Source organism: Vreelandella sp. 2A-K22, assembly GCF_054065485.1.
Genome location: NZ_JBSUGC010000013.1, coordinates 1 through 56,000 on the forward strand (window position 1 = coordinate 1; position 56,000 = coordinate 56,000).

At 56.7% G+C, this 56,000-nt stretch carries 55 protein-coding genes, 1 tRNA gene and 1 rRNA gene (1 of these 57 running past the window's edge); 33 read left to right on the forward strand and 24 right to left on the reverse strand.

Annotated elements, in window-relative coordinates:
- From rrf to ACW17M_RS17100, 3 genes are all read left to right on the forward strand, one after another.
- Positions 1–108, forward strand: a 5S ribosomal RNA gene (gene rrf / locus ACW17M_RS17090); the annotation flags it as partial.
- Positions 109–343: 235 nt separating this feature from the next.
- Positions 344–532 carry a hypothetical protein gene (locus ACW17M_RS17095; protein WP_022520373.1) on the forward strand — a complete coding sequence of 63 codons (189 nt, stop codon included), beginning with the start codon at positions 344–346 and terminating at the stop codon, positions 530–532.
- Between the two features lie 114 nt (positions 533–646).
- Positions 647–1,222, forward strand: coding sequence for an isochorismatase family protein (locus ACW17M_RS17100; RefSeq protein ID WP_022520372.1), 576 nt, complete (start codon positions 647–649; stop codon positions 1,220–1,222).
- A 10-nt stretch (positions 1,223–1,232) separates the two neighbouring features.
- Here ACW17M_RS17100 and yaaA read toward each other — a convergent pair whose 3' ends face one another.
- Together yaaA and ACW17M_RS17110 are read right to left on the reverse strand one after the other, a co-directional pair.
- Positions 1,233–2,012, reverse strand: a complete 780-nt coding sequence (yaaA, locus tag ACW17M_RS17105) for a peroxide stress protein YaaA (protein ID WP_022520371.1) — start codon at positions 2,010–2,012, stop codon at positions 1,233–1,235.
- A 133-nt stretch (positions 2,013–2,145) separates the two neighbouring features.
- On the reverse strand, positions 2,146–3,177 hold the full coding sequence (locus ACW17M_RS17110; RefSeq protein WP_022520370.1) for an NADP(H)-dependent aldo-keto reductase: 1,032 nt from the start codon (positions 3,175–3,177) through the stop codon (positions 2,146–2,148).
- A gap of 249 nt (positions 3,178–3,426) precedes the next feature.
- Here ACW17M_RS17110 and ACW17M_RS17115 point away from each other — a divergent pair, with 249 nt between their 5' ends.
- Positions 3,427–3,921 (forward strand): tetratricopeptide repeat protein, encoded by a 495-nt coding sequence (locus ACW17M_RS17115; RefSeq protein WP_009288545.1) that lies wholly within the window; start codon positions 3,427–3,429, stop codon positions 3,919–3,921.
- Between the two features lie 34 nt (positions 3,922–3,955).
- A complete protein-coding gene (locus ACW17M_RS17120) occupies positions 3,956–4,468 on the forward strand; it encodes a hypothetical protein (protein ID WP_027957659.1) in 513 nt (170 codons plus the stop codon).
- Between the two features lie 20 nt (positions 4,469–4,488).
- Here the strand turns inward: ACW17M_RS17120 and ACW17M_RS17125 are convergent, their stop codons facing one another.
- The 6 genes from ACW17M_RS17125 to ACW17M_RS17150 form a co-directional block, all read right to left on the reverse strand.
- A complete protein-coding gene (locus tag ACW17M_RS17125) occupies positions 4,489–5,031 on the reverse strand; it encodes an LOG family protein (protein WP_009288546.1) in 543 nt (180 codons plus the stop codon).
- A 91-nt stretch (positions 5,032–5,122) separates the two neighbouring features.
- A complete protein-coding gene (locus ACW17M_RS17130; RefSeq protein WP_009288547.1) occupies positions 5,123–5,644 on the reverse strand; it encodes a DUF501 domain-containing protein in 522 nt (173 codons plus the stop codon).
- A 12-nt stretch (positions 5,645–5,656) separates the two neighbouring features.
- Entirely contained in the window at positions 5,657–5,959 is a 303-nt protein-coding gene (locus ACW17M_RS17135) for a hypothetical protein (RefSeq protein WP_007111787.1), read from the reverse strand.
- A 41-nt stretch (positions 5,960–6,000) separates the two neighbouring features.
- Entirely contained in the window at positions 6,001–6,408 is a 408-nt protein-coding gene (locus ACW17M_RS17140; RefSeq protein ID WP_022520368.1) for an acyl-CoA thioesterase, read from the reverse strand.
- Between the two features lie 85 nt (positions 6,409–6,493).
- The gene (locus ACW17M_RS17145; RefSeq protein WP_009288548.1) at positions 6,494–7,300 is read right to left on the reverse strand and encodes a hypothetical protein; all 807 of its coding nucleotides are present in this window, start codon (positions 7,298–7,300) and stop codon (positions 6,494–6,496) included.
- A 52-nt stretch (positions 7,301–7,352) separates the two neighbouring features.
- Positions 7,353–7,784: a hypothetical protein gene (locus tag ACW17M_RS17150; protein WP_457547843.1), complete on the reverse strand. Its 432-nt coding sequence runs from the start codon at positions 7,782–7,784 to the stop codon at positions 7,353–7,355.
- 37 nt (positions 7,785–7,821) lie between these two features.
- Here ACW17M_RS17150 and ACW17M_RS17155 point away from each other — a divergent pair, with 37 nt between their 5' ends.
- Positions 7,822–8,988 (forward strand): MalY/PatB family protein, encoded by a 1,167-nt coding sequence (locus ACW17M_RS17155; protein WP_457547844.1) that lies wholly within the window; start codon positions 7,822–7,824, stop codon positions 8,986–8,988.
- Positions 8,989–9,004: 16 nt separating this feature from the next.
- Here the strand turns inward: ACW17M_RS17155 and ACW17M_RS17160 are convergent, their stop codons facing one another.
- Complete coding sequence (locus tag ACW17M_RS17160; protein ID WP_027957665.1) at positions 9,005–9,949, reverse strand: co-chaperone YbbN; 945 nt, start codon at positions 9,947–9,949, stop codon at positions 9,005–9,007.
- Between the two features lie 207 nt (positions 9,950–10,156).
- Positions 10,157–11,215, reverse strand: coding sequence for an SDR family oxidoreductase (locus ACW17M_RS17165; protein WP_457547845.1), 1,059 nt, complete (start codon positions 11,213–11,215; stop codon positions 10,157–10,159).
- 140 nt (positions 11,216–11,355) lie between these two features.
- Here ACW17M_RS17165 and ACW17M_RS17170 point away from each other — a divergent pair, with 140 nt between their 5' ends.
- Positions 11,356–12,294: a LysR family transcriptional regulator gene (locus ACW17M_RS17170; protein WP_141440076.1), complete on the forward strand. Its 939-nt coding sequence runs from the start codon at positions 11,356–11,358 to the stop codon at positions 12,292–12,294.
- 217 nt (positions 12,295–12,511) lie between these two features.
- Here the strand turns inward: ACW17M_RS17170 and ACW17M_RS17175 are convergent.
- Positions 12,512–12,588 (reverse strand) — tRNA-Met (locus tag ACW17M_RS17175).
- 271 nt (positions 12,589–12,859) lie between these two features.
- Here ACW17M_RS17175 and phbB point away from each other — a divergent pair.
- Entirely contained in the window at positions 12,860–13,606 is a 747-nt protein-coding gene (gene phbB, locus ACW17M_RS17180; protein WP_009288260.1) for an acetoacetyl-CoA reductase, read from the forward strand.
- 62 nt (positions 13,607–13,668) lie between these two features.
- Here phbB and ACW17M_RS17185 read toward each other — a convergent pair whose 3' ends face one another.
- Positions 13,669–16,485 (reverse strand): DUF349 domain-containing protein, encoded by a 2,817-nt coding sequence (locus ACW17M_RS17185; protein WP_457547846.1) that lies wholly within the window; start codon positions 16,483–16,485, stop codon positions 13,669–13,671.
- Between the two features lie 226 nt (positions 16,486–16,711).
- Between ACW17M_RS17185 and minC the strand changes: the two genes are divergently transcribed.
- The 4 genes from minC (at position 16,712) to sbcB (ending at position 20,257) form a co-directional block, all read left to right on the forward strand.
- Positions 16,712–17,458 carry a septum site-determining protein MinC gene (minC, locus tag ACW17M_RS17190; RefSeq protein ID WP_027957729.1) on the forward strand — a complete coding sequence of 249 codons (747 nt, stop codon included), beginning with the start codon at positions 16,712–16,714 and terminating at the stop codon, positions 17,456–17,458.
- A gap of 157 nt (positions 17,459–17,615) precedes the next feature.
- The gene (minD, locus tag ACW17M_RS17195; RefSeq protein ID WP_027957730.1) at positions 17,616–18,434 is read left to right on the forward strand and encodes a septum site-determining protein MinD; all 819 of its coding nucleotides are present in this window, start codon (positions 17,616–17,618) and stop codon (positions 18,432–18,434) included.
- Entirely contained in the window at positions 18,431–18,682 is a 252-nt protein-coding gene (gene minE / locus ACW17M_RS17200) for a cell division topological specificity factor MinE (protein ID WP_007111776.1), read from the forward strand. The genes minD and minE overlap by 4 nt, the downstream gene beginning before the upstream one ends.
- 81 nt (positions 18,683–18,763) lie before the next feature.
- On the forward strand, positions 18,764–20,257 hold the full coding sequence (gene sbcB / locus ACW17M_RS17205; RefSeq protein ID WP_141440075.1) for an exodeoxyribonuclease I: 1,494 nt from the start codon (positions 18,764–18,766) through the stop codon (positions 20,255–20,257).
- 39 nt (positions 20,258–20,296) lie between these two features.
- Here the strand turns inward: sbcB and ACW17M_RS17210 are convergent, their stop codons facing one another.
- Positions 20,297–23,164, reverse strand: coding sequence for an insulinase family protein (locus tag ACW17M_RS17210; protein ID WP_457547847.1), 2,868 nt, complete (start codon positions 23,162–23,164; stop codon positions 20,297–20,299).
- The gene (locus ACW17M_RS17215; protein WP_141440073.1) at positions 23,164–23,850 is read right to left on the reverse strand and encodes an SOS response-associated peptidase; all 687 of its coding nucleotides are present in this window, start codon (positions 23,848–23,850) and stop codon (positions 23,164–23,166) included. Before ACW17M_RS17215 ends, ACW17M_RS17210 begins: the two co-directional genes overlap by 1 nt.
- A 191-nt stretch (positions 23,851–24,041) precedes the next feature.
- Here ACW17M_RS17215 and ACW17M_RS17220 point away from each other — a divergent pair, with 191 nt between their 5' ends.
- Positions 24,042–24,656 (forward strand): TetR/AcrR family transcriptional regulator, encoded by a 615-nt coding sequence (locus ACW17M_RS17220; protein ID WP_027957733.1) that lies wholly within the window; start codon positions 24,042–24,044, stop codon positions 24,654–24,656.
- Positions 24,657–24,709: 53 nt separating this feature from the next.
- Positions 24,710–25,318 carry a 1-acyl-sn-glycerol-3-phosphate acyltransferase gene (locus ACW17M_RS17225; protein WP_202606382.1) on the forward strand — a complete coding sequence of 203 codons (609 nt, stop codon included), beginning with the start codon at positions 24,710–24,712 and terminating at the stop codon, positions 25,316–25,318.
- A 15-nt stretch (positions 25,319–25,333) separates the two neighbouring features.
- Here ACW17M_RS17225 and ACW17M_RS17230 read toward each other — a convergent pair whose 3' ends face one another.
- The gene (locus ACW17M_RS17230) at positions 25,334–26,608 is read right to left on the reverse strand and encodes an HlyC/CorC family transporter (RefSeq protein WP_009288263.1); all 1,275 of its coding nucleotides are present in this window, start codon (positions 26,606–26,608) and stop codon (positions 25,334–25,336) included.
- A 105-nt stretch (positions 26,609–26,713) separates the two neighbouring features.
- Positions 26,714–27,511, reverse strand: a complete 798-nt coding sequence (locus ACW17M_RS17235; RefSeq protein ID WP_009288264.1) for a cytochrome C assembly family protein — start codon at positions 27,509–27,511, stop codon at positions 26,714–26,716.
- 247 nt (positions 27,512–27,758) lie between these two features.
- Between ACW17M_RS17235 and ffh the strand changes: the two genes are divergently transcribed.
- The 11 genes from ffh (at position 27,759) to ACW17M_RS17290 (ending at position 38,808) form a co-directional block, all read left to right on the forward strand.
- On the forward strand, positions 27,759–29,159 hold the full coding sequence (gene ffh, locus ACW17M_RS17240) for a signal recognition particle protein (RefSeq protein WP_027957735.1): 1,401 nt from the start codon (positions 27,759–27,761) through the stop codon (positions 29,157–29,159).
- A gap of 311 nt (positions 29,160–29,470) precedes the next feature.
- A complete protein-coding gene (gene rpsP / locus ACW17M_RS17245) occupies positions 29,471–29,719 on the forward strand; it encodes a 30S ribosomal protein S16 (RefSeq protein WP_007111767.1) in 249 nt (82 codons plus the stop codon).
- Between the two features lie 71 nt (positions 29,720–29,790).
- Positions 29,791–30,336: a ribosome maturation factor RimM gene (gene rimM / locus ACW17M_RS17250; RefSeq protein ID WP_027957736.1), complete on the forward strand. Its 546-nt coding sequence runs from the start codon at positions 29,791–29,793 to the stop codon at positions 30,334–30,336.
- Between the two features lie 101 nt (positions 30,337–30,437).
- Positions 30,438–31,205 carry a tRNA (guanosine(37)-N1)-methyltransferase TrmD gene (gene trmD / locus ACW17M_RS17255; protein ID WP_027957737.1) on the forward strand — a complete coding sequence of 256 codons (768 nt, stop codon included), beginning with the start codon at positions 30,438–30,440 and terminating at the stop codon, positions 31,203–31,205.
- A gap of 140 nt (positions 31,206–31,345) precedes the next feature.
- Complete coding sequence (gene rplS / locus ACW17M_RS17260) at positions 31,346–31,702, forward strand: 50S ribosomal protein L19 (protein WP_027957738.1); 357 nt, start codon at positions 31,346–31,348, stop codon at positions 31,700–31,702.
- Between the two features lie 130 nt (positions 31,703–31,832).
- Positions 31,833–32,714 (forward strand): site-specific tyrosine recombinase XerD, encoded by an 882-nt coding sequence (xerD, locus tag ACW17M_RS17265; RefSeq protein WP_009288267.1) that lies wholly within the window; start codon positions 31,833–31,835, stop codon positions 32,712–32,714.
- The gene (locus ACW17M_RS17270; protein ID WP_039860374.1) at positions 32,689–33,492 is read left to right on the forward strand and encodes a DsbC family protein; all 804 of its coding nucleotides are present in this window, start codon (positions 32,689–32,691) and stop codon (positions 33,490–33,492) included. Before xerD ends, ACW17M_RS17270 begins: the two co-directional genes overlap by 26 nt.
- A gap of 110 nt (positions 33,493–33,602) precedes the next feature.
- Positions 33,603–34,919 (forward strand): homoserine dehydrogenase, encoded by a 1,317-nt coding sequence (locus ACW17M_RS17275; protein WP_009288268.1) that lies wholly within the window; start codon positions 33,603–33,605, stop codon positions 34,917–34,919.
- Positions 34,920–34,925: 6 nt separating this feature from the next.
- Positions 34,926–36,314, forward strand: a complete 1,389-nt coding sequence (gene thrC / locus ACW17M_RS17280; protein WP_039860377.1) for a threonine synthase — start codon at positions 34,926–34,928, stop codon at positions 36,312–36,314.
- 7 nt (positions 36,315–36,321) lie between these two features.
- Positions 36,322–38,133 (forward strand): single-stranded-DNA-specific exonuclease RecJ, encoded by a 1,812-nt coding sequence (locus ACW17M_RS17285; protein WP_457547848.1) that lies wholly within the window; start codon positions 36,322–36,324, stop codon positions 38,131–38,133.
- A gap of 45 nt (positions 38,134–38,178) precedes the next feature.
- Positions 38,179–38,808, forward strand: coding sequence for a YitT family protein (locus ACW17M_RS17290; protein ID WP_027957742.1), 630 nt, complete (start codon positions 38,179–38,181; stop codon positions 38,806–38,808).
- Positions 38,809–38,882: 74 nt separating this feature from the next.
- Here ACW17M_RS17290 and ACW17M_RS17295 read toward each other — a convergent pair whose 3' ends face one another.
- Positions 38,883–41,468, reverse strand: a complete 2,586-nt coding sequence (locus ACW17M_RS17295; protein WP_457547849.1) for a heavy metal translocating P-type ATPase — start codon at positions 41,466–41,468, stop codon at positions 38,883–38,885.
- Complete coding sequence (locus ACW17M_RS17300) at positions 41,465–41,893, reverse strand: MerR family transcriptional regulator (RefSeq protein WP_233975292.1); 429 nt, start codon at positions 41,891–41,893, stop codon at positions 41,465–41,467. The genes ACW17M_RS17295 and ACW17M_RS17300 overlap by 4 nt, the downstream gene beginning before the upstream one ends.
- A 265-nt stretch (positions 41,894–42,158) precedes the next feature.
- Between ACW17M_RS17300 and ACW17M_RS17305 the strand changes: the two genes are divergently transcribed.
- Positions 42,159–43,508, forward strand: a complete 1,350-nt coding sequence (locus tag ACW17M_RS17305; protein ID WP_022520223.1) for an OmpP1/FadL family transporter — start codon at positions 42,159–42,161, stop codon at positions 43,506–43,508.
- 95 nt (positions 43,509–43,603) lie between these two features.
- Here ACW17M_RS17305 and ACW17M_RS17310 read toward each other — a convergent pair whose 3' ends face one another.
- The 4 genes from ACW17M_RS17310 to ACW17M_RS17325 form a co-directional block, all read right to left on the reverse strand.
- Positions 43,604–45,217 carry an ABC transporter ATP-binding protein gene (locus ACW17M_RS17310; protein WP_027957744.1) on the reverse strand — a complete coding sequence of 538 codons (1,614 nt, stop codon included), beginning with the start codon at positions 45,215–45,217 and terminating at the stop codon, positions 43,604–43,606.
- Between the two features lie 33 nt (positions 45,218–45,250).
- Positions 45,251–46,150 carry an ABC transporter permease gene (locus tag ACW17M_RS17315; RefSeq protein ID WP_197029709.1) on the reverse strand — a complete coding sequence of 300 codons (900 nt, stop codon included), beginning with the start codon at positions 46,148–46,150 and terminating at the stop codon, positions 45,251–45,253.
- The gene (gene oppB, locus ACW17M_RS17320) at positions 46,137–47,066 is read right to left on the reverse strand and encodes an oligopeptide ABC transporter permease OppB (RefSeq protein ID WP_457547850.1); all 930 of its coding nucleotides are present in this window, start codon (positions 47,064–47,066) and stop codon (positions 46,137–46,139) included. The genes ACW17M_RS17315 and oppB overlap by 14 nt, the downstream gene beginning before the upstream one ends.
- A gap of 83 nt (positions 47,067–47,149) precedes the next feature.
- Positions 47,150–48,724 (reverse strand): peptide ABC transporter substrate-binding protein, encoded by a 1,575-nt coding sequence (locus tag ACW17M_RS17325; RefSeq protein WP_027957747.1) that lies wholly within the window; start codon positions 48,722–48,724, stop codon positions 47,150–47,152.
- A gap of 266 nt (positions 48,725–48,990) precedes the next feature.
- Here ACW17M_RS17325 and prfB point away from each other — a divergent pair.
- The 7 genes from prfB (at position 48,991) to rimI (ending at position 55,484) form a co-directional block, all read left to right on the forward strand.
- A protein-coding gene (gene prfB / locus ACW17M_RS17330) for a peptide chain release factor 2 (protein WP_101148342.1) occupies positions 48,991–50,089 on the forward strand; the annotation gives its coding sequence in 2 pieces (ribosomal slippage) (positions 48,991–49,065 and positions 49,067–50,089; 1,098 coding nt in all).
- Between the two features lie 34 nt (positions 50,090–50,123).
- The gene (gene lysS, locus ACW17M_RS17335; protein ID WP_039860384.1) at positions 50,124–51,635 is read left to right on the forward strand and encodes a lysine--tRNA ligase; all 1,512 of its coding nucleotides are present in this window, start codon (positions 50,124–50,126) and stop codon (positions 51,633–51,635) included.
- Between the two features lie 84 nt (positions 51,636–51,719).
- Positions 51,720–52,106 (forward strand): hypothetical protein, encoded by a 387-nt coding sequence (locus ACW17M_RS17340; RefSeq protein ID WP_022520220.1) that lies wholly within the window; start codon positions 51,720–51,722, stop codon positions 52,104–52,106.
- A gap of 254 nt (positions 52,107–52,360) precedes the next feature.
- Entirely contained in the window at positions 52,361–53,764 is a 1,404-nt protein-coding gene (locus tag ACW17M_RS17345) for an MFS transporter (RefSeq protein ID WP_022520219.1), read from the forward strand.
- A gap of 43 nt (positions 53,765–53,807) precedes the next feature.
- Positions 53,808–54,116, forward strand: a complete 309-nt coding sequence (locus ACW17M_RS17350; RefSeq protein ID WP_022520218.1) for a BolA family protein — start codon at positions 53,808–53,810, stop codon at positions 54,114–54,116.
- Positions 54,113–55,045 (forward strand): hypothetical protein, encoded by a 933-nt coding sequence (locus tag ACW17M_RS17355; RefSeq protein ID WP_027957751.1) that lies wholly within the window; start codon positions 54,113–54,115, stop codon positions 55,043–55,045. Before ACW17M_RS17350 ends, ACW17M_RS17355 begins: the two co-directional genes overlap by 4 nt.
- On the forward strand, positions 55,035–55,484 hold the full coding sequence (gene rimI, locus ACW17M_RS17360) for a ribosomal protein S18-alanine N-acetyltransferase (protein WP_457547851.1): 450 nt from the start codon (positions 55,035–55,037) through the stop codon (positions 55,482–55,484). Before ACW17M_RS17355 ends, rimI begins: the two co-directional genes overlap by 11 nt.
- A 24-nt stretch (positions 55,485–55,508) precedes the next feature.
- On the opposite strand, the gene zapB is transcribed toward rimI, so the two are convergent.
- Both zapB and rsmD read right to left on the reverse strand, forming a co-directional pair.
- Positions 55,509–55,703 (reverse strand): cell division protein ZapB, encoded by a 195-nt coding sequence (zapB, locus tag ACW17M_RS17365; RefSeq protein WP_022520215.1) that lies wholly within the window; start codon positions 55,701–55,703, stop codon positions 55,509–55,511.
- A gap of 134 nt (positions 55,704–55,837) precedes the next feature.
- Positions 55,838–56,000 carry the 3' end of a 16S rRNA (guanine(966)-N(2))-methyltransferase RsmD gene (gene rsmD, locus ACW17M_RS17370; RefSeq protein WP_457547852.1) on the reverse strand. It continues 458 nt past the right edge of the window, so only the last 163 of its 621 coding nucleotides appear in the window; its start codon lies beyond the right edge, outside the window; the stop codon is at positions 55,838–55,840.

Below are 56,000 nucleotides of genomic sequence, written 5' to 3' on the forward strand. Positions count from 1 at the left end.
CCATAGCACGCGTGAACCACCTGATCCCTTGCCGAACTCAGAAGTGAAACCGCTTAGCGCCGATGGTAGTGTGGGGTCTCCCCATGCGAGAGTAGGTCATCGTCAGGCACTTATTATGAAAAATCCCCCAGGGCTGATGCCTTGGGGGATTTTTTTTTTGCGTGGCAGGGTGAAGGGTAAGTTGTGAATAGTGAATAGAAACCACTCACCATAACGTGCGGTTTTCCGGCGTTTTATATCATATATAACAATGGCTTGTGCATTTAACATGGTATTGTTGCCACGCAGCATCTAGTATTATGTTGCACGTACCCAGAAGTAAAATCTCAGGAGGAGAAACGGTATGACGACGCAAGTAGCCAAGAAGTTAGCAATCGCTCTATTTATGGCTTTGATGGCAGGCGGACTGATCGCTTGTGATGATCAAGGGCCTGCTGAAGAAGCGGGTGAAAGCATTGATGACGCCGCAGAAGATGCCGGGGAGAGCATGGAAGAGCTCGGCGAAGATATGGAAGAAGCGGCCGAGAACTAGGCCGAGCATTTGTTTGATGAGTTAACCGAAGCAGTCGCTGAAAAGCGGCTGCTTTATTGTTTGTATCGCGTCTATTATGGTTAGCCTGAATAACGATAAAAATGAGGTGGCAACGTGCTACTACAACGCGATAAAAGCCTGTTGTTAATGGTCGATTTCCAGGCGGGTCTGCTGCCTGTAATCGATGGTGGTCAAGAAGCCATGAATGAAGCGGCTTGGCTAGGCGAAATGGCGTGCTTGCTTGAGGTGCCTGTATGGTTAACCGAGCAGTCTCCAGAAAAACTGGGAGGATCCTCGGCATCACTGCTCGCCTGCCTGAATGACTATCGGCTCTGGCAGAAACAGCATTTTGGGGCCATGGCGGAAACTGAATTTCGTGAAGCGCTAAACGCAACGGGTAAAACACAGATTGTACTGTGTGGAACAGAAGCGCACATCTGCGTGCTGCAAACGGGTTTAGGGCTATTAGAGGCAGGCTACGAGTTGTACTGGCTGAGCGACGCCTCTGCCAGTCGACGCCCGCAAGAGGCTGCGTTTGCCCGTGAGCGCGCCTGCGCGAGCGGTGCTGTGGCGGTGACGGCAGATATGGTGGCTTATGAGTGGCTTCACCGCTGCGATACAGCGCTGTTCAAAGAGGCGCACCAGCGCTTTTTAAAGCCGCGCGCGTCACGCCCCGTACGTTTCTATTAGGCCATTCGCTTTAGCGATCGGCTTCTTTACGAGTGAAAACGAAGGTATCCCCCTGGGATGCCGATGCATCGAAACGATAACCTGCCACATCGAACGCCTTGAGTTCATCTGGATCGTTGACCTGTTCCTGGATAAGCCAAGCGCTCATCAGTCCACGCGCTTTTTTGGCGTAGAAGCTGATGATTTTAAAGGTGCCGTTTTTCTCATCTTTAAACACCGGCGTAATGATCCGGGCATTAAGCTGCTTGGTATCTACCGCTTTGAAGTACTCATTCGAGGCGAGATTAACCAGCACGTTGGAGCCGCTTTCTGCAATGGCTTCATTAAGTGCAGGTGCCAGGATGGGCTTCCAATAGGCATACAGATCCTTACCGGCACTGTTAGGCAGCTTGGTGCCCATTTCCAGGCGGTAGGCCTGAATCAAATCCAGCGGCCGCAGCAGGCCATATAGGCCAGAAAGTATGCGCAGATGCGACTGTGCGTAACGGTTCTCCGCTTCGCTGAAGTTTTCTGCTTGCAGGCCGGTATAAACGTCGCCCTGAAAAGCCTGTGCAGCAGGTTTGGCATTGCTCAGAGTGAAAGGAGGGTGCCACTCCTCAAAACGCGCCGCATTCAGGCCCGCCAATTTATCGCTGATACCCATGAGTTCGCTGATTTGCTGCGGCGAGTAATCACGCAAAATAGTGATAAGCGCTTGGCTGTGTTTCAGAAAGTCGGGTTGTGACACTTGCTCTGTGGTCGGTGGGGTTTCAAAGTCCAGCGTTTTGGCGGGAGAGATAACGCTCAGCATCGCATGCTCCTGGTCGTGCCCTGATAAATAAAAGCCTGATATAAGTGGGCTCAGTATACCAAGCCTCGGCAAAGGCCGAGGCTATAGCGGTGATAGCCTTATGAGAGTCGGCTGTTTTTAAGGGCTGTTTGTTTTAAGGACAGGGATTGGGCATACGGCGGTGAATATCTTCGATTGCCTCTAGCACTTCGTTGTCCAGCTTGAGGCTCTCGCTGGCAAGATTGCTTTCCAACTGCTCCATGGTGGTCGCACCAATGATATTGCTGGTCAAGAAGCTGCGAGAGTTAACAAACGCCAGCGCCATTTGCGCAGGGTCTAGCTCGTGCTTTTCAGCAAGCGCAACGTAAGCCTGGGTGGCCGCCTCGGCTTCGGGCGAGGTGTAACGCTTGAAGCGCTCATACAGCGTCAAACGACCTTTGGGTGGTTGCGCGCCATTCAGGTATTTACCTGAGAGTACCCCAAACCCTAGCGGTGAATAAGCAAGTAGACCGACATCTTCACGGTGGGCAATTTCAGCCAAACCAACTTCAAAAGAGCGATTTAGAAGGTTATAGGGGTTTTGAATAGACGCCACGCGCGGTAAATCCAGCTTATCGGCAAGCTGCAGTGAGCGCATCACGCCCCAGGGCGTGTCATTAGAGAGCCCAATAGCCCGTACTTTGCCTGCATCAACCAGCTCTTTCAGCGCATCAAGCGTCTCTTCTAGCGGCGTCGCATCTTCGTCTTCGCTATGAACGTAGCCTAGCTTGCCAAAGAAATTGGTTTGACGGTCGGGCCAGTGCAGTTGGTAAAGGTCAACGTAATCGGTGTTCAAGCGCTCCAGGCTTGTATCGATGGCCTGATGAATATGCTCACGGGTTAAACGCGGGCCACCCCGTATATGGTCAAGCCCTGGGCCTGCGGCCTTGGTGGCTATGATCAGATCGTCCCTGGCGCCACGCTGCTTAAGCCAACTGCCAATATAGCGCTCAGTTAAGCCCTGGGTCTGGGCCATGGGCGGAACGGGGTACATTTCTGCGGTATCAATAAAATTGATGCCAAACGCCACGGCTCTATCAAGCTGTTCGTGGGCTTCAGCTTCGCTGTTTTGCTCGCCAAACGTCATCGTGCCTAAACAGAGTCGACTTACCTCCATGCCGGTTCTGCCAAGTGGGCGCGTTTGCATTTTTATCTCCTTACTAAGGCGGAATTGCCACAAGATAAGCCGCCATTACCAGGCTGGTAAACGGCGTATGAATGGCATGTTAGCGAGGCTCATTGCAAGCAGCAAATTAATGGGGTTGAGTCGTCGCAAAGGCAGGCGTATGCTTGCCAGCCCATCGACCGGCTAAAGGCCGGTTTCTCGTGTGGTTGGCAGCTATTTTTGTGACTGCTAGCCCAAGGTTCCAACAGACGACAGGCAGGGTGGTTTGCCATGCTGCAGGCATCAACGTTGTTTACTCGGCTAGAATTTCGCCTAGCTGAACGGCTGTTTCATAATCACTGGCTGTTGCCGCGTTCACCGCGCACCCAGCGTTTAACGATGCGCTTGTTTAAGCGCTGTGCGGAAGCGGGTCACCCAGACGCGCTCTCCGTATACGGCCATATGCTGTTTCATCGCAGTCAGACGCCCCAGGACAAAGCGCGCGGAGCGCGGTACGTTCTGGAAGCTGCGCATGCCGGGGATGTAAAGTCACAGTACCAGGTGGCACAAATCCACGAACATGGCTGTGCCCAGTACCCGCGCCGTGAAGATTACGCGGTGACCTGGTACGCACGCGCCGCCCAGTCTGGGCACTATCTCGCCGCAGAGCGGCTTGCTCGCGCTTATCGCCTGGGTGAATTAGGCTTGGCGGTAGATGGTGAGCGTGCGGCTTACTGGCAGCGACAGGCGGATCAGCTGGCACTAAATAGCGTGGCCGCCGCATGAAGCGTTACCGCGTTTTGATTGAGTGAGGAAGGTTGTGTCCGAGACGCTACCCACAGTGCTAGATATTGAAGCGTCCGGATTTGGGCGCGGCAGCTACCCCATTGAAGTAGGCATCGCCCGTGCCGATGGAAGCTGCTGTGCTTTTCTCATTCAACCGCTGGAAGAGTGGACGCACTGGGATCCCAAGGCTGAACTGCTGCATGGCATCTCCCGTGATCGCCTTATTCAGGAGGGCTACCCGGTACGCCAGGTCGCCCACTGGCTGAACGATGAACTACGCGAGCTGGGTAAGGCGTACAGCGATAGTTGGGGGTACGACAATACCTGGCTGTCGCTGCTCTTCCATCATGCGGGTATGCTGCCGCGTTTTCGCCTTGAGGCGCTAAGAATTCTGCTTAGCGAAGAGCAGCAGGCAGTGTGGAGCGACACCAAAGAAGCGCTGATCGCCGAACAGGGTATTCACCGCCACCGGGCAGGTGAAGATGCCCGTTTACTGCAGCTTACCTATCAGCATACCCGCAAGCTCACCGAGCACCCGGGACGTTAGTAACTCTTCCCTCACCAGTTTTATAGCTGGGCCTCCAGCGCCTCGAGCAACTCATTGGGGGACGGTGCATCGAGCAGCATCTCGCGGGTGGGAGACGCCAAAAAGCCATGACTAACCGTGCTGTCTAAAAAGGTCAGTAGCGGCGAATAGAACTCGTCGATGTTCAGCAACCCCATCGGTTTTTCATGCAGGCCTAGATAGCCCCACGTCCATATTTCAAACAGCTCTTCCAAGGTGCCAATCCCGCCGGGTAAGGCAATAAAAGCATCGGCGTTGGCCGCCATGGTGGCTTTGCGTTCGTGCATGTTGCGCACCCGAATCAGCTCGCTCAAGCCAAAGTGGGCCTGTTCGCGCTCCACCAGGTGGTCGGGCATCACACCAATGACTTCACCACCGGCCTCAAGTGCTGCGTTAGCCAGCTCGCCCATCAGGCCAACGCGTGCCCCACCATAAACCAACGTGTGGCCGCGTTCAGCGAGGGTGCGCCCCAGTTGATTGGTGGCCTGGCGGAAGGCAGGGCTGTTACCTTCACGGGAGCCAAGATAAACGCAAATTCGAGCCATTCGTCTATTTCCTGTCGTTAAAAAATGAACGTGACTAAAACCGTAGCCAAAAAGAAAACGAGATTACTACGAGGCTTAGGTTAAAAGGGGCTTAGGGTAAACAGCGGTCTACCTGATGATGCTCATCCATCCACTGCCCAATCACATTATCACCGCACAGGTGGTGGGCGTACTGGGTGTGCAGGCAGCGTATCTGATGCCAGTTGCTAATGCCGCCAATGCCGCGTTCGGTCATCACGTTGGTGTAACCCAGCTTAGCGACTTCTTCACGCTGAGCATTACTCATATAGTCCCAGCGAGCGGTCACATAGTCGCGATGGCTCTGTTGGTAAGCCTCAAGAAATTCAGGCTCTTCCTGTAGGCGTTGTTCGAGCGCTTTGATAACCCCAACGGCTTCGATGCGGGAAATCTCAACTTTCAGAACATCGGAACAGAGCCAATACAGGGTGGGGAAGGGTTTGCCATCGACAATAGGCGCCATACGCAGTACTAGCGGTGTACCTTCACCGTCGGTGGCGGCTACCGCTTCGATACCACGCGGTGCGCGGCCAAGCTGCTGGGCAATAATGGCGAGCTGACGTTCGTCAGGCGCTTGGTTGGTGCGTATCACCATTGGGTTGGTCTCTCACGAACGGTCGTCTTGAACAAATTTAGTCGAGCGGCCAACGGCACGGAAAAAGCAGCGATTGAGCTGTTCAGGCGACGCGACATAGCACCACGTCCGCTCACAGTATTCAGCGGCTCGTGCCATTAGCACGTCATAAAGGCGATTGAAGGGGGCATCATAATCGTAGGGATCGGCACCAAACAAGCGGATATGCGGATAGTCGGCAAAGCGCTCAATAAAATAGCGCTCAAGGTCTGCCTCCACGGCGCGATGCTGGGCGACGTTGTCAGGGTCTATCCAGAGGTTGTAGCGGATTGCCATTATAAGGCTCCTGTTGCCCCGGTAGTGCAGGGCAGCGTCGATCAGGCGGGCTCAGGCGCGTCTTGAAGGTGCGACATTAGCGCCTCGCGCAGGTCACCCTCAATAGGCATGGCGCACTTGGCCTGGTGGTCATACTGCACCATAACCGCATGGCCCAGGTTAGTGAGCTTGCCGTGCTGCCGCGCCTCTTGGGTGACTGTAAACGAGCTATTGCCTAATCGCGTTAAGTAAGTACGTATTTCGATATCGTGACCGTAAAACAGTTCAGCCCGGTAGTCGACTTCCATGCGCGCCATAATCAAGCGCCACTGCTTGGGGTTTAAATCAGGGGTAAAGAGTTTGAACAAGTCATTTCGGGCAAGCTCAAACCACGCTGGCAGGCGGGTGTTGTTAATGTGCCCTAAGGCGTCAGTATCGTAAAAGGCGGGCTCAATGGTTCGGGTAAACATGGCTTGTCCTTGTTATTAAAAAAAAGGTTATTAGTAGGGGTAATCGCAACGGCAACGTTTAGGATTAGCCCAAGCAAGCGCTTGGTCAAGCGGTGCGGCGTTGATACCACGCAATGAGTTGCATCCACCCCAACAGCCATAGCGTGGCAGCAGCGAAGCCGACCAATGTGCCCCATAGCAACCCTAGTGTGCTGTAAGTATAGGAAACACATAGCGTGTAACTCAGTAGCGAGCCAAGTCCCATCGGGTAGTGCTTGATCACCGTCGCCACCGGCGCTGCCCCATGGTTCAGGTGTAGGATCAGCAAAAAAGGCAGCATCGTGACGGGAAAGGCGGCCAACGTTCCCGCCCAGGCGGGCGGCAGCCAGTGGGCCAGGCTGGTAATGGTAAATATGATCACCGTGGCAAGTGCCGCCCGCGCGGCAAGCGCCGGTAACGAAAACGTTCTGCTGGCGGGTATCCTGACATCAGTAATGCTGCGAAATAAGCCGCTGAACAGAGCAATGGCGCATAGCGTCACCAGCGTGCCGCTCAAACGCGTGAAGTTAAACTGAGCGAGCAGCGTGCTAACGGCGAGCCAGGCAACCAAGCCGCCCGCCACGCCGCCAATGACACCTTTAACGCCCGGCTGTCGTCCTGCCATCCAATAACCGGCCCCTAGCGCCATTGTGGCCGTAAAGCCCGCCAGGGTATGCACCGCACTTTGGGTCGCAAACTGAGGGGAAATTTCCAAGCCGATAAAAAATAGCGCCAAGGCCGTGCCTAACGGATAGCCCGCCAGCAGGCCCGCCATGCGCGGGCTAGCACGCACAGCAATCGCGCCTAGCCCCAGCACCATGCTGATCGAGAGCCCTAATTTCGCTAGCTGCCAAGTGAGAGGGACTTCAATCATGCGGCGTCATCCTTGCTGTTTTTGTTTGGGTGCTGTCAGCGCGCGCTTTTAATTAAACCAAGCGCAGGCCTTGCTGGTCGCGCCATGCGGCCTCAAGGGCATCTTTTAGGGGCGCTTTCAAGTGCGCGGGGAGCGCCTTCTGCGCCGCTTGGAGTGAATCAAACGAACGGTTGCGCAGCCAGCAGTAAGCCCAGGCGCAGGCTTCGGCGTCGCTATCGGGGGTCGGGCGAGCGGGCATTTGATTGAGCAGAAAGACCGCAGTGCGCGGCGCCCATAGCGGCATTTCACCTAGCTCATCCTGGCTCCACTGCTCCAGGGTGGCGCCGCTGGGCGTGGCGTCGGGTGTACCTAATTTAGCTACCCGTGCTGTTTCAGCCAAAATGAGCGCTAGCTGATCCGTATTCGCTTGCCCAAGCGAGCGCCATTGCCGCAACAGCGCCGATAGCCCCGCCCGCATCTTGGTATAAAAGTCATCTTGCGGCATGCTTGGCACAACCCCTATTGAATGAGTGAGATTTTTCATGGCCTACGATTTTGCCACGCCTGTGGAGCGACGCCACCCTGAAGGTGGCTGGGCATCGCAAAAATGGCACCGCTACGGCGACGACGTACTGCCCCTTTGGGTCGCCGATATGGATTTTCGCTCCCCGCCTGAGGTGATTGATGCACTGCAGGCGCGCGTGGCCCACGGTGTATATGGCTATGGCGAAGTGCCTGCTACGTTAACAGAAACCCTGTGCCAGTGGAGCGCCCACCACTACGACTGGCCCATTCAGCCGGAGTGGCAGCAGTGGCTGCCGGGCGTCGTGCCAGCTTTGCACCTGGCCGCGTTAACGCTGACCGAGCTAGGCGACGGTGTATTGACGGTAGCGCCGATCTACCCGCCATTTTTAGAGGTTGCAAAGCGCACCGGGCGACTACCCCAGCAGGCGATGCTGGCAGCGCCTTCAGCACCCAATGAGCCTTGGCAGCTCGATATTGATGCCTTGGAGGCCGCTATTACGCCACGTACGCGCTTGCTGCTGTGGTGCCAGCCCCACAACCCTACGGGGCGAGTGTGGCGCCATGAGGAGCTTGCAGCGCTGGCTGAGCTAGTGGAGCGCCACGACCTTTGGGTGGTCTCCGATGAGCTGCACTGCGACCTGTTATTGGACGAAGGCGCCCAGCACCGCCCGTTAGCCGCGGCATTTCCTGAATTAGCGAAGCGCACCATTACGCTATGGGCACCGTCGAAAACCTTTAACCTAGCGGGCTTAACCAGCGCCTGCGCGGTGATTCCCGACCCCGCACTGCGTGAGCGCTTTGCGGCGGCTACCAAGGGGTTACTTCCCGATGGCAACGTGCTCGGCTTGGTCGCGGCGGAAGCAGCGTATCGACATGGCGAGCCGTGGCGCCAGGAGCTGTTAAGCGTGTTACGTGAGCATCGTGGGACGCTGCAGGCACGCGTAGCGGCTTGGCCGGGCGTGCGCTGGAGTGCGCCGGAGTCGACCTATCTGGCTTGGCTGGATATGCGCGAGGCAGGGTTAGGTGAGGCGCCCTACAAGACGTTGCTGAAAGAGGCGGGAGTAGCGCTTTCGGACGGGGCGGCCTTTGGCTGCCCCGGCTTTGTGCGGCTTAACTTTGGTACCACCGCTTCCCAGCTGGAAGCGGCGCTGTCTCGTATGGATTCCCTGCTGAAGCAGGATTGAGAGCCTTCAGAAGACCTTAGTACAGCATCGCAAAGAGCTTACGGCGGTAAGCAACGGTCAGCGGGTGGTCGGCGCCCAGGGCGTCGAATACCTGCAGCAGCGTTTTACGCGCGGCGTCATCATTATAGGCGCGATCCTGCTTCATCAGTGCCAGCAGCGCCTCCAGCCCTTCATCATAATGACCGTCGGCCACTTGGCGCAGGGCGCGCTGGTACTGCGCTTCGCTATCGGTACGATCGCCCAGGGCCGCAATCTCTTCGGCTGAGAGTGCCTGCTCGCTAAACTCGATGCTGGCGCGTACGCCACGCGCAGGTGCCGCGTCGCGCTCTTCCGGGGGCAGGTTATCGAGTACTTCACGGGCCTCACTGCCGCGCCCTTCGGCCACCAATACCCGTGCGAAGGCTACCTGGTAGGCATAGTGCTCTGGGTACTGGCCCATTAGGGTTTGATAAATCTCGCGGGCAGCGGCGGTGTCACCGGCTTTAAGCGCTTCTTCCGCCTGCTCTTCAGGGGTAGGCGGCGCTTCGCCGGGGGCTGGGAAGTAGCGATTGAGCCACTCGCGCACTTCTTTCTCCGGCAGAGCGCCCTGGAAACCATCCACCAAGCCGCCCTGGCTAATCAGCTTCACATCGGGCACAGAACGCACGCCCAGTTGGCCGCCGATTTCGGGGTTTGCTTCAATATCGAGCTTGCCGAGCAGGAAAGCGCCCGCGTACTCAACCACCAGCTTCTCCAGCACCGCGAGCAGGGTGCTGCTGCTTGCGTTGGACGGCGAGTAGCAGCCCATTAGCACCGGCACCTGCATGGACGCTTCAAGCACCTGCTGAATATTGCCAGCATTGAGCTCGATAATGACATCTTCAGGGCGCACCGCCGCTTGTTCAGCGTTAGGCGCGGTAGCGTCAGCACTTCCGGTATCCGCCGTAAGCGGCTTACCTGAGCGGGGATCGATAATTTGCATGGGTAGACTCGGCATCAAAAAATGAACAATAGTTCCCCATGATATGCAGGCATTTGCCGGTGGATTCAAGGAAGAGGAGGGAAATAAAACTCACTGCTAGTGGGTATCAAGCTACGTGAACCTGATAAAGCAGAAACAGGGCGCGGTTAGGCGCCCTGGATGAGCTACTATTTTTGGCATTGTTTCTGAAATTGCTTCTGAAATTACTTAAGGAATGATGCGCTCCGCGCGTAGGCGAGCGAACAGATCGAAAAACGCCGCGCGTGTTTCACGGAAGTGATCAAAGCCGAAATCTCGCGACTTGGTGACATCGTTGACGCACTCAAGCTCGCGCCCCAGGTCGGCATCGGTGTGCCACCAGGAGGCTAACTTGCTGACATCGGCTTCGACTAGCTCGTTCTTTTCGACAATCTCGGCCCAGGTAGGCGCAATGTCGGCCATCTGGGGTTCGAGCGGTTGTAGCGTTTCCGGGCAGTCGGCTACTTCAAGCTCGAAGAATTCGCCAATTTCATGCCACAGTCGACGCCAGCGGAACACATCGCCATTGACCGTATTAAAGGCCTCATTGTGGGCACCGGGCGTGGTCGCCGCCCACTCCATCTGCCGCGCCAACACCAGCGAATCGGTTAGATCGGTCAAGGCGTTCCACTGCACCTGCGAGCCAGGGAATGTGAACGGCTTGCCCGTTGCTTTGCAGATAGAGGCGTAAACCGCCAGCGTCACGCCCATGTTCATGGCGTTACCGCGGGCATAGCCGATGACCGTGTGCGGACGGTGCACGTTCCAGCTAAAGCCGTCCCGATCCGCCTTCGCGAACATGATGTCTTCGAGGGTGTAGTAAAAGTTCTCGCCAGGTACGCGGGGCGCTGATTCACGAAACGGCGTCTCGGTTTTACCGCTACCGTAGTTCTCGAAGGCACCCAGGTACTGCTTGGTGCCGGTCACCAGCGAGACATGCGCTAAGCTTGCGCCCTGCAGAGCGTCGAGCAAGTTGTGCATCATTGCGCCGTTGGCCTCGACGTTAGCCTTTTCATTTTCGCGCCGCACCCAAGTGCAATAAAACACGTGGGTGATGGGTAGCCCCGCCAGTGCTTCCGCCGTAGCCTCGCGATCTAACAGATCGGCAGCGACGGGAATTACCCCTGCTTGATCAGAGGGGCGACGAGATAATCCATAGACACTCCACCCGCTAGCGGTGAGGTAGCTGGCTAAGTTGCCACCAGTGATGCCGGTCGCGCCGACGACTAATGCGGTGCCTTTGCGCATCGTTAACTCCTTTTGTAGACAAAATTTTCGGAACGGGCAGTGGAAATGTGCTTTGTGTCCGATGAAAAGCAGTCTGGTCGCCAAGGATCATTGCTACAATTGGAAAAATCGCAAATCTTTATTGCGCTAGGAGCAACTCGATGGATCTCAATGCGCTACGCATCTTTGAGCGCGTCGCCGCGACAGGAAGTTTTACCGCCACCGCACGCCACTTTCATCGCGCCGTGTCGTCGGTTTCGCGTCAGATTGCCTCTTTAGAGGAGGCGCTTGGTCAGCAACTGTTCTATCGCCACACCCGTGCCGTGACGCTGACCGAGGCAGGTTTGCGCTACTATCAGGAAGTTCGCGAGATACTTGAACGACTCGACCTGGCGACGGAAGCGCTAACGGCCCCCAATACAGCGCCTAGCGGCGTGCTGCGCCTCAATGCTCCCGTGGCTTTCGGCCAGCGCCAAATCGTGCCGATTCTGCATCACTTTCAACGCCGCTACCCGGCGATCAAATCCGAACTGATGTTAACCGATCAACTGACCGACCCGGTGCGCGAGGGCATCGATATTACCTTTCGTGTCGGCGAATTGGCCGATTCAACGCTGGTGGCACGCCGCCTAGCGTCAATGAACTACGTTGTGGTTGCTGCCCCCACCTATATACAGCGCTGCGGTAGGCCCAATACCCCAGATGACCTTGAACACCACGACTGCCTGCTCTACCAAGGTGAAATGGGTCGTCAGCGCTGGTACTTCCATCATGCCGAGCAGCCGCAAGCCTTTGCTTACAAAGTCGACGGCAGCCTGTATAGCAACGATGCCGAGAGCCTGGTGCGTGCCGCGCTAATGGGGCAGGGACTGGTGATGTTTCCCACCTGGCTGATCGCTGATGAGCTGGCCTCGGGCAAACTGCTGCCTCTGCTCGAAGCGTGGCGATGTGAAGTCGTGCCAGGCAGGCGCGATATCCACGTGCTCTACGCCCAGCGTCGGCTGCACACCCGCAAGGTAAGCGCTTTTTTGGATCATCTGTTTGAGATGGTTGGATCTACACCAGAATGGGATCGCTGGCGTGAGCAGCTGGCGGTGTAAGGGTTCAGGCACAAAAAAGCCGCTGCCTTTCGATAACGGCTTTCTCTGTTGTATTGGATAGCGAGATTCGCTGGCTTTGGCTTTAGAATAAAAGCGAACCGATGGCCTTCAGGGGGGATGAGACGCTGAACCCGAGAGCTTTTCTGACTACTCTCACCGAACTCTAGGCAATAAAAAAAGGCAGACCAGTAAGTAACTGATCTGCCTTTAAAAATATTGGTAGCGGGGACCGGATTTGAACCGATGACCTTCGGGTTATGAGCCCGACGAGCTACCAGACTGCTCCACCCCGCATCAACGTGTGGCGTATTCTACAGAAGTTTTAGGTGAAGTCAATAGAGTGATTAACACGTTTGGCTTATAGCCGTTGATTATGACCTGCGGCAACATGGGGTAAGTGCAGCTATGCTTTATATAGCCATAACAAAAAGCTTACGTTGGTGCATTGTTCAAGAAAATTATGCACTAGGGTAATACAGGCGCAGTCGCGCTTATTCACAATGGCTTGCGGCGCGATGTGCGTGCTTTGAGATCCAAGCCATTTGTCATTTCAGGGAGGTAGTCAATGGCCAATCAAGCCCCCGTCGCCTGGGTAACTGGTGGAACTGGTGGTATCGGTACGGCAATTTGTCGTTCGTTGGCAGATGCGGGATATCTGGTCGTGGCGGGTTATCGCAACCCCGACAAGGCTAAGACCTGGCTAGAAACGCAGCACGCCGACGGCTATCGCAATATCGAATTGTCGGGTATCGACCTTTCTGACCACAACGCCTGCCTGGAAGGAGCCCGCCAAATCCACGACAAGTATGGCCCTATTAGTGTGTTGGTGAACTGTGCGGGGATCACCCGTGACGGCACCATGAAAAAAATGTCTTACGAGCAGTGGTACGAAGTGCTCGATACCAATCTCAACAGCGTTTTTAACACCTGCCGAAGTGTCATTGAGATGATGCTTGAGAATGGCTATGGTCGAATTATTAATATTTCATCCATCAACGGTCGTAAAGGTCAGTTTGGCCAGGTCAACTACGCGGCGGCGAAAGCCGGTATGCATGGCTTGACCATGTCGCTGGCACAGGAAACAGCGACCAAAGGGATTACCGTCAATACCGTATCGCCTGGCTATATCGCCACCGATATGATCATGAATATTCCAGAAAAAGTGCGCGAAGCAATCCGGGAAACAATCCCGGTGAAGCGCTACGGCACGCCAGAGGAGATTGGTCGACTGGTTACCTTCTTAGCCGATAAGGAGTCAGGATTTATCACCGGTGCGAACATCGATATCAACGGTGGTCAGTTTATGGGCTAGTGATTAGCCCAAGAGGAGAGCGCAAACGGGAGGCTATAAGCCTCCCGTTTTCTTGCTAACGCTTAAGGTAGCGGGACTCGCGCTAGTCGGCTAAGCAGGTTATCCAGCTCTTCTACTTCAGTGTCCCATAGCGTGGCTGGCATTGGCCCTAGCGCCAATAGCGCGACCAAGATGTTGATCACTTCTTGATCACGGCTGCGCTCTTGATTGAAGCCTTCATTCAAACGCTCTACCTGAATCGCCAAGCGCAGCGGCTCATCGCTCTGCCGCACGCTACCCACGGCCAGCATCGAGAGGTGCACTCTCAGTCTGGCGAGGGAGTCGGCGATGCGAGTGTGATCAGCGTCTGATAGCGGTACCGCTACGCTATGGCGCTGTTGATTGCGTGCGTTATGCGCCTCATTAAAGGCGGTAGGCAGTGAAGTGCCGAGAGCCGCTTGTGCGTCCACGTTGCTTGGGATCCCTTCGTCGAGGTAGCGCTGGTCGGCAGTCAAGTGAGCGTTCACTAATGGCATGATCGCATGCCACTGTTGAACTGTATCGGCAACCGCCAGACGGTTTAAGCGTTCTCTGCGCGCACGCACGATGCCACTCATCCGCCGCTGCATGCCTTCGCTGCGCCGGTTGCGTGGCAACGGCTCAAGTTGATTGGCTTGTTCGATAAAGCGCTCCAAGGTGGCCGACTCACTCGCCTCAATCGGCTGCCAGCTATCCATTTCGTCGATGAGGGCTTGCATCTCATCAAGCTGCTGTTGCTGGCGCGCTGCCTGCTCAGTTTTATGCGCATCGCGCTGGGCAAAGAGTTGATCACATTCGTGGCGGAAGGTTTTCCACAGCGTTTGCTCTTCGCCTTTGGGTGCCCGGCCCAGGGCCCGCCACTGCTGCTGCAGCTGTTTGGTCAAGTGAATGCGCTGTGCAAGAGGTTGGCTTTCGTCGCTGCGCAGCGCGCTCACTTGGCTGATCAGATCCCGTTTTTGCGCGGCGATAGTTTCAGCGCGCTGATCGATCAACGCCTGTAGCTGATGGCGAATGACACCAAAGCGCCGCCCAACGGACTCGGAGCGTTCACGGGGAACGGGGCTGTAGTGTCGCCACTGGTGGCGCGCTTTGTCGCGGATTTGCCTTAGCACATCGGGGTCGGCGTCTTCGGCGGGCTGAGCCAGCAGGTTTTCCAACTGATCGCACAGCGCTTCGCGGGCTTGAAGGTTTGCCTCACGCTCTTCGCTGAGCTGGTCTCGCCAAGGGGCGAGACGTTCGTGGATGCGATCCGAGGCGCTGCGAAAACGAGCAGACTGTTCGCGGTTAGCCGCCGCATCTCCCAGTGATTTCCACTCTTTGACCAGTTGGCGATGGTGGCGGTCAAGTGCTTCTTCCGCCATATGGCGGTCATTCGCGAGGGTTTCGATGCTGTCACATAGCTGCTCGCGCTTTGGCCCGGCGACAAACCCCCGCCAATCGCGTAATTCCGCGAGCCGGGCGGCTAAGTGCTTTAAGCGCGTTTTGAGCGGTTGAGCGGCTGGGCTTTCCAGCGCTTCAATGCGCGGCTTTAGCCGCTGATGCAGACGGCTGGCACTTTTAAAGGCGCCGCGCTCTAACAAGTGCTCAAAGGTGTCGAGTTCTGCGCCATGTGCTTTTAGGGTGGCGTTGTCTTCTGTCGGCTGCGAGGGGGCGGTGTTTTCCGCGTTGAGAGCCGCTTGGGCACGGCCGAGCAGCGCGGGCGGCGTTAAGGCATCCGGCCATTGGCATTCGCTCATCAGCGTGGCGAGGGTAGCGTGGTCGCCGTTGGCCAATGCGGTTTCGATGGGGGCGCTTGCCGCGCACCAGCGCTGCCATGCCTCTAAGCACTGGTCGTAGTGATGAATCGCCAACGTGTAGCGCTGGCGCATGGTCTCACTGGGCGGGTGGATATCAGAAAGCGCCTGCCAGCGTTGGCCTAGCAGTTGGCGCTGGGCGCGCAGGCTGTCGATATCCTGCACCGTCATAGCTGAGGCGTGGCGCAGGCCATCAAGGGTCTCTTCGATGCCTTCAAGCAGCTGTTCGCGGGTGTTTTCGGCTTCTTCACGGCGCTCGTCGCTCTGCTGGCGCGCCTGCTCCTGGGTTTCGTGGTCGTGAAGCGTCTTGCGGCAATTGAGCACCGCTTGATGAAAGCGCTGCTCTTGCTCCACGCTTGGCGGCTGGTTCAACTGTTCCCACTGCCGTTCAAGGTGGCGAAAGCGGCCGCCATAGAGGGGTTCCCAAGGTGCACGGGCGTGCTGCTCTAATTGATTCAGGAGCGTTTCGCGCTGCTGCTCTTCAGCTTCCAGCCACTGGGCGTCGCTACGCAAGCGGTTGAGGCGTTCCCGTGCCAGACGCACCACTTGGCGGTCGCGGCGGGCCTCTTTTAACAACCGTTTTAGCCCCTCTTCGCCCTCAATGCGTTCGGCAGCCTGATGGCGAACGGCGGCCACGCCGTTGTGGCAAGCTTGATGAATCAGATCATTTTCATCGCCCAGCTTGCTCAGTGCGGTCAAGCGTAGATTCAGGTTGTCACCCTGCAGGGCCACCGCGCTCAGTACCCGCGGCTCTTCGATCTGTTCCACCAAGGATTGGCGTTGGTGCAAGTCGGTATGGCCTTCACGCCCGCTGAGCCGTTGGCAAATAGCATTGAACCAGGCCTCATCCTGCTGGTGGTGCGAGTAAGCGTCGACCAGGCCTGCGCAGTCATCCAGGGCTAGCAGCGCGGCTAGGCGAATCTGGCTGTCGCTATCTTGAGTGAGCGACTGCAGCGCTTGGCGCTGCTCTGCTTGCTCAGGGTTCAATCGCTGGAGGGCCTGACGGCGCACCTCGGGGTCAGGGTGCTGCCACCGAGGTGCGAACAGTCGTCTTAACAGTCCGTGCATGAATCATCCTGCTAGTATGAAATGCGTAGCATGAAAAAAGCGGCTCAGTGGTTGCAGTCACCGGCGCTGTCGCTTAGCTTGGCCTTACTATGGTGTGATAAACGTCTATTTTCTAGGCCACACTGCTTCTAGACCACACTGTTTTTAGACTACAGTGTTTCTAGACGACGAAATGCGTGATAGTACGCTACCTTTATCTTATCTGAACATGACGGGGAGTTCGGCCATGAGCCTTAACGTGGATAGTGCCGTAGTGGCCTTTACCTTCAAAGGGGGCATGTTGCCGATGACCGTCATGGAGCTAAGTAGTGCTGATCCGGAGCAAATCCGGCAGCAGTTGGCTGGCAAATTCTCCCAGTCTCCTGCTTTCTTTCAGCATACACCGGTTGTGCTCAGCGTGGAAAAACTCGATGAACCCCACTTAGCCCTTGAACGCATTTGTGCTGTGTGCCGTGACCACAAGCTGTTGCCGGTGGCCGTACGCGGTGGCACCGAGCCGGTGCGCCAATCGTCCTGGGCGCTGGGGTTGGGGTGGTTTCCACCAGTGGCAGAGGGCCGTGCCCGGGGGCTTGAAAGTGTCAGTAATTCGCCAGTGCAAGAAGTCTCCCGTGAGGAGGCAGTAAGTGAGGCGGAAGCGCCAACGCTCGCTACGCGGCTTTATCGCGGTACCGTGCGGTCGGGGCAGCAAGTAAGCGCCTCTGATGGAGATTTAGTGGTGATTGGGGCGGTGAATGCCGGTGCAGAAGTGCTGGCCGCTGGCAGTATTCATGTTTATGGCGCGCTGCGTGGCCGTGCGTTGGCGGGTATTCATGGCAATATCCAAGCGGGTATTTACTGCCGCGAATTGGAGGCTGAACTGCTTTCAGTGGCAGGTAATTACAAACGCTCTGAAGATATTGATGCGCAGCTTCTGGGGCGGCCCGCAGAAGTTCACTTTACAAAAGAACAGCTTGAAATTAAGCCACTGGGCTAAGGTATTTGTATGAGGCTGCGTTGGTGCTTCATGCCTAGCGACGCCGAAGACGCTATCCGTTACAGTATGGCATGTTGATGACATTGACGTTCCCGTTATGCGCAGAGCGCCAGCTGTCTCGCGCTCGCGACGAACGACTTCAAGAAGGAAGTGACTCTTGGCCAAGATAATTGTAGTGACCTCTGGTAAAGGAGGGGTCGGTAAAACCACTAGCGCGGCAGCCATCTCTACGGGGCTTGCGCTGCGCGGTAAAAAAACAGTCGTAATTGATTTTGATGTGGGCCTGCGGAATCTCGACCTGATCATGGGCTGCGAACGACGCGTGGTGTATGATTTAGTCAACGTGATTCAAGGCGAAGCGGGGCTTAACCAGGCGCTGATTCGTGATAAGCGCGTCGAGAATCTGTTTATTTTGCCAGCTTCTCAAACCCGTGATAAAGACGCCTTGACCCAAGAGGGGGTCGCGGAGATTCTGGAGAAATTGAAAGAAGATTTCGATTTCATTCTTTGCGATTCACCTGCCGGTATTGAGCGTGGTGCACAGTTGGCCATGTACTTTGCCGACGAGGCGATTGTGGTCACCAACCCGGAAGTGTCGTCAGTGCGCGACTCTGACCGTATTTTGGGGCTGCTGGCCTCTAAAACCCGACGTGCCGAACAGGGCGAAGACCCTATCAAAGAGCACCTGTTGGTGACTCGCTATAATCCCGAGCGTGTGACCTCAGGCGATATGCTGACGCTCGATGATATCCGCGAAATTTTGGCGATTAACCTGCTGGGCTTGATTCCTGAGTCTGAGGCCGTGCTGCGTGCCTCTAATCAGGGCGTGCCCGTTACCCACGATATCTCCAGCGATGCGGGCCAAGCGTACAGCGATACGGTATCGCGCCTGCTCGGCGAAGACATGCCGCTGCGTTTCCATGAAATGCAACGCAAAGGCCTGCTGAGCCGTATGTTCGGGGGAGGTCGTCGATGAAACTGCTTGAGTTCTTGAAGCGTGAGCGCAGAAAATCCGCCTCGGTAGCCAAAGAACGTTTGCAAATTATTGTGGCGCATCAGCGTAGCCAGCGCGGGCAGCCCGACTATATGCCGATGCTTGAGCGCGAGCTACTTGAGGTGATCCGTCGCTATGTCCATGTGGATGACGACGCCATTCAAATCTCCTTGGACAGCGAAGACAACTGCTCAGTGCTTGAACTGAACGTTACGCTCCCCAAAAGCTAACCCTAAGCGCTGAAGACGCGGCGAAAGGGGCGGCGGGTGTGCTAGGCTTGGGCTTTTAACTGCCCAGCGGAGTGATTGTTCATGGCGCCACCCAATGCTGCCCCTGCCAGTTTTCTATGGCATGACTATGAAACCTTCGGGGCGGATCCGCGTCGCGATCGGCCCGCACAGTTCGCAGCCCTGCGCACTGATGCTGACCTGAACGAGATCGGCGAGCCGATTGAGCTCTACTGCAAGCCCGCCGATGATTACTTGCCTCACCCTGCCGCCTGCTTGATTACCGGTATTACGCCTCAAAAAGCCCAACGCCATGGTTTGCCCGAAGCAGAATTCGCGGGCGAGATTCAGCGCCATATGAGTGAGCCGGGCACCTGCGTGGTGGGTTACAACAGCCTGCGTTTTGATGACGAAGTCTCCCGCTATCTGTTTTACCGCAATTTGCTCGATCCTTATTCCCGTGAGTGGCAAAACGGCAATTCCCGTTGGGATTTAATCGATGTTGTGCGCGCCTTTTATGCGCTGCGTCCTGATGGCATTGAGTGGCCGCTGCGCGAAGACGGCGCACCCAGCTTCAAGCTTGAGCACTTAACTGCAGCTAACGGCATTGCCCATGAGGGTGCCCACGATGCGGTAGCTGATGTACGGGCCACGATCGCGTTGGCCCGCTTGCTCAAGGCGCGCAATGCGAAGCTGTTCGACTATTTACTCGGTCTGCGTGGTAAGCGCGCGGTGGCTAAGCAGTTGGACCTGCCCAACGCCAAACCGCTGCTGCATATCTCCCGTCGTTATCCCGCCAGCCGGGGCTGTAGTGCGTTAGTCATGCCGCTGGCCGAACACCCGACAAATCCTAATGGGGTGATCGTTTACGATTTGAGCGTTGATCCCAGCGATATGCTGAGTATGTCGGCGGAGCAGATTCGTGAGCGCGTGTTTGTCAGTCAGCAGGATTTATCCGAAGGCGAGGCGCGTATTCCGCTGAAGGTGATTCATATCAACCGTTGCCCGGTGGTGTTTCCCGCCAGTGCTTTGAAAGATGTTGAGGGGCCTCAGCAGGGTGAATATGGCACCATCGTTGCGCGCTTAGGCTTGGATGTGGCGGCTTGTCGGCAGCACTGGAAAGCCCTGCGTGATGCCAGCGGTGTTGCCGCAAAGATCGCCGAGGTGTTTAGTGCAGGCTACGACGATGCGCCACAAGACCCTGATCTAATGCTCTACTCAGGCAGTTTCTTCTCGGCTGCCGACCGTCAGCAGATGGAGCGGGTGCGAGAGATGGAGCCGTGGGATTTGGTAGGGCAGCGCTTTGCGTTTCAGGATCCGCGCTTGGAAGAGATGTTGTTTCGCTTTCGTGCACGCAGTTACCCCGACACGTTGGAAGGCGAAGAGCGCGAGCAGTGGGAAGCGTTTCGTTGGATGCGGATCAATGATCCGGCCCTGGCGGGCTTTACGCTTAAGGCGTTTGCGCGGGAGATCGCTCAGTACAATCAGCAAACCCTCACTGATCGTGAGCGACAGATTCTGGAAGAGTTGGTAATGTTCGTGGAAGCCATGATGCCGGCTCAAGCATTTGACGCCTGAGCCGGTACCCGTTTAGGTCACTCCTGTAGGGAGTTCTCTTTACGCATTGTCATCACGCACTTTGGGCAGGGGTGAGCGCTCTTCACGATAATCGCTGACATCGCTGGGTTCGTCGCCCGGATTAAAGCGTATATCCAGGGTGTGCTCGCGCAACGATGGCCATAGGGCCTTAATATCCTCAAGGCTAACGTTCAGCACTAGTTCGGCCAGTTGGTCGCGGCGATCAAAGCGCACATCTTCCAACGCGGTGGCTTGCCAATAGCGGTTGGCCATGCCCGCAAGGCTGGTATCGCGTTGGCGTAACTGGTCGTGAACAGCCTGGCGATAAGGCGCTAAGTCAGCGTCGCTGAGTTGTTCAAGGCGCTGGTTAGCCTCATCAAGAAACACATCCATGCGTTCGGCGATGGTGCCGCTATCCACGTCGGGTGATTGCACCATAAGGGCAACCCCTGGCGCTTCGAGCAGCGGCGAATAGCCGGCGTTGACGATGTAGCCGAGCTGCTGCTCGGTGCGCAGTTGCTGGTAGAACGGTGTTTCCAGCCACTGGGCGATCACCGCGGTGGTGGCTTGTTCCTCTGGCGTCTGATCGCGGCCTTGCAGATAGCGCAGAACCAAGGACTCATCCCGAGAGCTGTGAGGGTGCAGCACGCTGTGCTCATCACTTGCTGCAAGTGGGGTGAGGTTAGCAATATCGTCGCGGTTTAACCGCGGTTTTAGCCTGGCACGCATCAGCTGTGTTTGTTCACGCGCCAGGTCAGCGTCCAGGTTGCCCACCGCCATGGCATCGACGTACAGGTTATCTAGAAAGCGCTGGCGAAAATCTTCCAGGTGACCACTGTCAAAGCGCTCGCTGGCGGCGAGAAGTTCAGCGGTAGACCATTGTGGTGTGAGTAGGGCTTCGCCCAGCGTGCGGCTAGCTTGACCGTAGAGCGATGCTTGGGGCGCATTGCGCCACTCGCGCTGCAGCTGATAACGCACCCGCTCGAAAGCGCTGTCGGTAATTTCTGCGTGCGCTAATTGCTCAAGCGCTTGTTCAATCAGCGGGGTTTGGCCATCACGCCAGCCTGAGAACGATAGTGTCATGCCCCTGGCGTGGGGATAAGCGCTAAACGACTGCCCTGCCAACCACGCTGGGTAGAGGGATTCATTCAAACTGTCGTTAAGCCAGCTGGCGAGTAGCCGAGTGAGCACTGCTTCATGGGCGGAGTAGCTGGCGGTGGGGCTTTGCAGACTGACCCGCCACTCAACTGTGGGAGTATTAAAGCGCTCATCCTGCATGTGCCAAGCGGTAAACGATGGTGTTTCGACCAGCAGGCTGGGGCGCTCATCCTGGCCTTCCAACAGCGTCAGGTCACTGGCGATAAATGGGTTGGGCCCCGGGAGTGCCAAACCGCTCAGGGGTTGGCCCGGCTGTTCGGGTACTTGCTCGTCCCATTGGGTATTGAACCAAGGGGAGACAGTGTCGCTTTCGATATCCGGTGCTGAGTAGAAGCGCAGCATGTTATCCGGCGTTAGCGCGTCAAGATAAACCTGCTGGCGCTCTGCATCGGGGCCATCCATACGGTAGGCCGCGTACTGCACGTCCTCTACCGGGTAGCGAGATAGGCTCATTGAAAGGCGAGTGGCTTCCTGCTGTGGGGCGCCATACTGCTGAAAGCGGAAGGCCTGCTCATTGAGTTTTGCCTGCTCTTCGTAGCGCCATTCGGCGAGGGCATCATTACGCAGTTGATCAATGGCGGCAAACAGGGTGGCTTCAATATCGTCCAAGCGTTCGGCGCCTGCGGGCGTCAGACTGATGGAAATAGTGAATAGTGCTTCGTTGCCATCGCCGCGCCCCACACCGGCGGAAAGCCCATCGGCCAGTCCTGCATCGCGCAGTACCGCTAACAGGCTACCTTCACCTTCATCGCCAAGCAGGTGGGCGATTACCTGGGTCGGCTTTGTACGGTAGTCCTCAGTGGGGTCGGGTACTGGGAAGTAGAAGCGTAATTGACGACGATCCTGCAGCGACTGGCGCTCGATATAGCGGGGTAGCGTGTCTGAATCAACCAGCGGCGCGTCAATCGTCGGCACGCTTAAGTCGTTGTCGGGAATATCGGCAAAGCGCTCGGCTACCCACTCCTCCAACTGATCCAACGGCTGTGGTGCCACAATCGCCAGGTTCATGACATTGGCGTCGTAATGCTGGTGATAGAAATCGATCACCCGCTCGCGTAGCGTTGCCTCGCCTTCCGGCGGGCTGGCTAAGGTTTCCCGGCTACCCACGGCAAAGCCGGTGGTGGGGTTGTCAGGGTTGAGCAGTTGGTTGAGCACATCGTTTTCGCGACGGGACTCATCACGAATACGTGCCATGTACTCCGAGTGAACGATATTGCGTTCGCTCTCCAGGTGGTCGGCGTTAAACAGCGGCGAGAGGAAAAATTCGCTGAAACGGTCAAGCGCGCCCGGCAGCGCCGATGGCTCAATATCAAAGAAGTAATTGGTATCCTGCTGCGCGGTAAAGGCGTTGTGAGAGCCCGCGTTATTGGAAATATAGCGCTGGTAGGCATCAGATTCCGGGTAGGGCTCGGTGCCTAAAAACAGCATATGCTCTAGAAAGTGTGCTAACCCCTTAAGGTCATCAGGATCTTGGGCGCTGCCTACTCGCACATTCATCGACGCTGCCGCCTTGTCTGCCTCCGGGTCGCTGACCAGCAGCACATTGAGGCCGTTCTCGAGCGTCAAAACCCGGTAGTCGCGGCTGTCATAGGGGCTAATGATCGGGGTGACCGTGTCAGCAATGGCGTCGGCAACGGCGTCATCGGTGGCCGCGAAGGCCAGTGGTGTTAACGCCATGCTGGCGATAACGCCAATCACTGCGCACTGTGGGAAAACACGCCAGCGGGTTATGCAAGTGGATCGCAACATTACAGCTCCTGTGACACAGCCCAACGCAGCATCGACCCGGTAGGATGGGCACAGGCCGGTGACTGGTAGGCGGGATTATTGACATGTTTAGATACCGGAAAAGCGCCCAACAGTTCCAATGGTGCGGGTGCTAACAGTGAATTAAGCGTTTCGGTATCGGTGTCTGGGTCGAGCCAGGCGGATAACGCATGGCTGGGTATAGTGACCGGCAGGCGGTCGGTTAACGGCGATAACAGCAGGTTGGCGGGCACGGTGATCAGTGCGGCAGAGTCGGTAAACGCCGTTAACGTGGTGTGGTAGCGGCACCAGAGTGCGCCCAATAGCAACGGCGCCCGGGATACCTGGGTCACTAAATAGGGTTGCTTGCTGCGGGGCTGGGTTTTCCATACATAGAAACCGCTCACCGGAATAACGCAGCGGCGAGCGCTAAAGGCATCGCGAAACATCGCCCGTGATTCAAGGGTTTCCGCCCGGGCGCAGTGGGGGGCATGATCCAGCACTTCCAGCCAGGGTGGCGTCAGGCCCCAGAATAGCGACGAGAGCCGGTACTGCCCCTGCTCTATGCGAATAGCGGAAATTGGCCTACGAGGCGCTAGATTAGGCGACTCGATCAACGGTTCAGGAGTGGCTAGCGTTGGCAATAAGCGGGTCAGCGGTAAATTTTGCACATGCAATCGCCCCGTCATAGCTATCTCCTTAAGCAGAATCGTCGTGGAAGTGTACCTGGATGGCGGGGGACTTCGCGCAATAAAGCACGAAATGTAGCGTTTTAGTGTCGAAAACAGTGTTCGATGTAAGGTATCCTATCTTATCCCTTGCTCCCGCTAAAGCGCAGTGAGGCTTCCTTCTTGTTTGCCGTTGACCTTAAGAGATTGCCATGGCCCGTCCTAGACAGCATGCGCCCGATGCCCTCCATGCGCAGGTCATGCACGCTTGTGATGAGTGGTTGGCTGAGCAGCCAGTCCATGGTCTCTCACTGCGTGCCCTGGCCAGAGAGGTCGGCTGTGCCCCCAGCACCCTATTGAAGCTATATGGCAGCTTCAATAATTTATTGCAGCACGTCAATGTGGAAACGTTGGCGCGTTTACAGCACACCATTACCAGCCTGATCGACGATGATCCAGAGCCATGGCTACGTTCGCTGGCGCGTGCCTACTGGCGGTTCGCCGAGCAGGATTGTTACCGCTGGCAGTTGCTGTTTGATTACCCGCTGGCCCAAGAAGGCGAGCTTGATCAGCGCCAGAGCGATTTGATCGAAGCGTTGTTTACCCAAGTAGAAGCGTCGCTTAAATCCTACCAGCCAGCGCTGGATGATCTCGAAGCCCGCCGTTTGGGGCGCACGCTGTGGGGCAGCGTTCATGGGTTAGTCCAGCTGGGGCTTAATGAGCGATTGGGCTATTGGCAGGGTCAGCAATTAAAAGTAGATGAGCTGCTGGATCAACTGATGAGTACCATTCTGGCGGGCCTACGCCATCGTGAGGCGGCGACGTGAGTGGGTGGGTCAATGCGGCTCGCCAGGCGCTGCGCTGGTTGATTTTTGTCTCAATGCGCCTCTGCTACCGGCTGCAGGTGCATGGGCGTGAGCATATCCCCAAGCAGGGGGCCGCGCTGGTGGTGTGTAACCACGTCAGTTTTATGGATGCCTTGGTGCTAGGCGGTGCTAGCCCCCGACCGCTGCGCTTTGTGATGGATCAACCGATTTTTGACTCGCCTTGGCTTAAATGGTGGTTTCAACTGGTTGGCGCAATCCCTATTGAGTCTGAGCGGCGCAGCCCCGGCGCCCTGAGGCGCGCTCTGGATGACGTGAGCTCAGCGCTGCGCCAGGGGCAGGTTGTGATGGTCTTTCCTGAAGGGCGATTGACCCCTGATGGCGAAATTCACGCCTTTCGGCGTGGCCTAGAGGCTATTCTCGCCAGGGACGATGTGCCGGTGGTTCCGGCAGGGTTAGCAGGCTTGTGGGGGTCGTGGACATCTCACCATGATGGCAAGGCGCTAAAGAAGTGCCCTAAGCGTTTTCGGGCGCCGGTGAGCCTGCACTTTGGGCCCCCGCTCAACCGTCTGGACGCCGATGACATAGCGCTGCGGCGGTTTCTCGAAGCGCGGGTTAGGGCGCTAAAGGCAGCGGCTGATCAGGATCTGGCTAATCGCCGCTAATTCGTTTATGACTGACTAGCGCCGTGGCGCCCGCAGCTTTTGCCAGCAGCGCGCTGAGGTAATGAGATTATCGCGGATCTCCAGAATCTCCATGCGCATATTGCCGATCTGTAAGCATGCTGGGCCTTCTGGGAAAGCTTCAAGGTGCTCAAGAATCAATCCATTGAGCGTTTTGGGGCCATCGGTAGGCAACTGCCAGCCGAGCATCTTGTTAATCTCACGAATATTGGCGGTGCCTTCAATCACATGGCTGCCGTCGTCCTGCTGGTGAATCTCTTCATCTTCAGAGACATCGGTGGTGAACTCGCCCACTATCTCTTCCAGAATATCTTCCAGGGTGACCAAGCCCTCTACGTCGCCGTACTCATCCACCACAATGCCGATGCGCCGTTTCTGCTTTTGAAAATTGAGCAGTTGGGTATGGAGCGGTGTGGACTCGGGAATAAAGTAGGGCTCCCGTGCCTCTTGAACAATCGATGCCTTGGTAACTTCGTCCCGGGAGAGAAAGCGTGCCGCGTTGCGCAGATGCAGCATGCCGATAATATTATTGATATCACCTTTATAAACCGGTAGCCGGGTATGCTGGCTGGTGCGAATCTGGGTCAAAATATCTTCGAGCGAATCATCCAGGTCGATACCCAGCACTTCGTGGCGTGGCACCATGATGTCGTTCACGGTGACGTTCTCAAGATCGAGAATAGATAGCAGCATTGCCCGGTGGCGGTAGGGGATCAGCGTGCCCGCTTCGTGAACCACCGTGCGCAGCTCATCACGGGTCAGGCTATCGCCCCCGTTATCAACGCTTTTAACGCCCACCAACCGGAGCAGGCCGTTAGACATCACGTTAACCAGCCATACGAGCGGGTAAAGCAGCTTTAGCAGCGGCTCAAGGGCGTAGGAGGTCGGGTAGGCGATCCGCTCGGGTTTAATCGCGGCGTAGGTCTTCGGCGTTACTTCGGCAAAAATAAGAATCGTGATGGTCAACAGAGCAGTAGAGATTGCAGGCCCAGATACGTCGCCGAAGAAGTGAATGGCGATAATGGTCGCAATTGAGGCCGCCAGGTTGTTGACGAAGTTGTTGCCGATCAGGATAACGCCAATCAGGCGGTCTGGGCGGGTGAGCAGGCGCATGACCCGTTTGGCTCTGCGGTCACCGCTGTTGGCTTGATGGCTCAAGCGGTAGCGGTTAATCGACATCATGCCGGTTTCAGAGCTGGAGAAAAACGCAGAAAGCAGTATCAGTAAGGCTAGCAGGCCGAACAGTAACCCCAGGGGGAAGTCGTCGCTCAAGTCGAAAAGTCCTTTGTGGCGGATTAGGCTCGATTTGTAGAAGGTAGCGAGTAGTGTGTCAAGACAACCAAAGGCGCGGTAACGCCCGCGGTAGCGGTTGAGCCGCTATCGATTGAGTACAACCTCAAGTACGAACTTACTGCCAAAGTAGGCCAGCACCAGCAGGCCGCAACCGCCCAGTGTCCAGCGCACGGCACGCATGCCGCGCCAACCAAAGCGATAACGACCAACCAACAGGGTCGTGAAGATTATCCAGGCCAGTAGCGAGAGTACGGTTTTGTGTGCCAAGTGCTGGGCAAAGAAATTGTCCAGGAAAATAAGCCCGCTAGCGATGGAGAGCGTCAGTAGGATAATGCCCGCCCACACCAGCTCGAACAGCACCCGTTCCATCGTGGTCAGCGGTGGCAGCGACTGCACAATGCCGCGAATATGATGGTGGCGCAGCGCCTGGTTCTGTAGGCCGACCAGCACCGCTTGGACGGCGGCAATCGCCAGCACGGCAAACGCCAGCGCTGAACTTATCGCATGCAATAAAATGCCCGGTGTAAGCCCGGTATGGCCGCCCTGATTCGGCAGCCACGTGGCGGCGAGTAGTGCAATACCCGCCAGCGGGAAGAGTGCAATCCCGGCGTTAAGCACCGGTTTAAACAGGCTGGCAACTAGCACGACGTTGACCGCAACCGCCATCAGCAATGTGGCGCTGGTGGTAAAGCCGGGCAGTAGGCCAGGGGATTGGCCGACTAATTTGACCACCACAGGAATGTGCAGCAGTAAGCCCAGCACAGCGAGCAGGCGCACCATGCCCTGGCGAGGCGGCACACGCCGGAACAGCGTCATGCCTTGCCAAATGGCAGCGGCAACATAAAGAACAAAAGCAATCGTGGCGAAAGGTAGCGCCTGCATGATGCTATCCGTGCGCCTTGCAGCGCGTTGCGGTGAATAAATAAACGAATTAAGTGTGATTACGACGAGAATCTATCCAACTACTATAACTAATCCAAGCGGCGTCGCCCAGCGGGGTGGGCGTACGAAAATAGCCAGGGGTACTGAATGTACCCCATGGAGACTCAAAGCATGAGCGCGTATAATCTTTTTACTAATGAGTCCAGGGCGTGCGCGCCGACGGCAGTGACGGAGGCAGAGAGGCCCCATGTTCCAGAATCTAAGTGAGCGTCTTTCCCAGACGTTAAAGTCGATCAAGGGTCAGGCTCGCCTGACCGACGACAATATTAAAGATACCCTGCGCGAAGTACGCCGCGCACTGCTTGAGGCCGACGTAGCACTGCCGGTCATCAAGGAGTTTATTGAGCGCGTGCGCGAGCGGGCGGTCGGGCAGGAAGTATCCAAAAGCCTGTCGCCAGGCCAGCAGTTCGTCAAAATCGTCCAGCAAGAGCTGGAAGCGATTATGGGCGAAGCCAACGACGGCTTTGTGCTTAAGGGTTCCCCCGCCGTTGTATTGATGGCCGGCCTACAGGGTGCGGGTAAAACCACCTCGGTGGCCAAACTGGCCCGCTACCTGCGCGAACGCGAGAAGAAGAAAGTCTTGGTAGTGTCTGCCGACGTTTATCGCCCGGCAGCCATCGACCAGCTCGAAACCCTGGCCAAAGAAGTCGAAGTGGATTTCTTCCCCTCGCGCTCTGACCAGCAGCCGGTGGCGATTGCCGAAGCGGCCATCAAGCACGCCAAGATCCAGTTTCACGATGTGGTGCTGATTGATACCGCCGGTCGACTGGCGATTGATGAAGCCATGATGGCGGAGATCCAGGCACTGCATAAAGCGGTCTCGCCTCAGGAAACGCTGTTTGTCGTCGACGCCATGACCGGCCAGGATGCTGCCAATACCGCCAAGGCGTTCAGCGAAGCGCTGCCGCTAACCGGTGTGATTCTGACCAAAGCGGACGGTGATGCTCGTGGCGGTGCGGCGCTGTCTGTGCGTCACATTACCGGTAAACCGATCAAATTTATGGGTGTCGGTGAAAAAGTCGACGCCCTGGAGCCGTTCCACCCAGACCGAGTCGCCTCGCGCATCCTGGGGATGGGCGACATGCTGTCGCTGATCGAGGAAGCCGAGCGCACCGTCGATAAGTCCAAAGCCGAGAAGTTGGCCAAAAAGGTCAAGAAGGGTGATGGCTTTGACCTGGAAGATTTTCGCGATCAGCTCCAGCAGCTCAAGAAGATGGGCGGTATGGGTGGCCTAATGGGCAAGTTGCCGGGTATGGGGCAGATGGCTGAGATGGCTCAAGGCCCTGGTCCCGAGAAAGAGCTGGGCAAGTTGGAAGCACTAATTAATTCCATGACGCCTAAAGAGCGCCGCAAGCCCGACATTATCAATGGCTCGCGCAAGCGCCGCATTGCCTCGGGGGCCGGTCTGCAAGTGCCTGACCTCAATCGCCTGCTTAAGCAGCATAAGCAGATGCAGAAAATGATGAAGAAAGCAGGCCAGAAGGGCGGCATGCAGAAAATGATGCGTGGCATGTCCGGCATGATGGGTGGCGGCGGCCCAGGTGGGCCCGGTGGAATGGGCGGCCCCGGTGGATTGCCGCGGCGCTAAGACGCCAATAGTAACGTACTGATGCGCTTGGTGAGGTTGACGACCTATCAGTTTTCTGGCTGTCAGGCTTTCCAAGCCGGGCGCATTTGCGTAGAATGCGGCCTCTTCATGCGTGGGTGCTGCCCAAATACGTCAAAACGTAGCAGTAGCAGCGCTCAATGAAGGCCTTAATGGTGTTAAAAAAGGTCATGCAAGCCGCTTTATGTGGTCGTGTGCCAGTTTAGCGCCAAGAAAACAGCACGACGAGTGTTCCGATAGCGGTTAGCGCTATAAACACACTCTCGTAACCTCAACCGAAGGATAGTTATCGTATGGTTACCATTCGTTTGGCCCGTGGTGGCGCCAAGAAGCGTCCCTTTTACCACCTGACCGTTACCGACTCGCGTAACGCTCGCGACGGTCGTTTCATCGAGCGTATCGGCTTCTTCAACCCGGTTGCCCGTGGTCAGGAAGAGCGTCTGCGCGTTGACCTAGACCGCGTTGTTCACTGGCAGAGCCAAGGCGCCCAGCTGTCTGGTCGTGTTGCTGAGCTGGTAAAAGAAGCACGCAAACAGGCCTAAGCCTGATTTTGAGTCTTGTTGTCTGAGACTTATTGTGTGAGAAAGTGAGTGCTGGGTAGCTGAGGTCGTCGATGACGCGTTTTGAAATAAGCCAAACTGACGACACGCATGTGGTGCTAGGCAAGCTGACTAGCCCTTATGGGGTGAAAGGTTGGCTCAAGGTGTACTCCTACACTAGCCCAATGGACAGCATTCTTGAATACCCGGAATGGTGGGTGCGCCAAGGTGAAACCCTGAAGCGCATAAGCATTGTTCAAGGGCGTCGGCAGGGCAAAGGACTTGTGGTGCAGCTTAAAGGGGTCGATGACCGTAGTGCGGCGGAAGCATTAGCCCAAACGGATATCTTGATGCCCAAAGAGGCGCTGCCTGAGCTTTCCGACGATGAGTATTATTGGCATGAGCTTGAAGGCATGGCGGTCTTCACTCAGGCCGGCGAACGGCTAGGACGGGTAAGCTACCTGTTTGAAACCGGCGCCAACGATGTCATGGTGGTTCGCGGCGATTCAGAGTCAATCGACAAGCGCGAGCGACTGCTGCCATTTTTGCCAGACGACGTCATTATCGAAATCAGTTCCCAAGAGGGCCGTATGGTCGTCGATTGGGATCCTGAGTTTTGACCAAACTTATGAACAGTTTGAGCAATGATGCATCTACCGACTCAACCGAGTTGGATAGTGGCAACGCGCCGGAAACGGCGAGCGAAGCAGCAGTGCCTGCAATGTGGATTGGTGTAGTGTCGTTGTTTCCTGAGATGTTCGACGCGCTCACGCAACAGGGTGTGGTCGGCAGAGCGGTAGAAAAACAGCGTATTGCACTGGAGTTTTGGAACCCGCGGGATTATGCCACTGACCGCCACCGCAGCGTCGATGACCGCCCCTATGGTGGTGGTCCAGGCATGTTGATGAAAGTCGACACCCTGCGCGCAGCGATCTTTGCCGCCCGGGAACGGGCGCAGAAAGCCACCGGCTTAGTGCCGACGGTGATCTACCTCTCGCCCCAGGGGCGTAAGCTGGATCAGCAGGGCGTTCAAGCACTGGCTTCCGCCGGGCCTTTAGTGGTCGTGGCAGGGCGCTATGAAGGCATTGATGAACGCGTGGTGGAGAGTGACATCGATGAAGAGTGGTCGATTGGCGACTATGTGTTGAGCGGCGGTGAGCTGCCAGCGATGGTGCTGATTGATGCAGCGGCAAGGCTGATTCCCGGTGTACTGGGTCATCAGGATTCCGCTATCGAAGACTCGTTTAATGACGGTCTGTTAGACTGCCCGCACTATACCCGTCCAGAAGTCATCGACGGGCGCCAAGTGCCGGATGTGCTGTTAAGCGGTAATCATGCAGCCATCAAGCGCTGGCGGTTAAAGCAGTCACTCGGGCGTACATGGCAGCGTCGTCCAGACCTGTTGGAAGGGCGGCCGTTAGATGCCGAACAGCGTAAGCTGTTGAACGAGTTTATCGAAGAACACGCTCTGTCAGCTAAAACTGAGTAGGCCAGAGCGGCGGTGCAGGGCGTATGCGCACCTGTGTCACCCATAACGACTCCCGCGTAGCTCGTTTCGAGCGCCGGGATCACGGCTTCCGCCACCCATGATTGAGCGGTCAAGCCAACACGTTATTCAGGAGTATGATGATGAGCAGTAAAAGCAAAGTGATCCAGGCGATCGAATCTGAGCAAATGGGCAAAGAAATTCCTCCCTTTGCCCCCGGCGACACCATTGTCGTTCAGGTAAAAGTAAAAGAAGGTACTCGCGAGCGTCTGCAGGCGTTTGAAGGTGTCGTCATCGGTAAGCGTAACCGTGGCCTGAACTCCGCTTTCACCGTGCGTAAAATTTCTCACGGCGTTGGCGTTGAGCGTACCTTCCAGACCTACAGCCCGCTGGTTGACTCTATCGAAGTCAAGCGTCGCGGTGACGTGCGTCAAGCCAAGCTTTACTACCTGCGCGAGCGCAGTGGTCGTTCTGCACGTATCAAGGAAAAGCTGGCTTAAACGCCACTGCTCCTCGGGCGCACGCTGTTCTCGAACAGGCGTCGCGCCCGGATACCAAGACCCCGTCACCGCTTTGCGGGGCGGGGTTTTGTTTATCCGCTCAACAAAAGCGGCTTGAGGTGACTAACGTATGAGCGTTATCGATGCATTTTTAGATGCTCTTTGGCTTGAGCAGGGCGCCAGCGATCATACGTTAGCCGCCTATCGGCGTGATTTAACCGCCTGGCAGAGCCACCTGGAGAGCCACGGTGAAGCCCTTCTGGCGCCGCCGCCGGAGCGCCTCAGTGAGTGGCTGGCCAGTCGCCGGGAGGAGGGGTATCAACTGCGCAGTAATGCCCGGCTGCTGTCGACGCTGCGCAGCTTCTACCGTTGGGGGCGTTTAAACAACCAAGTGGAAAGTGACCCACTGACTGATATCAAACTACCGCGGGTCATACCCGGCTTGCCTAATACCTTGGAAGAGGACGAGGTTGAGCGCCTACTCTTGGCGCCGGATACGGAGACTCCTTTGGGGGTTCGTGACCGTGCCATGCTGGAGCTGCTGTACGCCTGTGGCTTACGGGTATCAGAGCTGGTAGGGCTCACTGGTGATGCGGTCAATCTGCGCCAAAACGTGGTTAGGGTGCGTGGTAAAGGCGATAAAGACCGCTTGGTTCCCATGGGCGAAGAGGCCGCAGATTGGCTGGCGCACTATATGCAGACTGCACGGTTGGCGCTGATGAGCGACCCAACACGCCCCGCGCTGTTTCCTGGGCGGGGTGACAAAGCGATGACCCGGCAAACGTTTTGGCACCGGATTAAGGTGCATGCCATAACGGCAGGGATTACCCGGCCACTGTCGCCCCATACGCTTCGCCATGCATTTGCCACCCATTTATTGAATCATGGGGCCAATTTGCGGGTCGTACAGCTGCTGCTGGGTCATAGCGATCTGTCGACGACCCAAATTTATACCCATGTAGCCCAGGCGCGCTTGGAAAGCCTACATGCTGAACATCACCCACGAGGTTGAATTGATGATGCGTCAACGCCGTTTTGTAACACTACCTTTACTGACACCTTCCTCGATGCTGGCGTGTTTGCTAACTGCCAGCCTGCTACCTTCCGCTGCACAGGCTGACGACGTGGCAGATCGTTTGGCTGAATCACTTAGCGTCAATGGCCAGTCGATGCCCGTGGAAGTGGTCACCGAAACGCCTATGGATGGCGTTTATCACGTGCGGTTGGAGAACGGCGAATCTTTCTACTCCAATGCAGACGGCAGCCACTTCCTGGTCGGTGACCTATATGAAAATGCACCCGACGGGTTGGTCAACTTAACCGAGCAAGAGCAGAACCAAGAGCGTGCAGATGCGCTAGCGGCAGTACCTGAGAGTGAGCTAGTGATCTTCCGCGGTGCCGAAGAACCGAAAGCAACAGTGACGGTATTTACCGATCCTACTTGCCCCTATTGCGCGCGGTTACACGACACCATTCCGGAGTTGAATGAGCGTGGTATCGCCATTCACTATATGGCCTTTCCCCGTGCGGGTATGGGCAGCCAGGCTGCCACCATGCTGCAGCAGGTGTGGTGCTCGGATAATCGCAGTGAAGCGATGACTCAAGCCAAAGAGGGCGAGACTATTTCCAGCGCAGCAGACTGCGACAATCCTGTGGCGGGGCAGTATGATCTGGGTAAGGCGCTGGGTGTACAGGGCACGCCAGCAATTATTTTGCCCAATGGGCAACTGGTGCCGGGCTTTGTGCCCCCCGAGCGGCTCTTTGCCATGTTAGGCTTAGATGACGAATGACGTCACATTGAAAGATAATACAAAGCGCTGAGGCACGGTCTTTAAGATCGAATTCAAAACCGTAATTAAGGCCAGCACCACCAGGTGCACAACACGAAAGGGGAAGTATTTTGAAACCGGTAAGAGTAGGTATTTGTGGTCTAGGTACTGTCGGTGGCGGCACCTTTAACGTATTGACTCGCAACGCTGATGATATTGCGCGTCGTGCTGGCCGCCCTATTGTGATTGAGCAGGTTGCTCACCGCAGTATTCATCCTGACTGCGATATTACCGGCATCAATGCCACCTCCGATGTGTTTGAAGTCGCGACCAACCCCAATGTGGATGTCCTGGTGGAGCTCGTTGGCGGTTACGATATCGCCCGCGAGCTGGTGCTCACCGCCATTGAAAACGGCAAGCACGTGGTCACCGCCAACAAGGCGCTGATTGCGGTGCACGGCAACGAAATCTTCAAAGCCGCTCACGAAAAGGGCGTCATCGTAGCATTCGAAGCTGCAGTCGCAGGCGGCATCCCGGTGATCAAATCGCTGCGCGAAGGCTTGGGTGCCAACCGCATTGAATGGGTAGCGGGGATTATCAACGGCACCGGCAACTATATTCTTACCCATATGCGCGATGAAGGCCGCGCCTTTGAGGACGTGCTCGCGGAAGCTCAAGCGCTAGGCTACGCCGAATCTGACCCCACCTTTGACGTGGAAGGTATCGATGCGGCACACAAACTGACGATTTTGGCCTCGATTGCCTACGGCGTGCCGCTGCAGTTCGAGAAAGCCTTCACCGAAGGCATTTCACGGATTACTGCGGAAGACGTCGAGCAAGCCGACAACCTTGGCTACGTGATCAAGCACCTGGGTATCTCCAAGCGTACCGATCAAGGCCTGGAACTGCGGGTTCACCCCACGCTGATTCCTAAAGAGCGCCTGCTGGCCAATGTTCATGGCGTAAAAAATGCTATTGCAGTAATGGGCGACGCGGTAGGGCCGACGCTCTACTACGGCGCTGGCGCCGGCGCCGAGCCGACTGCATCAGCGGTGGTGGCCGATTTACTCGACGTGGCGCGGGATATCTCCACCGAGCACCGCTACCGGGTGCCGTACCTGGCGTTTAGCGGCATCGACGAAGATGTCAGCCAACTGCCCATCATGCCGATGGAAGATATCATCACGGCCTACTACCTGCGCCTGCTGGCGGTGGATCGCCCCGGCGTGTTGGCGCGGGTGGCCACGATTCTATCTGAGCAGGGCATCTCGATCGAGGCACTGATTCAGAAAGAGGCGACCGAAGGCGAGCTGGTGCCGATCATTCTGCTCACACACCGTACTAAAGAGAAGCAGATGAACGCAGCGATTCGCGAAATCGAATCCATGGCCGATATTGCGGGCCCCGTCACGCGTATTCGCGTGGAAAGCTTGAGTGAAGGGGAGTAAGCCTAGATGCGCTATATCAGCACGCGCGGGCAGGCGCCCGCGCTCTCCTTTGAAGAAGTGGTGCTCACCGGTATGGCCAGCGACGGCGGCCTCTATGTGCCGGAAACAATGCCTGAGTTCTCCCGGGGAGAGCTGGCCGACATGGCCGGGCTCTCCTATGCGGAAATCGCCTTTAGGGTGATGAAGCCGTTTGTGAACGGTGAGATCGACGACGAGACCTTCCGCAACATCGTGACCGAGGCCTACGCGACCTTTAATCACGACGCCGTGCTGCCGCTCAAACAGCTGGATGCCAACCACTTCCTGCTTGAGCAGTTCCACGGCCCGACCCTGGCATTTAAAGACGTAGCGCTACAGCTGCTCGGCCGCCTGCTCGACCACTTCCTGAAAAAGCGTGGCGAGCGTGCGGTGATCATGGGTGCGACCTCTGGCGATACCGGCTCGGCGGCGATTGAAGGCTGTCGCCACTGCGACAACCTGGATATCTTTATCCTGCACCCGCACAACCGGGTCTCGGAAGTACAGCGCCGACAAATGACCTCGGTGCTGGCCAATAACGTCTTCAATATTGCCATCGAAGGCAATTTCGATGACGCCCAGGCGATGGTCAAGGCCAGCTTTGCCGATCAGTCGTTCCTCAACGGTACTCGCTTGGTCGCGGTGAACTCGATCAACTGGGCGCGCATTATGGCGCAGATCGTTTACTACATCGCCTCCGGCGTTGCGCTGGGTGCGCCGCACCGTGAAGTGAGCTTCTGCGTGCCGTCGGCTAACTTCGGCAACGTGTTTGCTGGTTATATGGCCTACAAAATGGGCCTGCCGGTGAAGCAGTTCATCATCGCCACCAACGCCAACGACATTCTGCACCGCACGCTGGCCGCCAACGACTTCTCCAAAAAAGAGCTAGCGGCTACTTTAGCGCCCTCCATGGATATCGTTGTGTCATCTAACTTTGAGCGCCTGTTGTTTGACGCCTACGACCGCGATGGCTTGGCCGTGGCGGCGCTGCTTGAGCGCTTCCAGCAGGAACCCACGGCGCTGGCCGATGCGCCGCTGGCCAAGCTGCGCGAGAAGTTCTCCAGCTACAGCGTGGACGATGCGACGATTCTGGAAGTGATTCGCGACGCCCATAAACGCACTGGTGAAATGCTCGACCCGCACACCGCCACCGGCTATCGTGCTGCCGAGCGTGCCCGGGCAGATCAGTCAACGCCAATGATTACCCTCGCCACTGCGCACCCGGCTAAATTCGCCGAGGCCGTTGTGAAGGCGGGCTTCCTGGGCGTGCCACTGCCGCCGCATATGGAAGACCTGATTGAGCGCGAAGAGCGCTACACAGTGCTCCCTGCGGAACTTGCCGCCGTGCAGCAGTACGTTGCGGAAAACCGGCGTTGACGTATTAATGGCCTCAGTGACTGATTTACCCCATCGCACGCTGTCGTCTAGCAAGGCCGGGCCGCGCTTAGAGCCTCGTCCAGTGGATGAGGCGCTTTATGCCCGCGCTCAGGCGGAAGGCCTAAGCGAACTGCAGGCGCGTTTGCTGGCCTCGCGCTTGCCGGGCTACAGCGGTGAGTTGCTACCGTTAATCGCACCTAGCCTGCGTTATTTGGCCCACCCGGAGAAACTGGCTGACGGTCGCCGCGCCGCCGAACGTATCGCTCAGGCGGTGGCAGAGGGGGAGGCCATCGGCATTCTCACCGACTACGACGTGGATGGCATTACCTCCCACGTGGTGATTAAGCGCACGCTGGTGGAGCTGTTTGGGGTGCCAGAGGGCAAGCTACATAGCCTGATTGGCCACCGTATTCATGACGGCTATGGGATTAGCCTACCGCTGGTAGAGCGCACCTTGGCTCAAAAGCCGTTTCCGACCCTGGTGATTACCGCCGATTGTGGCAGCTCTGATGAGCCGCGTATCGCGCGATTAAAAGCGGCAGGTATCGACGTGGTAGTCAGCGACCACCACGCCCTGCCCAGTGAGGGGCCGCCAAGCTCGGCATTCGCCTGTGTTAACCCTACCCGTGATGACTGTGAGTATCCCGACAAAACCATCGCTGGCTGTATGGTGGCGTGGCTGTTGATGTCACTCGCCCGCGGCGTGCTGATCGAGTGGGGGGCGCTATCAGAATCGACGCCCAAGCTGTCGCCCTGGCTCTCCTACGTAGCTTTGGGCACCGTGGCTGACTGTGTCTCCCTGGGCGGCAGCCCCGCCAACCGCGCGGTGGTCAATCAAGGGTTAAAACTGATCAATCGTATGGATGCGGCGTGCTGGCGCGCTATGGCCACGCGCTTAGGCGCTGACAGTGTGCCGTTTAACGCCGAGACGTTAGCGTTTCAGATGGGGCCGCGTATCAATGCCCGCTCGCGGCTGGACGACCCCTACGCGGCGCTGCACTTTATGCTGGCCGAGAACGATGGGGTCGCCAATCGCCAGCTCGACGTGCTGGATCAGGATAACCAGTCCCGCAAAGCGATTGAGGCCGATATGGCCGCCGAGGCGCGCACTCTTGCCACAGCAGCTCTGGACGCTGATGAGCCCGCCGTGGTGGTGCTGCTTGAAGACGGGCACCCCGGCGTACAGGGTATCGTCGCCTCGCGATTGGTGCAGGCCTACGGGCGCCCGGCGCTGGTGCTAACACAAGCCTCGGCACCTGGCATGCTAACCGGCTCCGGCCGCTCGATTGATGGACTGCACCTGCGCGATGCCCTACAGCGTACCTTTGAGCTTGCTCCCCAGGCGCTGCCACGCTTTGGCGGTCATAGTGGTGCGGCAGGGGTGGGCGTGCCTCGGGATCAGCTTGACGTCTTTAAAGCGGCTTTCCTGAGGGCCGTAGGCGAACAGCTGGAGGGACGAACGCTCTATCCGCGCCTATGGACGGATGGCGAGCTCTCCACGGCACAGCTTTCGCTGACCACCTTGCAAGAGATAGAAACCCTTGGGCCCTACGGGCGGGAGTTTGATCCGCCGCTGTTTGAAGGCCGCTTTATTGTCGAGGCGCTGCGCCCGGTGGGTGCTGACGGCGCGCACCTGATGCTGGAACTCTCCACTGGCCCGGTGACCTGCAAAGCCATCTGGTTTCGTGCCTTAACGCCAGGGGAACTGCCTGGGTTTAACGTGGGGGATACACTGCACTGTGCTTATAAGCTTAACCGTAACCGCTGGCGCGGCCGCGAGACGCTGCAGTTGATGGTCGAGCACGCCAGCCCAATTTAAGCTGTACATTGCATCATCTACTGGCAACTTAAGTAAGGACGCCCCATGCGCGTGGAAGATTTACCCAAGGATCAGCATCGCCCCTATGAAGATATGATGGCGATGCTGCTGGGCACGTTCTTTGTCGCGCTGGGAGTGACCTTTTACACCCATGCGGTGCTATTGACCGGCAGTACGGCAGGCTTAGCGCTGCTGTTGAGCTACATCACCAGCAGCATTACCGGCTGGGGCTTTGGAGTGTACTTTTTTGCCATTAACCTGCCGTTTTACTACTTGGCGGTGAAGCGGATGGGGTGGAGTTTTACCCTACGCACCTTTGCCGCCATCGGCTTAGTATCGCTGTTTTCAGAGTTAACCCAAGGCTGGGTGCAATTTGCCAACGTGCCCTCGATCTACGCCGCCTTGATGGGCGGCGCGCTGATGGGCATTGGTATGCTGATGCTGTTTCGCCACCGTACCAGCCTGGGCGGTATCAATATCCTCGCGCTCTACTTACAGGATAAACACGGCCTGCGCGCAGGCTACGTTCAACTCGCCATCGATGGCGTTATTCTGTTGATTGCGTTAACGCAGCTACCGCTGGATCGTGTGGGTTATTCAGTGCTGGGAGCATTGACGCTAAACCTGATTATCGCCCTGAACCATAAGCCAGGGCGCTATATTGGGGTGAGCTAAAAACGTTTAGCCAAGCCAGAACCACCACACTATCAGTGTGATAAGCCCCAGGCCTGCCAAGTTGATCAATAAGCTCATGAGGCGTCCTCCTGACTGGCTTTCCATAGCCGCAAGCGATTGGCGTTACTCACCACGGTGATGGAAGAGAGTGACATGGCAGCGCCCGCTATCATCGGTGAGAGCAGCATGCCGGTGAGTGGGTAGAGCACCCCCGCCGCGATGGGAATACACAGCAGGTTGTAGCCAAAGGCACCCACCAGGTTCTGTTTGATATTGCGCAGCGTGGCGCGGCTGATCTCAATTGCTGACGCTACCCCGTGCAGCGAGCCGCGCATGAGCGTGATGCCCGCGCTCTCAATCGCCACATCGGTGCCTTGGCCAATCGCAAAGCCCACGTTCGCTCGGGCCAGCGCCGGGGCATCATTGATGCCATCGCCCACCATGCCAACGATTTCTCCCGCCTTCTGACGACGCTCTATCTCGGCGTGCTTGTCCTCGGGTAACAGCCCTGCCCGAAACTCATCAATGCCTACTTCCTGGGCAATGGCCCTGGCGGTGTGCTCGTTATCGCCGGTTAACATAACGATGGTTAAGCCATCTTTTTGCAGGCGCTTGATTGCGGCCACGGTGTCGTGGCGAAGCGGGTCGCTGATGCCAAACAGGGCGGCCAATTTGCCATCTACCGCCAAGTACACCAGCGTGCGGGCCTGCTCTTCTAGGGCGCGTGCTTGCTCTTCACCTGCCTTGAGATCCACACCGGCTTCACTTAACAGACGCGCATTGCCCAGCAGCAACGCTTTGCCGTCGGCGGTTTGGGCTTTTACCCCGCCACCGGTCACGCTGTCGAAACCATTAATCTCGGCAGGGTTAGCCTCGTGTTCATCCGCGTAGGTCATTAACGCCGCCGCCAATGGGTGCTCGGAGCTGCGTTCCAGCGCGTGCACCAACGCCAGCGCGGTGGATTGCTCTACGCCAAACATCTGCGCATCGGTGACGCTGGGCTTGCCCTGGGTGAGCGTGCCGGTTTTATCGACGACTAGCGTGGTCAGCTTGCTAGCGGTTTGCAGCGCCTCGCCGCTGCGTACCAGCACCCCATGCTCTGCCGCTTTACCGACGCCGATCATGGTCGAGATCGGCGTCGCCAGACCCAGCGCGCAGGGGCAGGCAATAATCAGCACGGTGGTCGCCGTCACCAGCATATGGATCACCTGGGGAGCGGGCCCTAGGTTGAACCACACCAGGGCCGTCAATACGGCAATGATCATTACCGCAGGCACAAAAACGCTGGAGACTTGGTCGGCTAGCTCGCCAATCGGTGGGCGCGAGTTTTGGGCACTCGCTACCTGTTCGGTAATCTGCCCCAGGCGAGTGTCGGTGCCCACTCGCGTTGCGCGATAGATCAAGCTGCCCTTGCCATTCACCGTGCCAGCGCTGACTTCATCCCCCGCGCCCTTGGCGATGGGGAGTGGCTCGCCGGTAAGCATCGACTCATCGATATGGCTTTGGCCTTCAACGACGTCACCATCCACCGGTAAGCGCTCGCCGGGGCGTACCCGTACGTGGTCGCCAGTACGCACCGCATCAATCTCAATTTCCTGCTCGTGCCCGTCGCGAATCACCCGCGCTGTTCGGCTCTGCAGGTCAAGCAGGCGCTTTAGCGCATCGCTGGTGCGGCCCCGGGCGCGTAGCTCCATGGCATTGCCGAGTAGAATCAGCCCGATCACCATGGCTGAGGCTTCAAAATAGATCCCCTGAGCGACTTCTGGCAGCCACGGCGCAAACAGCACCACGGCCATGGAGTAGAGCCAGGCGGTGCCGGTGCCCATGGCCACCAGGGTATCCATATTGGCTTGGCGATGCTTAAACTGCTTCCAGGCGTTGACGAAAAAGTGGCGCCCTGGGAAGGCCAAAATACCCAAGGTTAACAAGCCGATCACCAGCCAGTAGAGACGCCCCATACCCATCGGGTGGGGATGAAAAAAAAGCATGCTGAGCATCAGCGGAATCGCCAGTGCCAGCGAGATCGCGCTGCCGCGCAGCCGTTTTTGGTAAGTCTTGGCATCCTGCTCTGCACGCGTGCGTTCTGCTTCCCGCATATCCACAATCGGTTCGGCGCCATAGCCGGCTGACTCAACGGCGGCGATTAACGCTTGGGTCTCGGCACTGCCACACACCTGGGCGGAGTGGGTGCCAAAATTGACGCTGGCGGTGTCGACTCCCTCAGTGCGCTCTAGTGCTTTCTGCACGCTGTTGACACAGCTTGCGCAGGTCATCCCACTAATCGCCAGACGCTGCTTTTTGCCTTGGCCATGTCCTTGAAAATGGGAAGGGGCTCTTGCAGCCTTTTCAGCCTCAGCGGGTGGCGCGGTATCTGGTTGCTTAGTTGCTTCGTCTGGGGTTCTTTCTTCCAGAGCTGCTTCGCCTGGCGGGTAGCCCGCCTCGATCAAGCGTTGGTCAAGCTCGGCGTCGGTTAGAGTCGAAACAACCTCGAGGCGTTTTTCGCTAGGCATGCCGGTGACGTCTGCTTCAGGGTCACCACTTTGAATCGCCTCGCGCATACGCTTGACGCAGCCCTGGCAATTCATGCCAGGAATAGTTCGCGTGGTGACTCCATTGGCAGGGCTCACGTTCGAGGCGGCTTCGGTAGAGGCGTCGCTCATGGGGTCTCCTTGGTAGGCGTGGCGTCAGGAAAACTCTCAATCAGGCGGCACACGCTGTGGCCGTCGGGGGAGCCGTTGGGCATTTGCTGCCAGCTCTCCATGGCCTGTTCCATTCGTTCGGCTAGCGCTTCCAGCTCGGCAATGCGTGCGCGGATTTGCGGCAGGCGGCTGGCGAGTAAGTCGCGTACCAATGGGCAGGGGGAGTCACCTTGGTCGGCGTGGGTCAGGATGTCGCGAATCTCCGCCACGCTAAAACCTAATTTGCGCGCCCGCTGAATAAACCGCAGCCGCTCTAGGTCGGTATCTGAAAATAGCTGATAGCCATTATCTGGGTGGCGCTGGGGGGCAAGTAGACGCTCACGAGCGTAGTGGCGTACGGTCTCAGCGGTAACCCCACCGCGTTTGGCAAGCTCGTTAACCTTCATGGCCTGTTCTCCCGACCGGTTAAATAGTAACCATGGTAGTGTAGAACCTATGGGTTACCCATAGGTCAAGGGTGCCTTTGCTCAATCAGCTGAAATGACTAAAACACTGATTTAAAACGAGCGTACGACTAATGTATAAGCCAAAAATAAAATAAAACGAACGTTTGCCCTTGAACCTTTGGCTCAGTTGCGAGAAAACAGTCATGTAAAAATAAAGAGAGTGGATCGTTGCTATCCACTGGATCATCGGGAAGAGAGGCCCACTATGAATAATAAATTTAATAAGCTCACCCTGGCTGCTGCTATCACGGCCGCCTTCGCCAGCCAAGCCCACGCGGGCGGGTATCAAATCAACGAGCAGAGCGTAAGTGGGCAGGGCTATGGTCACGCCGGGCGAAGCTCTAACATTCATGATGCAACCATTGTGTACGGCAACCCGGCGGGTATGTCGTTTTTAGACCGTGCCCAGGTGACCGTTGGTGGTACGTATCTCAATGTGAATACTGACATCTCTAATGTCGAAGCTTCTCGCTATATCGACTCCGGAGTCGCGCTTGGTGGCGCGCCAAATGGCAATCAGATTCCCGTTGGTAGTATCCCCGGTGGGAATGATGGCGATATGGTGCCGGGGACGCCGATCCCCTTTGCGTTTTATGCGCACCCAGTCACCGATCAGCTCGCATTCGGGTTTGGGGTGTATGCACCCTTTGGCTCAAAAACCGATTATGAAGATGATTTCCAGGGTCGCTACTTTGGCGACTACACCGAAGTCAAGGTGGTCAGTGCACAGCCGACGGTTTCTTACCGCTTTAATGACCAGTGGTCAGTAGGCGCGGGGATTACTTACAACCGTGTGGAAGGCGAACTACGCCGACAAGTACCCAGTGAGGCCACCTTTAACCCAGATGCCGACATCGACTCGCGGGTTGATGGTGACGACGAAGCGTGGGGCTATAACTTAGGCGTAATCTATCGTCCAGTACCTGAAACCACCCTGGGTCTAACCTACCGCTCGAAAGTAGATTACACCTTGGAAGGTGATTTTAGCGCTACTGATCCTCTGGGTAATGTCGTTCGCTCAGATACTGCTAGCCTGGATTTGACCACCCCTGAGACGGTTAACTTCTCGCTTACCCAGCAGATGACTGACCGTCTCAAGCTGATGTTCGGTGCATCCTGGGTGCGTTGGAGCCACTTTGATCAAATCTTGGTTACCGGCAGCCAAGGCGATACGATTACCCAAGAGTTTCAGAACTATTCAAACGCCTGGGCGTTTGCCACTGGCGGCGAGTACCAGTTAACCAAGACATTGGCGCTTCGTGCTGGGGTTACGTTAGACATGACGCCGACCAATGATGAGGATCGTAGCGTACGTATTCCTTCCGATGATCGGCGTATTTTCTCGCTGGGGGCAGGATGGAGCCCAACGCCTGACCTGACTGTCGATGTGGCTTACTCCTATCTGTCAGAGCGCGGCACCTTTGTTGAGCAGGATCGTAGCGACCTGCTGGCCAGTCAGGCCACGGGCGGCCAGCCGGTTGGCGGGGCCTCCTACTCAGCCGACTACAAAAACGAAGCTCACGGTTTTGGTGCTCAGTTAACCTATCGCTTTTAAACCCTAAAGAGCCAACCCCACTGAAACCCGGCGCATGCCGGGTTTTTTATTAGCTGCGATAACGCCATTCGTCATCACAGCGAAGGCATAAAGGCCTATATCGCTAGGCTATCCAGAAAAGCGGCCTGCATTAGCTCACGGGTATAGGGTTGGCGTGGGGCATTGAAGAGAGATTGAGTGTCGCTTTGCTCAACGATTTCTCCTTGGCGCATTACGATCACCTCATCGGCCAGTGCGCGCACCACGGCGAGGTCATGGCTAATAAACAGGTAGGTCAGTTGATGCCGCTGTTGTAAGTCGCGTAATAGCTCAATGATGGTCATTTGTACCGAGCGATCCAGCGCAGACGTTGGCTCGTCGAGCAGAAGAAACTCCGGTTTGACGACCAATGCACGAGCAATCGCAATGCGTTGCCGCTGGCCGCCGGAAAACTCATGGGGGTAGCGGTGTCGGTGGCTTGGGTCTAAGGCAACTTCCTCAAGGGCTTGAATAACCTCGGTATCACGCTGGGCTCGGGTCAGAAGAGGCTGATGGACACACAAGCCTTCGCCAATAATCTCACCCACGGTCATGCGCGGCGAAAGCGAACCGAAGGGGTCTTGAAAGACCACCTGGACACGGGAGCGCAACGGCCGCATGCCCGCTCGATCAAGTTGGGCCACGTCGATATCATCGTAGTGTATCTCGCCGCGGCTTTTCACCAGCCGAAGCAGCGCGCGGCCAAGGGTGGTTTTTCCTGAGCCTGATTCGCCTACCACGCCTAAGGTTTGCCCTTGTCGCAAGGTAAGGTCGATATTTTTGACTGCTTCAAAATAGCGGTTGGGGCCAAATAGCTGCTTTTTAATCGCAAATCGCACGTTAAGGTTATGGGCGGTGAGCAAAACTGGGGCCGTGTCGGGAACGGGCGCCTTTTGGCCGCTTGGATTGGCGGCGATAAGCATCTGCGTATAAGGATGCTGCGGTGATTGGAAAAGTGTGTTGGTTGCTCCTGATTCAACAATTTCACCGTATTGCATCACACACACACTATCGGCTAAATGCCGAACGACTCCCAGGTCATGGGTGATAAATAGAATGGCCATACCGTAGCGAGTCTGCAGGTCTTTCAGCAGGGCGAGTATCTGAGCCTGCACGGTGACATCAAGGGCAGTGGTCGGTTCATCGGCAATCAGCAGCTTGGGTTCGCAGGCCAATGCCATGGCAATCATCACCCGCTGGCGCTGACCACCGGAAAGCTCGTGCGGATAGCTATCAACGCGGCGCTCGGGCTCTGGAATACCCACTTGATCTAACAGCTCGAGCACGCGTTGGTGGGAGTCGCGACCGCGCAAGGGCGTGTGCTTATGCAGAACTTCCCGAATCTGCTTACCAATGCGGTGCAGTGGGTTGAGCGAGGTCATGGGCTCCTGAAAGATCATCGAGATTTCATTGCCCCGGATGGCCCGCAGGCGCTGACGGCTGACCGTGAGCAAGTCTTCATCACCTGCGCCGCCATGCCAGCGAATGCGGCCCGTGGAGCGCGCTAGCTCGGGAAGTAGCCCCATCACAGCGGTCGAGGTAATCGACTTGCCCGAGCCCGACTCGCCGACAAGCGCCAGGGTCTCGCCTTGATGAAGCGTAAAGCTAACGTCTTTGACCGCGGCCACAACACCGTCGGGAAGGTCAAAATCGACGCGCAGGTGATCAAATTCCAGCAGTGGTGATGGCATAGTGCCTCCTTGCCTTTATTAGCGCGTCTTTTGTTAACGTGTTTTGGGATCAAGGGCGTCGCGCAGACCGTCGCCCAGGAAGTTTAAGCACAGCAGCGTGGTGGCGAGAAATATAGAGGGAATAATCAGCATCCAGGACGCTGTTTCCATCATGTCTTTGCCTTCGCTGATCAGTACTCCCCAACTGGTCAACGGCTCTTGAACGCCGAGACCCAGGAAGGACAGAAAGCTTTCCAGCAAAATCACCTTGGGGACGGTGAGGGTGACGTAGATAATTACCGGTCCGATGGCATTAGGGATCAGGTGGCGTGTGACTATTTTAAAGCTGCTCACTCCAAGCGCATGGGCGGCTTCGACGAACTCACGGCGTTTTAATGCCAGTACCTGCCCGCGCACAATACGCGACATGTCGAGCCATTCGACGGCACCAATGGCAGCGTAAATCAGTAGGATATTACGCCCGAATACCACCATCAGCAGGATGACCATAAACATAAACGGGAGCGAATACATGATGTCGACAAAGCGCATCATCAGATTGTCGATGCGGCCGCCGAAATAGCCTGCCACCGCGCCATACAGCACGCCAATAACAAGAGAAACGAGGGTGGCGACAATCGCCACTGAAAGCGATATTTGCCCACCGTAAAATACTCGTGTCAGCAGGTCACGACCGTTGGCATCGGTGCCCGCTAAGTGGCCGCTTTCAATGCTTGGCGGTGCCAAAAAGGCGTTCCAGTCCACCTCGTCGAGTGCCCACGGCGTTAGCCAGGGGCCGGCCAAGCAAACAAGGGTAATCACCGCGAGCAGTATGAGGCTGGCCAAAGCCGCTTTGTTTTGGCGTAGGCGTCGCCAAGCTTCGCGGCCCAGGCTGTTGCCAGCGACAGGCGGGGACGACAGCGTCGTTGAGGGTAACGATTTAGTCATTATCATAGCGAATCTGCGGATCCAGTGCCGAGTAGAGTAAATCGACCAATAGGTTGAGTAGAACGATCAGAGCGCCATAAAACACCACTGTGCCCATAACCAGGGTGTAGTCGCGATTAAGCGCAGCTTGGACAAAATAACGGCCAATCCCGGGGATGCCGAAGATCTGTTCGATCACCACGGAACCGGTGATAATGCCGGCAATAGCGGGCCCTAAGTAGGAGATAACCGGCAGCATTGATGGTCGCAGGGCATGACGCAGAATCACTTCGCTCTCGCTTAGCCCTTTGGCTCGGGCGGTGCGGATGAAGTGACTGCCCAGTACTTCAATCATGCTGGCGCGCATCATGCGGGCGCTATAGGCAATCTGTTGGATCGAAAGGGCCACCACGGGGAGCACCATATTGCTCCAGTGACCGTTGTTCCAGCCGCCTACCGGCAGCCAGGCCAGAAAAACGCCGAACACCAGGGCCAGCAGTGGGGCAATCACAAAGTTAGGAATAGCCACGCCAGCCAGTGCGGTTCCCATCACCAGGTAGTCAACGCTGGAGTTGCGTTTAAGGGCGGCTATCACTCCCATCGGTATGCCGACCAGCAGTGCCAAACCAATCGCCCACAGGCCAAGTTCAAGGCTGACCGGAAAGCCTTGCACCACAAGCTCGGTGACCGAAAAGTCTTTGTACTTAAAAGAAGGCCCAAGGTTGCCCTGGAGTAGATTGCCCATGTAGGTGAGGTACTGCTCCCAGACAGGTTTATCCAGTCCGTAAGCTGCCATCATGTTCGCTTCTATTTCGGCGGGGAGTTGGCGTTCGCCATCGAAAGGGCCGCCGGGTGCCAGGTGCATTAAAAAGAACGACAGGGTAATAACGATCCACAGCGTCGGGATCGCTTGTAGTAAGCGTTTTAGAGTGTAGATGAGCATGATGGAGTAGCCTCGATCCCCGAGTCTAAGGCCCGAGGAAGTAACGACGTACTAATGAGTCAAAAACAACGGAGAGAAGTGAGTTAGCGATCAAAGCTAATCCAGCGTGAACGATGGATGTCCTCAATATTGGTTTCCCAGCCGACGAGGTCAGGGCTGACCAAATTGCGCGATACATAGTAATAAATGGGCAGCGTAGCGCTATTTTCTAAAGCGATAGTTTCCGCTTCGGCCATCAGCTCTGCGCGTTCATTAAGGTCTTGGGTGTTCGCCGCTTCGCTCATCAATGCATCAAATTCGGGCGAGCTATAGGCGCCGTAGTTATTCGATACGTTGCTTTCTAATAGGCTCAAAAAGTTTTGCGCGTCGTTGTAGTCACCGATCCAGCCTGCGCGGGCAACGTCAAAATCGCCTTGACGGATATCGGCGTAATGAACGGCAACCTCGGCGTTATAAAGCTCAACTTCAACGCCAAGAGGTTTCCACATGGCGGCCACTGCAATAGCGACTTTGCGGTGATCTTCGCTGGTGTTATAGCGCAGCATGAGTTCTAACGGGTTATCTGGGCCGTAGCCTGCCTCTTGTAACAGTTCCTGGGCGCGCTCCAATCGCTCGTCTTGCGATAAGTCGGCGAAACTAACATTAGGAGCCGTATAGTGACTGACGTTGGGTGGGACGAAGCTGTAAGCAGGTACTTCGCCCGTGCCGAGTATCTGGTCGGTAATGACTTCTCGGCGCACTGCTAAGCTAAGTGCTTCACGAACACGCGGATCAGTGGTCGCATGGCCATCTCGGGCATTAAACACGTAGTAGTAGATACCTAGATAGGGCGCTACTTGAACCGCTTCCGGCAGGTTCTCCTGCAGCCATTTATACTGCTGGGTGGGGAACTCGCGGGCGATATCAATCTCTCCCGCGCGAAAACGGTTGAGCGCCGTGTTGCGCTCTTCGATAGGGAAATAGACAACTTCGTCCAGCGCGACCGCGTCAGCATCGTGAAAGTTGGGATTGCGCGTTGCCGTGATACGCGTCTGCGACTGCCAGTCTTCTAACTGGAAAGCGCCGTTGGAGACCATGTTGCCTGGTCGCGACCACTCATTGCCGTGCTCTTCTACCACGTGGCGTGGCAGCGGGTAGGCGGTGTAGTGAGAAAGTTGATCTAAAAAGTAAGGTGTTGAGCGCTCGAGGGTGATCTGTAGCGTGGTCGCGTCGATAGCTTTTACACCGAGCGCGCTTGTATCTACTTCGCCAGCATAGACAGCTTCGGCATTCTTAATCGGATAAAGCAGGTAAGCGTAATTGGCCGCCGTGGCAGGATCCAAAATACGCTGAAACGCAAACACAAAGTCATCGGCGGTCACTGGCTCTCCATCTGACCATTTAGCGTCGCTTCTTAATGTGAAAGTATATTCGGTACCGTCATTTGATATTTCCCATGATTCGGCAGCTCCGGGAATCCGCGTGCCGTCGATCGCTTCCGTGATGAGCCCTTCAAAAAGATCGCCGACGACATCGTTTTCCCACTTGCCGCTAATTTTATGCGGATCAAGCGATGCGGGTTCGCCCATAATCGCTAGACGAAGGGTATCTGCCTGGAGAGGGGCCACAAGGCTAAGTGTCAGCGCCATCGATCCAAAGAGAGTGCGAGTTTTTGTCATGTTAAATCCGCCATGTCCGCTGTTGTGAGTGATTTGGAGACAAGTGTTTAACGTTAATTACCAAAGTCTTTGTGCTTAGTGGGGATATAAATGGCAATTAGCAAATAAACTTTATTTAAGTCTTACCATCGTAAAAAAGTCTATGTCTATGAGAAATTGCGCATATGGGTATAGAGCTTTTCAATAGATATGGTGTAGATGGCTGTTAGCCGCTAATTTCGCTACAATAGACCGCCTTTCCACCGCATCTTTAGCCGAGACAATTCATGTTGGAAACCAATCCGATTCACAACCAGCTCAAGGACCTGTCTGAGCGGACAGACGTTCTTAGGGGGTATCTTTGACTATGCCGAGAAGAAAGATCGGCTAGAAGAGGTCACCCGCGAACTGGAAGACCCCAATGTCTGGAACGATCCAGACTACGCGCAGAAGTTAGGCAAAGAGCGCGCCTCCCTCGAAGCCATAGTGGCCACCATTGATGAACTTGAGCAGGGCCTTGGCGATAGCCGGGATCTGCTAGAGCTGGCTGAAATGGAAGAGGATGAAGGCACCGTCGAAGAAGTGTGCAAAGAGCTGGACAGCATGCAGGCGGCGTTAGAAAAGCTTGAGTTTCGGCGCATGTTCTCCGGTGAAATGGATCAGAACAACGCCTACCTGGAAATTCAGTCCGGCTCTGGTGGCACCGAAGCCCAGGATTGGGCCAATATTTTATTGCGCATGTACCTGCGCTGGGCAGAGAGCCACGGCTTCAAAGCCGATATCACTGAAATCTCTGCTGGCGAAGTGGCGGGCATTAAGTCGGCCACGGTGCATATCCAAGGCGATTACGCTTTCGGCTGGCTGCGTACTGAAACCGGCGTGCACCGCCTAGTGCGTAAAAGCCCGTTTGATTCCGGTGGTCGTCGGCATACCTCGTTTGCCTCGGTATTCCTGTCCCCGGAAATTGACGACAGTTTCGAGGTAGAGATTAATCCCTCGGACTTGCGCGTCGATACCTACCGCTCCAGCGGCGCGGGCGGTCAGCACGTAAACACCACCGATTCGGCCGTGCGGATTACCCACGAGCCGACCGGTATCGTGGTGGCCTGCCAGGGGCAACGCAGCCAGCACGCCAACCGCGATTTTGCCATGAAGCAGTTGAAAGCGCGGTTGTGGGAACACGAGATGCAAAAGCGCAACGCCGCCAAGCAGGAGGCCGAGGACTCCAAGGCTGACATCGGCTGGGGCAGCCAGATTCGCTCTTACGTGCTGGATGATCAGCGCATCAAGGATTTGCGCACCAGCGTACAGTCCAGCAGCTGCGATAAAGTGCTCGACGGGGATATTGATCAATTTATCGTCGCCAGCTTGAAGCAAGGCTTGTAATTTTTTTAGCGTTTGAACATGAACAGGGTGCCCCATGGCTAACCAAGACGCGTCTCCTGCAGACAACGAAAACCACCTGATCGCCGAGCGCCGTGCCAAGTTGACTGCTCGCCGCGAGCGCGCCGCTGAGCAGGGAAAGAGTGCGTTCCCCAATGATTTTCGCCGCGACAGCTTAACCGTCGAGCTGCAAAATGCCTTCGGCGATAAAGACAAGGCCGAGCTTGAAGCGCTGGATCACCACGCCGCTGTGGCGGGTCGTGTGATGCGTCAACGTGGCCCCTTCATCGTCATTCAGGATGTGGCCGGGCAAATCCAGCTCTACGTGGATAAAAAGGGCCTGCCCGCCGACGTGCTGGAAGACGTTAAAAGCTGGGATATCGGTGACATCGTCGCTGCCCACGGGCCGGTGCATAAATCCGGCAAGGGCGATCTGTACGTGATGATGAAAGAGGCGCAGCTGCTCACCAAGAGCCTGCGCCCGCTGCCGGACAAGTTTCACGGCCTCACCGATATGGAAGCCCGCTATCGCCAGCGCTATGTGGATCTGATCATGAATCCGCAGTCGCGCAAGGTGTTTGAAACCCGCGCAGCGGTCATCAGCTCCATGCGCCGCTTCTTTGAAGCCCGTGGTTTTATGGAAGTAGAGACGCCGATGCTCCAGCCGATCCCCGGCGGAGCGGCGGCTCGGCCGTTCATTACCCACCACAATGCGCTGGATATCGACATGTATCTGCGTATTGCGCCAGAGCTTTACCTCAAGCGTCTGGTGGTGGGCGGTTTTGAGAAAGTGTTCGAGATTAATCGCAACTTCCGCAACGAAGGGCTATCAACGCGCCACAACCCAGAATTCACCATGGTGGAGTTCTACTGGGCCTATGCGGATTACCGCGACCTGCTCGATATGACCGAAGCGATGCTGCGCACCGCCGCTGAAGAAGTGCTCGGTAATGCAGTGATTGAGTATCAGGGCGCGAGCTACGATTTCGGCAAACCTTTTGCCCGCTTAACGCTACGTCAGGCGATTCTCGATCATGGTGACGGCATTGCCGACAGCGATTTGGATTCGTTGGAGGCGGCGCGGGCAACCGCCGAGAAACTGGGCATCAAGGTCAAAGAGAGCTGGGGCCTGGGCAAGGTGCAAACGGAGATATTCGAAGAGGTTGCCGAGCATAAGCTCGACCAGCCGACCTTTATCACCGAATACCCGGCTGAAGTGAGTCCGCTTGCCCGGCGTAATGACGCCAATCCCTTCGTCACTGACCGCTTTGAGTTCTTTGTCGGTGGTCGCGAAATCGCCAATGGTTTCTCGGAGCTTAACGACGCAGAAGATCAGGCGGAGCGCTTCCGTGCCCAGTCTGCGGAAAAAGATGCCGGTGACCTGGAAGCAATGTACTACGATGCAGATTACGTGCGTGCTTTGGAGTACGGCATGCCGCCCACCGCGGGCGAAGGCATCGGTATTGACCGCTTGGTGATGCTGTTCACCGACAGCGCATCGATTCGCGATGTGTTGCTGTTCCCGGCGATGCGCCCTGAAGTGGACTAACACGCTACGATAACGGATGAAAAGTTGGTAAGGGCGCGTTATAGCGCCCATAATGGTCAACGTTTCGACGGCGAGGAGAATCCCATGAAACTGCTTAACCGCTCCGCACTGAGCGTCAGGCCGACCCAGCCCTTTGTGGACTGGATCAACGCGCTGGAACCCACCATGGGAGACGACGACCTGACCCTGGACGACGTCGAACGTGAAAGTACCATTTACCTGATTCCAGAGATGGATACCCCGGAAGCGCTGGAAACTTTTGTGCGCGACCGCTACGTGGAAATTCTCGAGACTGAGCTGCGCGCTTGGGAAGAGGACGAACGGCAGTGGCCGGATAAACTCGACTGGGCATTGTTCCAGGAGTTTGTGCGCGTTGAGCACAGCTACCTGGCCATTGATCTGGACGACGAAACGGCGCTGGAAATCTCAGAAGTCGATGATGCGCTACTGCTCGATAGTGAGCAGGACTAGCCGTTAGCGTGCTAGTATTTAGGCAAGCCTAGTACTACGTGAGCCCAGTACTACGTAAGCCCAGTGTTTGCCTGCGCGTTTGGCTGGTAACAGCACGCTAGTGCACTGTGAAATGACACACTGTTAAATAGCGCACTTCGAAACCGGCTTAGGCCGGTTTCATCGTTTTTAACGCTGTGTCTTTAGACGCAGTGTCTTTAATCGTTTCGCGTTGGCTGTTTCGTTTAAGATCTCTCCTGCCTAGGAACGCTTGCATGCGACTGTTTGAAACCCGCCCCGGCGACGATGGCCTGCCTGGGCCTGAACGCGCCCTTGCTGTGCTAGCGCTGGTGACCGGTACCTTGATGGCGGTGGTCGATACCACCATGATCAACCTGGCGCTGCCCACTATTGCCGCCGACTTGAATGTGTCGGCATCCCGAGCGGTATGGATTACCAACCTGTTTCAGGTTGTTTGTGCGGCTTTTTTGCTCGTGTTTGCGGGCATTAGTGAATTGATCACACGTCGCAGGCTCTACTTGTTTGGGCTGGCCACCTTTGTTGCTGCCGCACTAGGGGCAGCACTATCACGCAATTTAGAAACGTTGCTGGTGTTTCGTGCCTTTCAGGGGCTAGGTGCTGCGGCCACACTATCGATTGGACCATCGCTCTATCGAGCCATTTTCCCCTCGCGACTATTGGGCAGTGCCCTTGGCTTAAGTGCCTTGGTGGTGGCCGGTGGCTATGCAGCAGGGCCCACGTTAAGCGGTGTGATCCTGTCCTTTGCCGACTGGCCCTGGCTGTTTGCACTAAATGTGCCGTTGGGTCTTTGCTCGTTATGGCTCGCCAAGCGTGCATTGCCCCGAGAAGAGCCACGCAAAGGCAGTTTTGATGTGGCTGGGGCGCTGCTCTCGATCGTTATGCTGGCCAGCTTCTTTATTGCCATGGACGCCGTGAGCCACGCCGCGCCGATTTGGCAAAGCGGCGGCTGGGTACTGTTGGCAGTATTGGCCTGTGCTGGGTTTATTGCGCGTCAGCGTCGTGCGCCGTATCCACTGTTGCCGCTTAGCGTGTTTGCCGAGCTGCGCTTTACACTGGCGGTATCGGCCTCTGGGCTTGCCTTTATAGGTCAGGGCCTTACGTTTGTAGCCCTGTCGTTTTTCTACCAGGAGCAGATGGGTTTTTCGCCACTGGAAACCGCTTGGCTGTTCACTCCTTGGCCACTGGCTATCATGTTCGTTGGCCCTGTAGCGGGGCGCTTAGCCGACCGTATTAATCCCAGTATTCTCTCCAGCGCGGGGCTTGGCCTACTTATCATTGGCCTGATTGCGCTGGCGCTGGTCGATGAGTCGACCGGCGTGGCGGGAAGTCTATGGCGCACTGCGCTATGCGGTATTGGTTTTGGCCTGTTCCAGCCACCCAACAATCGCGAAATGATGGGTAGTCTGCCACCGGAGCGCAGTTCCAACGTCTCTGGCGTCATGAGCACCACGCGTACCGTCGGGCAGTCGTTTGGCGTGGCCTTAGTCGGTGCTGCATTGGCGCTAGGCTGGCCGGTACAGGTAACGCTCTGGCTGGGGGCGGCGACCACGCTGCTGGCGCTCTTGGCAAGCGTGGCGCGTATGCCGCTGGCAAGGCGTGCGTTACACGCTCGACGGGCATCGTCTGCGGGCCAGTAAGCGCGTACAATAAAATGGTTTGTGATCTCTCAAGGATAACCTTATGACGCTGCAGACACAGATTGAGCAGAAGTTAACGGCACTTGCGCCGGACGTGCTGCAGGTTGAAAACGAAAGCCACATGCACAACGTGCCCGCGAACTCTGAAACCCACTTCAAAGTGACGCTAGTGAGTGACTCCTTCGACGGCATGATGCCGGTGAAGCGTCACCAGCAAATTTATGCGCTGTTGGCCGATGAGCTTTCCGGACCGGTGCACGCCTTAGCGCTGCATCTTTATACCCCCAGCGAGTGGCAGGCACGCGGCGGTGAACGCCCGAACTCACCCAACTGTCGCGGCGGCGGGAAGTGAATCAAGAAGTTACTCGGCGCCACTACCTGGACGCCATGGGTATTACCGCCTGGGCCGCGAAGTACCAGTTGCCTAATGCGCTGCCCACCGAGGCCTGCGAGTGGGAGGATTCGACGCCTGCCCCTACGCCACCTCGGGAGCGGCTACAGGCATTGCTGGACGACGCCCCTGCGCCCAAGCGGCAAACGTCCAAACCTCAACCGTCCGAACTTCAATCTTCCGACCCCCAGGCCTCAGGCGAAGCCATTGCCTCACCCTCGGCGGTGCGGGCACTGCTGGGTCAAGACCGTGCGGACAAGCCGGGCCAAAATAAGCCGGCGATTGCCAACCCGGAGACGGCGACTTCCAGCGCGGAAACCGTGCCAGCCAAACCGCTTAAGTTCGCGCTCTCCTGCGTTTGTCTTGAGGGCCGCTGGATGGTGCTGCAGGCGGGGGAAATGAGTCCGCTTGAGCAGCAGCTACTGGTTAACCTGTTGCAGGCCGCGGGCATTCAGCGTGGAGCGTTGCCGGAAGTGAGCCACTTCACCTGGCCGCAAATGGCCAACGCCTTTGCGGTGGAGGATCCCCTGGACGAAGCCCGCGAGGGCTTGGCGGCGTTTATCGCCGGAAGCGCGAGCCGACAGGGGTGGCGGTTAGAGCGATTACTCTGGTGGGGTGAGTTGGAAGCCGAGCCTGATACCGAATCTGGAGCTGAACAAGCGCCGCTGGAGCGCATACTGAACGTGGCTGAAGGTCACAGCCAAACGCTTTCGCTGCCCTTATGGCAGGGCCCCTCACTTGGGGCGCTCCTCGACGGTAGCCATAGTAAGCGCGACCTCTGGCCAGCGCTGCAGGCGTTAGGCCAGCAGTGGGAAGCCGATAAGGCGACTGGCGCTCAGGCAGTGGGCACTCAGTTAGAAAGTGCTCAGCAGGCAACGGATGATCACTGAACTCAACGTTGAGCACCTAGCCCTACTGATTGCGCTTGAGCACCGGGCGCAGAGCGGTACTTCTGAGACGCAAATGCTGGCAGCGTTGGGCAGCCAGGATACCTGTGTACTGGGCTGGTGGCAGGATGAGCAGTTGTTAGGGTACGCCATTGTGGCGCGACTGCCGTTTGAGGCGGAACTACAAGCCATTGGGGTACACCCAGAGCAGTGGCGCAGTGGAGCAGGTCGGGCGTTGATGGAGGTCGTGCTGTCCACCGCACGCGGCTGGCTGAGCGAGCGGCTGCTGCTAGAGGTGCGGGTGAGTAATCTTAGCGCTATCCGGCTCTACCAGCGCTGCGGGTTTAGCGAAGACGGACGGCGCAAAGGCTACTACCCACCGCTATCGTCGCAAGCCGCCGCCGGGCGTGAGGATGCGCTGCTGATGTCCCTGGTGCTTTAGGGCAGCAGCGCACTTATCCTGAGCCTAAGGCGTGCTGGAGGTTTCGAGGCTGTCGAACTTGCTGAGTAGGCTGTTAAGGCGACGCTCCCACTCTTCGCGCTCCTCTTTCAGCTTGGCGTTTTCGCCGCGCAGCTCTTCATTTTCCAGTTTCATCATCTCCAGTGCATCAACCGTGTCGGTGACTTTCTGCTCAAGTTGATTAAATAGCTCCAGACTCATGTATCTCTCCCTAGCGTAAAAACGAAAACCCAAAATAGGTCATAAAAAGGCACCCAAATAAACAAGCACAAAGCTTGTCAGTAGGGACGAATGAGGCGAGCGTAACGCCACCGCCGCGTGGCGGCAAGCGCTGTTTACGGTGCTTGACGTTGATAGAGCCGCGCAGTGCTTTCGCCCGCCTGGGTTTCGCGGTGCAATAGCCAGTTGGCGGGCACCTTGGGAGCCAGCGATGTCTCGGTTTCCAGGTAAATCATTGCCTCGTTATCCAGCCAGCCACTAGTTTCCAATGTCGAACAG

What these genes read in the sequence shown, in the direction of transcription:
- ACW17M_RS17300 (WP_233975292.1), bottom strand. Translation starts at nt 41,893, where the DNA reads ATGAAGGTTAACGAGCTTGCCAAACGCGGTGGGGTTACCGCTGAGACC.
- ACW17M_RS17235 (WP_009288264.1), bottom strand. Translation starts at nt 27,511, where the DNA reads ATGCAGGCGCTACCTTTCGCCACGATTGCTTTTGTTCTTTATGTTGCC.
- ACW17M_RS17225 (WP_202606382.1), top strand. Translation starts at nt 24,710, where the DNA reads ATGCGCCTCTGCTACCGGCTGCAGGTGCATGGGCGTGAGCATATCCCC.
- ACW17M_RS17270 (WP_039860374.1), top strand. Translation starts at nt 32,689, where the DNA reads ATGCTGAACATCACCCACGAGGTTGAATTGATGATGCGTCAACGCCGT.
- rimM (WP_027957736.1), top strand. Translation starts at nt 29,791, where the DNA reads ATGACGCGTTTTGAAATAAGCCAAACTGACGACACGCATGTGGTGCTA.
- xerD (WP_009288267.1), top strand. Translation starts at nt 31,833, where the DNA reads ATGAGCGTTATCGATGCATTTTTAGATGCTCTTTGGCTTGAGCAGGGC.
- trmD (WP_027957737.1), top strand. Translation starts at nt 30,438, where the DNA reads ATGTGGATTGGTGTAGTGTCGTTGTTTCCTGAGATGTTCGACGCGCTC.
- ACW17M_RS17155 (WP_457547844.1), top strand. Translation starts at nt 7,822, where the DNA reads ATGGCCTACGATTTTGCCACGCCTGTGGAGCGACGCCACCCTGAAGGT.
- lysS (WP_039860384.1), top strand. Translation starts at nt 50,124, where the DNA reads ATGGCTAACCAAGACGCGTCTCCTGCAGACAACGAAAACCACCTGATC.
- ACW17M_RS17290 (WP_027957742.1), top strand. Translation starts at nt 38,179, where the DNA reads ATGCGCGTGGAAGATTTACCCAAGGATCAGCATCGCCCCTATGAAGAT.
- ACW17M_RS17145 (WP_009288548.1), bottom strand. Translation starts at nt 7,300, where the DNA reads ATGATTGAAGTCCCTCTCACTTGGCAGCTAGCGAAATTAGGGCTCTCG.
- ACW17M_RS17340 (WP_022520220.1), top strand. Translation starts at nt 51,720, where the DNA reads ATGAAACTGCTTAACCGCTCCGCACTGAGCGTCAGGCCGACCCAGCCC.
- ACW17M_RS17130 (WP_009288547.1), bottom strand. Translation starts at nt 5,644, where the DNA reads ATGGTGATACGCACCAACCAAGCGCCTGACGAACGTCAGCTCGCCATT.
- ACW17M_RS17220 (WP_027957733.1), top strand. Translation starts at nt 24,042, where the DNA reads ATGGCCCGTCCTAGACAGCATGCGCCCGATGCCCTCCATGCGCAGGTC.
- ACW17M_RS17150 (WP_457547843.1), bottom strand. Translation starts at nt 7,784, where the DNA reads ATGCCGCAAGATGACTTTTATACCAAGATGCGGGCGGGGCTATCGGCG.
- ACW17M_RS17185 (WP_457547846.1), bottom strand. Translation starts at nt 16,485, where the DNA reads ATGCACGGACTGTTAAGACGACTGTTCGCACCTCGGTGGCAGCACCCT.
- ACW17M_RS17345 (WP_022520219.1), top strand. Translation starts at nt 52,361, where the DNA reads ATGCGACTGTTTGAAACCCGCCCCGGCGACGATGGCCTGCCTGGGCCT.
- ACW17M_RS17315 (WP_197029709.1), bottom strand. Translation starts at nt 46,150, where the DNA reads ATGATAATGACTAAATCGTTACCCTCAACGACGCTGTCGTCCCCGCCT.
- rpsP (WP_007111767.1), top strand. Translation starts at nt 29,471, where the DNA reads ATGGTTACCATTCGTTTGGCCCGTGGTGGCGCCAAGAAGCGTCCCTTT.
- ACW17M_RS17160 (WP_027957665.1), bottom strand. Translation starts at nt 9,949, where the DNA reads ATGCAAATTATCGATCCCCGCTCAGGTAAGCCGCTTACGGCGGATACC.
- zapB (WP_022520215.1), bottom strand. Translation starts at nt 55,703, where the DNA reads ATGAGTCTGGAGCTATTTAATCAACTTGAGCAGAAAGTCACCGACACG.
- ACW17M_RS17170 (WP_141440076.1), top strand. Translation starts at nt 11,356, where the DNA reads ATGGATCTCAATGCGCTACGCATCTTTGAGCGCGTCGCCGCGACAGGA.
- ACW17M_RS17095 (WP_022520373.1), top strand. Translation starts at nt 344, where the DNA reads ATGACGACGCAAGTAGCCAAGAAGTTAGCAATCGCTCTATTTATGGCT.
- ACW17M_RS17285 (WP_457547848.1), top strand. Translation starts at nt 36,322, where the DNA reads ATGGCCTCAGTGACTGATTTACCCCATCGCACGCTGTCGTCTAGCAAG.
- sbcB (WP_141440075.1), top strand. Translation starts at nt 18,764, where the DNA reads ATGGCGCCACCCAATGCTGCCCCTGCCAGTTTTCTATGGCATGACTAT.
- ACW17M_RS17125 (WP_009288546.1), bottom strand. Translation starts at nt 5,031, where the DNA reads ATGGCTCGAATTTGCGTTTATCTTGGCTCCCGTGAAGGTAACAGCCCT.
- ACW17M_RS17135 (WP_007111787.1), bottom strand. Translation starts at nt 5,959, where the DNA reads ATGGCAATCCGCTACAACCTCTGGATAGACCCTGACAACGTCGCCCAG.
- rplS (WP_027957738.1), top strand. Translation starts at nt 31,346, where the DNA reads ATGAGCAGTAAAAGCAAAGTGATCCAGGCGATCGAATCTGAGCAAATG.
- yaaA (WP_022520371.1), bottom strand. Translation starts at nt 2,012, where the DNA reads ATGCTGAGCGTTATCTCTCCCGCCAAAACGCTGGACTTTGAAACCCCA.
- ffh (WP_027957735.1), top strand. Translation starts at nt 27,759, where the DNA reads ATGTTCCAGAATCTAAGTGAGCGTCTTTCCCAGACGTTAAAGTCGATC.
- ACW17M_RS17325 (WP_027957747.1), bottom strand. Translation starts at nt 48,724, where the DNA reads ATGACAAAAACTCGCACTCTCTTTGGATCGATGGCGCTGACACTTAGC.
- ACW17M_RS17310 (WP_027957744.1), bottom strand. Translation starts at nt 45,217, where the DNA reads ATGCCATCACCACTGCTGGAATTTGATCACCTGCGCGTCGATTTTGAC.
- ACW17M_RS17305 (WP_022520223.1), top strand. Translation starts at nt 42,159, where the DNA reads ATGAATAATAAATTTAATAAGCTCACCCTGGCTGCTGCTATCACGGCC.
- thrC (WP_039860377.1), top strand. Translation starts at nt 34,926, where the DNA reads ATGCGCTATATCAGCACGCGCGGGCAGGCGCCCGCGCTCTCCTTTGAA.
- minE (WP_007111776.1), top strand. Translation starts at nt 18,431, where the DNA reads ATGAAACTGCTTGAGTTCTTGAAGCGTGAGCGCAGAAAATCCGCCTCG.
- oppB (WP_457547850.1), bottom strand. Translation starts at nt 47,066, where the DNA reads ATGCTCATCTACACTCTAAAACGCTTACTACAAGCGATCCCGACGCTG.
- minC (WP_027957729.1), top strand. Translation starts at nt 16,712, where the DNA reads ATGAGCCTTAACGTGGATAGTGCCGTAGTGGCCTTTACCTTCAAAGGG.
- ACW17M_RS17115 (WP_009288545.1), top strand. Translation starts at nt 3,427, where the DNA reads ATGCTGCAGGCATCAACGTTGTTTACTCGGCTAGAATTTCGCCTAGCT.
- ACW17M_RS17295 (WP_457547849.1), bottom strand. Translation starts at nt 41,468, where the DNA reads ATGAGCGACGCCTCTACCGAAGCCGCCTCGAACGTGAGCCCTGCCAAT.
- phbB (WP_009288260.1), top strand. Translation starts at nt 12,860, where the DNA reads ATGGCCAATCAAGCCCCCGTCGCCTGGGTAACTGGTGGAACTGGTGGT.
- ACW17M_RS17165 (WP_457547845.1), bottom strand. Translation starts at nt 11,215, where the DNA reads ATGCGCAAAGGCACCGCATTAGTCGTCGGCGCGACCGGCATCACTGGT.
- ACW17M_RS17215 (WP_141440073.1), bottom strand. Translation starts at nt 23,850, where the DNA reads ATGACGGGGCGATTGCATGTGCAAAATTTACCGCTGACCCGCTTATTG.
- ACW17M_RS17140 (WP_022520368.1), bottom strand. Translation starts at nt 6,408, where the DNA reads ATGTTTACCCGAACCATTGAGCCCGCCTTTTACGATACTGACGCCTTA.
- ACW17M_RS17210 (WP_457547847.1), bottom strand. Translation starts at nt 23,164, where the DNA reads ATGTTGCGATCCACTTGCATAACCCGCTGGCGTGTTTTCCCACAGTGC.
- ACW17M_RS17350 (WP_022520218.1), top strand. Translation starts at nt 53,808, where the DNA reads ATGACGCTGCAGACACAGATTGAGCAGAAGTTAACGGCACTTGCGCCG.
- rimI (WP_457547851.1), top strand. Translation starts at nt 55,035, where the DNA reads ATGATCACTGAACTCAACGTTGAGCACCTAGCCCTACTGATTGCGCTT.
- ACW17M_RS17110 (WP_022520370.1), bottom strand. Translation starts at nt 3,177, where the DNA reads ATGCAAACGCGCCCACTTGGCAGAACCGGCATGGAGGTAAGTCGACTC.